Raw genomic sequence first — 57,671 nt, 5'->3', positions numbered from 1 at the left:
CCGGTAGTCCATTCCGCGGACTGGTCGGTGCAGGTTCCCTCGGTCATTCGATTGCGCACCTACGTGCGCGTTCCATATCGCGCCCGCATCCCCATGACTCGTGCCGCGCTGATGCATCGTGACCACTTCCGATGTGCGTACTGCGGAGCCAAAGCCGAAACCATCGACCACGTCGTTCCTCGCAGCAGAGGTGGCGGGCATTCGTGGGAGAACTGCGTCGCGTGCTGTGCCCCCTGCAATCACCGCAAGGCCGACAAGATGCTCAGCGAACTCGGATGGACCCTCCGTGCGGAATTGGTCCCGCCGTCCGGACCTCACTGGCGTCTGCTCGCGGCGACCAAGGAATTGCATCCGGCGTGGATGCCGTATCTCGGCGTGGGCGCAGCCTGAGCTATGTGTCGGCGTGGGCGCAGCCTGAGCAATGTGTCGGCGTGGGCGCAGCCTGAATTGAGTTCTAGCGTCACCGAAACGAAATTGCCCGAGAATTTGTGGCCCTGACGCTTTCCTTCCTGGCGTTCTGGGCTACGTTATCTGGTGTGAGCATTCTCGAGGTAGTACTGATATACGTTGGGATTCCGGCCTTGATCACCGCGTTCTTCGCGGCTGCGTCCTTCCTCGGGAAGAAGACGCCGGGACCGGTTCCGCCGGCGTTCCATCTCGGTGAGTCGTGGGATCACGCTCCCGTGCTGTGGAGTGCTGTCGACGAGGTCACCGTTCGCGGTGGCCATCACGGCAGTGCACACGCAATCGAAGCCGGTTCGGCTGATCTGATCGGAGGGTCCGCAAGTGGCAAGTGGTGATCATTCGACCGCGCTCGCAGTAGCGCCCGAGGACCTGCCCGTCGGCAGCGTCGTCACGTCCAGTGGACGCGTATCCGGTGTGCATCGCATCGGCGAGCCGTTCACCGACGATCTTCCGTTCGAGACCATGGATCTGGTCGCGCTCGACGTCGCGATGACCGAAGCGACGCGGGCCACCAAGGTGCGGTTCAACGCGTACGTCGGTGATCTCGGTTCTGATCCGGCAGCGGGTGCCGACGCATTGTTCCCGACCACGCCCGAAGCCGAGCGTTCCGTCCTGATCGCCGTTTCGCCCAACCAGCGCACCGTCGAGGTTCGCAGCGGTCGGGCAATCGCCGATCGGGTCACCGATCGTGTTACCCAGCTCGGAGCAACGGCGGCTGTTGCATCCTTCAGTGAAGGCAACCTGATCGACGGACTGATCAGTGCCATCCGCGTTATGGCAGCCGCAATTTCAGCGCCGTAACTGTTTGTCAGACACAGGCCGGTGCCCGCGTCGATTCGTGAGAATCGACGCGGGCACCGGCCTTTCGCATGTCAGCTCGCGTCGAACTTTCGTGCTGCGAGTGAACGAACCACGCCGGCCTGGCCTTCGACGACCAGGCGACGCAACGCGGGAGGGATGTCGCCTTCGAGGAACCGGTCTGCTGCCGCTACGGATTCGTCCGAGATCGACCACGACGGGTACAGCCCGATGACGACCGTCTGTGCCACTTCGCTCGAGCGTCGTTCCCACACCTCCGCGATATCGGCGAAGTAGCGGGAGACGAAGGGCTCGAGCAATTCGTCCTGGCCTTCGCGAGCGAACCCGCCGATGATCGATCGCGCGGTGATGTTGGGCACGGAGTCGTCGCCGACGACCTTCGCCCAGACCTCTTCCTTGACAGCGACCTGCGGACGTCCGGCCGCGGCCGCCGCGGCTTGACGAGCGCCCGCAGCGGTCGGGTCACGCTGAGCTTCGGCGTCGATGAATGGAGTTGCGGTTCCTTCGGCGTCGATCTCACCGGCGGCCGCGAGTGCCCCGACGATGCGCCAGCGCAGGTCCGTGTCGACGATCAGGCCGTCGAGCCCAACGGTGGAGGGATCGGCGTCGAGCAATTCGCGCAGTACCTCGGTGTGCCACGGGGAGAGTGCTGCGCCGGTGAGTGCGTTGACGAATGCCAGCTGGTGGTCGGACCCGGCCTCTGCCTCACGTGCGAGCTCGAGCAACCGATTGGCGAAGCTCGCCGCGCCTTCGGCCTCGGCCCAGGCCGGATCTGCGTAGGAGCCGATGGCGGTTTGGGCTTGGAGCAAGAGACGTTGCACCACACCGACTTCGGTCTCCGAACTGATGCCGCGCTCGACCAGCGCGACGAAGTCGCGTGCCTTCAGTTCGGCTTGACGGGTCATTTCCCACGCCGCCGACCAGACCAGGGTGCGGGGGAGTGAGTCGGTGATGTCGCCGACCCGCTCGATCGCCGTCGCCAACGATTCGGGATCGAGTCGCACGGAGCCGTAGGTGAGATCGTCGTCGTTGACCAACACGAGTGCACCGCGGGCGACGCCGACAAGTTCGGGGACATCCGTGCTTTCCACAGCATCGAGGTCGAGTTCGACGCGATGGCTTCGTACCAACTTGCCGTCGACGTCGTCGTAGATGCCGATGGCGATCCGGTGGATTCGCCGCTCGCCGGCGCCTGGTGCAGCACCGTCCTGCAGGACGGCGAAGCGGGTGAACTTTCCGTCTGCGTCGACATCGAAGTCGGGGCGCAGGATGTTCAAACCGGTGGTCTTGAGCCACTGCCGACCCCAGTCGGAAAGGTCACGGCCCGAGGACTTTTCGAGTGAGCCCAGCAGATCGTCGAAGGTTGCGTTTCCGAATGCGTGCTCACGGAAGTACTCACGCAGTCCGGCGAGGAACGGCTCGAGTCCGACGTATGCCACCAACTGCTTGAGGACGCTGGCGCCCTTCGCGTAGGTGATGCCGTCGAAGTTCACCTCGACGGCGGCCAGGTCCGGAATGTCCGCGGCAATCGGGTGCGTCGACGGCAACTGGTCCTGGCGGTACGCCCACGACTTCTCGACGTTGGCGAACGTCGTCCAGGCGTTCGTGTACTCCGTGGCCTCGGTCTGGCACAGGACCGAAGCGAAGGTCGCGAACGACTCGTTGAGCCATAGGTCGTCCCACCACGCCATCGTGACGAGGTCGCCGAACCACATGTGCGCCATTTCATGCAGGACCGTTTCGGCACGACGCTCGTACGAGTAGCGGGTCACCTTGGAGCGGAAGACGTAGTCCTCGAGGAATGTCACGGCGCCGGCATTCTCCATCGCGCCGGCATTGAATTCGGGGACGAAGAGCTGGTCGTACTTACCGAAGGCATAGGGAACACCGAAGTTGCGGTGGTAGAAGTCGAATCCCTGCTTGGTCTCGGTGAAGAGCCGCTCCTCGTCCATGAACTCGGCCAGTGAAGCGCGGCAGAAGATTCCGAGCGGGATGTCGCCGTGCTCGTCGGAGTAGTTGTCGGTCCACTGCGCGTAGGGACCGGCGATGAGCGCCACCAGGTACGTGCTCATCTTCGGGGTGGTCCGGAAAACGTGCTTGCCGGGATCGGCGGCGAGGGTCTCGACGACCGCGGAGTTGGAGATGACCTTCCACGACGTGGGAGCGGTGACGCGGACGTCGAACGTGGCCTTGAGATCAGGCTGATCGAAGCACGCGAACATGCGCTTGGCGTCAGCCGTCTCGAACTGTGAGTAAAGGTAGACGGCGTCATCGGTCGGGTCGACGAATCGGTGCAGCCCCTCGCCGGTGTGGGAGTAGATGCAATCGGCCTCGATGACCAACTCGTTGTCGGCAGCGAGGTCGGGCAGGCTGATGCCAGTCGACTCGTCGTAGCCGGAGACGTCGAGCGCGGTGCCGTTGAGGACCGCGGAATGGACTCTGGCCGCGACGATGTCGATGAAGCTGCTTGCTCCGGCCGTGGCGGTGAACGTGACGGTGGTCTTCGAGGAGAACGTCTCCTCGCCGGGTGCGTCTTTGCCGTCGGTGAGATCGAGTTCGATCAGGTAGTTCTCGACGGTCAGGATTGCTGACCGTTGCGCTGCGGTTTCGCGTGTCAGGTTCGGTGCGACCACAAAGATCTCCTCGTAGATGGTGCGGATCTATTACGTCCATCCCATCACGAAGAGAACGACTTCACTCAAGCGGACACTTCTGCCAGCGGAATCTCCGGATCGGCCAACCGCTCCGGATCGACGGGACGCGAAGACGCGACCAATTCCTTGATGGCGTCACCGGCATCCCAGATATTCACGTTCATGCCGGCGAGCACCTTGTTCGCGGAATCGAGCCAGAATGCCAGAAACTCGCGCTTGTCGACGTCGCCGCGAGTGACGACACTCGAGTAGCCGCCGTGCGGTGCGTGACCTACGTATTCCATTCCGAGGTCGTACTGATCGGTGAAGAAATACGGCATGCGGACGTACTCGGCGGGCCGTCCCAACATGGTCTCTGCGGCCGTCTCGGGTTGGTTGAGTGCGTTTGCCCAGTGCTCCACCCGAATTCGTGCATTCAGAATCGGATGCTGTGCGGCCGCGATGTCACCCACTGCGACCACGTCGGGGTCGCTGCTCTGCAGACCGGCGTCGACGAGAACCCCGTTCTCGACGTCGATACCCGCCTCCGATGCCAACTCGGTGTTCGGCAATGCGCCGACAGCGATCAACACGGCGTCGGCCGGAATCACGGTTCCATCGCTCAAAGTGACGCCCGAGGCGTGACCGCCGTCGACAGAGATTGCGGTGACGTCCGTGCCGGTGCGTAAGTCCACCCCGTTCTGGCGGTGCAGTGCGGCGAAGACCTCACCCATTTCCGGGCCGAGGGTCGATTCGAGCGGAAGTCCGGCATGCTCGAGCACGGTGACGTCGACGTCGAAACCGCGAGCCGACGCGGCAATTTCGAGGCCGATCCAGCCGGCACCGACCACGACGAGCTTCTTGTCGGCGGCCAGGGTGCGCAGCAGCGCGGCGGCCTGATCGACTGTTCGCACGTAGTGAACACCCTCGGCGTCGGACCCCGGGATGTCGAGGCGCCGCGACCGCGAACCGGTGGCCAAGGCGAGCTTGTCGTAGCTGATCGTTGAACCGTCCGGAAGTGACACGGTGTGCGCAGCGGGGTCGATGGCCGTTGCCGTCGTTCCCGGGCGAAGATCGACGCGATGGTCGCGAAACCACTCGCCGTCGTGGACGGTGAATTCGGGGAGTGTCTTCTTGCCTGCGAAGAACTCTTTCGACAGCGGCGGACGCTCGTACGGGAGGTGGTCTTCTTCACTCAATACGGTGATCTCACCGTCGAAATCTCTGTCACGCAGGGCTTCTGCGATCTTTGCGCCCGCGAGCCCGCCGCCGACGATCACGAATCTCCGGTTGGTGCTCATTACTGAACCACTCCTTCGTACTCGTTTCTTTTCGACACTACTGCGATCGGGAGGTGGTTCGGGGGAAAGCGCGGGAAGGATTGCGGGTTCATGATTGTTGGCAGAACGGGAGTATGTCCCCGAACTGATATGACCTGACCGACATGAACTGATAGGGAGTTTCTTCGTGAGCGCAACCTCGAGCAAGACCACGGACACTGCTGACTTCTGGTTCGATCCGCTCTGCCCGTGGTGCTGGATCACCTCACGCTGGATTCTCGAGGCCCAGCAGGTACGCGACATCGAGGCCAAGTTCCACGTGATGAGCCTTGCGGTTCTCAACGAGGGCCGTGACCTTCCCGACGAGTACCGGGAGATGATGACCAAGGCCTGGGGCCCGGTCCGTGTCGCCATCGCTGCAGCGCAGCTGAAGGGTGACGAGATCCTGCTGCCGCTGTACACGGCTATGGGGACGAAGATTCACAACGAGGGCAACAAGGACTTCGCCGACGTCATCAAGTCGTCCCTCGCCGAGGTCGGCCTGCCACCTGAACTGGCCGAGGCCGCCGACACCGACAAGTACGACGAGGCTCTGCGCGAGAGCCACCACAAGGGCATGGACGCCGTCGGACCCGACGTCGGAACCCCGACGATCCATGTCAACGGTGTGGCGTTCTTCGGCCCCGTGCTCTCACGCATCCCGCGCGGCGAGGACGCAGGCAAGGTGTGGGACGGCGCAGTCGCGCTGGCCGGCTACCCCCACTTCTTCGAGCTCAAGCGGACCCGCAACGAGGATCCTCAGTTCGACTGAGCGGCAGTGAGCGCCGGATTTCGGTAGAGCTGACCCGGCCGGAAGAACAGATGCCCTGAGTGCGTGCGGTTGCGAAGCGCAGCCGCACGCCAGGTCAGCACCGGATGCGACGACAAGATGTTGACGAACCACGGGAAGAACCCGGATTCGAGTGTCGCCCGATCGGCCAGTTCGTCGAACCCGACCAGACCCACCAGATACTTTCCCGCGCCGAGGACGCCCATCGCGCCCGGTGCACCCTGCGGACGCATGTGAAAGCCGAAGTTGTCCGCCGTGTACTCCATGGAACGCGACAGCGAAGACCCGATCACCGGAATGTAGTTCGACGCGAACTGTCCCCACTGGCGCCAGTACGACGCATGCCCGGCAGCGATGTGGCCGACCTCGTGGCCGATGATGAATGCGAGCGCATCGGGCTCGCGTGCCTGCCCACCGACTTCGAACAGGTCGCTGTAGACGACGACGAAACGGCGAAATCCGTGCCCCGACGCGAACGCGTTGATCCGTCCGTTCCCCAGCACGACGTAGGCATCCGGCGGAGTTTTCATGCCGAACCGTGCCGCAGCCTCGGCAACCAGCTGATACCCCTCCGGAAACTGTGAAGGCGTCATCTTGATTCCGTTGACCTGTTGCGATCCGTACAGCTGACCTCGCGCGAGGAACAGCAGGATCGGAGCCGCGAGCACCACGAGGATCCACGTCGACAGATCACCCGCAGCGATCAGAACGATCGCCACCACATAAGTGACGACCGTCGTCAGCACCGCGAGCACGAGTAGCGGGATTTCCCACGGGTGGCGAACGGCGTCACTGCCCGGTGACACACGAACGGCGGGTGCAGCGGCCTGGCCGTTGACGGGGTACATGGGCACCACGATAGGTGTGCTCGCGCGGCGATGCGTGTTCCTGAAAGTGTGACGTCGACCCGGGTGCGCCCGGCTGGTCGGGCCTGAGAGAATTGTCGCCATGCGCGTATACCTGGGTGCCGACCATGCCGGATTCGAACGTAAGAACGAGATCATCGAACACCTGAAAGCGAACGGCCACGAGGCCATCGACTGTGGTGCTCACGAGTACGACGCCGTGGACGACTACCCGGCTTTCTGCATCGAAGCCGCAAAGCGCGTCGTCGCCGACGAGGGCAGCCTGGGAATCGTCCTGGGTGGCAGTGGCAACGGCGAGCAGATCGCCGCGAACAAGGTTCCCGGCGCACGGTGCGCCCTCGCTTGGAGCGTCGAAACGGCGAAGCTGGCACGTGAGCACAACAACGCTCAGCTGATCGGCATCGGCGGACGTATGCATTCCCTCGAGGAATCGCTTGCCATCGTCGACGCTTTCCTCGCCACCGCATGGTCGGGTGAAGAGCGCCACCAGCGTCGTATCGACATCCTGTCCGAGTACGAGAAGACCGGCGTCGCACCGGCTCTGCCGCAAGCCTGATCCGAAAGTTGTTCCGTGCCTGAAGGTCATACCCTGCACCGGCTGGCACGGTTGCATGCCCGCAAGTTCGTCGGTTCACCGGTCCGCGTCCTCAGTCCGCAAGGCAGATTCGCCGAGGATGCGCGCCTGGTGGACGGACACGTACTCACGTCCTCGGATGCCTGGGGAAAGCACCTCTGGCACACGTACGACAACGGTCTGACAGTTCACGTACACCTCGGGTTGTACGGAAAGTTCACCGACGCCGCCCTGCCGATGGAAGAACCGGTAGGTCAGGTCCGGATGCGTATGGTCGGTGCCGATTTCGGCACCGACCTTCGTGGTCCCACCGCCTGCGAAGTCCTGCTACCTCCTCAGGTCGCCGCGATCGAGGCCAGACTCGGGCCGGACCCACTGCGCCGCGACGCGGATCCAGAGAAGGCCTGGTTGCGAATCTCCAAGTCCAAGACGGCAATCGGCGCCCTGCTGATGGACCAGGCGGTCCTGGCGGGTGTCGGCAACGTCTATCGCGCCGAACTTCTCTTTCGTCACGGAATCAACCCTGAACGACCGGGAAATCTCGTCTCTCACGGCGAGTGGACCGCCATGTGGGCAGACCTAGTCGAATTGATGAAAGTCGGCGTCAGACGGGGGAAGATGCACGTCGTTCGCGCCGAGCACGACAACGGAGATCCGGCGTACGCGAAGGATCGTCCGCGTACCTATGTCTACAGAAGAGCAGGATCGCCGTGCCGCGTGTGCGGCACACCGATCCTGCATTCCGTCATGAAGGCACGAAACCTGTTCTGGTGCCCGGTGTGTCAGTCGGCTTAGAAGTCGAAGCCGCCGAAGTCCCCGCCGCCCCCGAAATCCATTCCGCCTCCGTCGCCACCAGACCAGTCGCTTCCGCCGTCAGCGGTGTAGTCCGTGTTGTCGATACTTCCTTGGTCGGCGCCGGGATCACCGGCGTCCATACCCTGATCTCCCGAGTCACCGGAGCCTGTGTCGGCGCCGGGATCGCCACCCTGGGCGAAAGCCTCTGCGCCGTAAGGAACCCCGGCCATGCCGGAGAACATGGTCGAGAACAGCATCATCGAACCCAGACCCCAGGCGCCGGCGACGAGTGCAGGCTTCCACCAGGGTTCGGAGTACCAGCCGGCCGGGACCGGGCGTCCGGCGACTCGGCCGCCGGGGTAGTAGTTGGGTGTGTGCGACGACGGATTGGGTGATGCGGCGACCTTGCGGCCCTCGAATTCGACCTCACGGTCTTCGGTGACCGAACCGGCAGCCTTCTGTCCGTCGATGGAAGGAACTTCCGGTCCCGGATCCATGCCCATCGCCACCCGTGCCGCGCGGATGTAGTAAAGCCCTTCCAGTGCAGTCTGTTTCGCGAGACGTGCTTGGACCGGCGTTGCGGCCTGATCGATCTGCGAGCCTGCGGCGTTGTACCGTTCGGCCGCGTCGGCGAGGGCTTGGCGCGACGCGTCGTCACTGCCGGTCAGGTTGTAGACCTGACCGCCGAGGCGTTCGATCGACTGCCGGGCATCGGCTTTCGCATCGTCGAGTTGTGTTGCGCTGTGGCCGGAACCGCGTTGCTGGCTTTTCATGACCAGGAATACGACTACGGCCAGAACGACGAGTATGAGAAGAATCGTGGTCACGTGGCCTCCCGAGCAGAATCGATCCGGACAACTCCAGGATACGGACCGCAGGGGAGTGGTCTGAGTGGACAAAGTCGGAATACAAAAAATCCGCACCGGCTGGGCCGATGCGGATCTTTTGTGGAGTTTCCCTCCTGATGGAGGGGATGACGGGAATCGAACCCGCGTGATCAGTTTGGAAGACTGAGGCTCTACCATTGAGCTACATCCCCGTGCATACGACAACTCGGGATCGCCGTGTTCGTCGTCTGCGATACGAAACTGTACCCAATGCCCCACCGGATTTCATAATCGGGGGGTCGGAGAAGTTCGAGACCGTCGTTCACCTGGGGAATTGGCGAATTGCTCGGCGAGTCGGGGTGTCTCGGCCGCAGGCGCGACTTCTGATTCCGGCTCTGAATGGCAGTTGAGGCAAGGCTGTATGTGGCTGCCGTATGTGGCTGCCGTCGGATGACATACTGACGGGGTCGACAGCCGGGCCGTGTACAAATGGCGGTCGGGTTCGTGAGAGAGTAGTGAGCGCGATAGGGTTGTGCGCGGTCACCGATGGTGGCTGCCTTTGTGGCCCGCTGTCTTAGTGGCCTCGGATGGCCGTATCGTGTGTTTCATGTGATCGGAAACGGGATGTAGCGCAGCTTGGTAGCGCATCCGCTTTGGGAGCGGAGGGTCGCAGGTTCAAATCCTGTCATCCCGACAAGTACGTACATGGCACTTCACCTCCAGTAAGTCCGGGAGTGAAGTGCCGCGCCAGACAGCAGTACCGATTCAACACAAGTTGTGAGCAAGACCAGACGAAGGAGCGAAGTTTCGTGAAGAGCACCGTCGAGCAGCTCAGCCCGACGCGAGTCCGTATCAACGTTGAGGTGCCCTTCGCGGAACTCAAGTCTGATTTCGACAAGGCCTACAAGGCCCTCGCGCAGCAGATTCGTCTCCCCGGCTTCCGTCCCGGCAAGGCTCCGGCCCGCCTCCTCGAAGCGCGTGTCGGTCGCGGCGCTGTGCTCGAGCAGGTCGTCAACGACGCTCTGCCGTCGCGTTACTCCGAGGCTGTCACCAGCGCCGGCGTGAAGGCCATCGGCCAGCCCGAGATCGAGGTCACCAAGATCGAAGACGGCGAGCTCCTCGAGTTCACCGCCGAGGTCGACGTGCGCCCCGAGATCGAGCTCCCTGACTTCAGCTCCATCAACGTCGAGGTCGATCCGATCGAGATCACCGACGAAGCCATCGAAGAGCAGCTGCTTTCGCTGCGTCAGCGTTTCGGCACCCTCACCGGCGTCGACCGCGCAGTCGAGGACGGCGACTTCGTCTCCATCGATCTGTCGGCCACCGTCGACGGCGAGAACGTTGCCGAGGCAACCGCGAGCGGACTGTCGCACGAGGTCGGTTCGGGCCAGCTCATCGAGGGCCTCGACGAAGCCATCATCGGCCTCAAGGCGGGGGAGTCCAAGGACTTCACGTCGACGCTGGTCGCCGGCGAGTACGCAGGCAAGGAAGCTGTTGTCACCGTGACCGTGCAGACGGTCAAGGAGCGCGAGCTTCCGGCTGAGGACGACGAGTTCGCTCAGCTCGCCAGCGAGTTCGACACCCTGGAAGAACTGAAGGCTGACCTCCGTGAGCGCGTCGCACGCGTCCGCAAGGTCGAGCAGGCCGGTCAGATCCGCGACAAGGTTCTCGAGCAGCTGCTCGAGACCGTCGAGGTTCCGCTGCCGGAGGCCGTCGTCAAGGCTGAGGTCGACGCTGCTTTGCACGACGCCGTTCACGGTCTCGATCACGACGAAGAGGCACTGAACAAGCTCCTCGAAGAGCAGGGCAGCAGCCGCGAAGAGTTCGACAAGGATGCACAGGAAGCCGCTGAGCGCTCCGTCAAGACGCAGCTCTTGCTCGACTCGATTGCCGATGCGGGCAACGTCACCGTCGGTCAGGACGAGCTCACCGAGCGCATCCTGTTCCAGGCGCAGCGTTACGGCATGGCTCCTGAGCAGTTCATCCAGCAGATCCAGCAGGCCAACCAGCTCGGCGCCGTCTTCGCAGACGTCCGTCGTGGCAAGGCTCTCGCGTCCGTCGTCGAGTCGGCCGGTGTCAAGGACACCTCCGGCGCAGTTGTCGACACCGCAGAGCTGTTCGGCAGCAGTGAGGCCGAAACCGAAGCGGACGAGTCTGATTCCGCCGAGAGCGAAGACAAGTAAAAACGCAGGCGGACGGGTGTTTTCACCACGATCGACTGCACTGAGTTTTCCGCTTTGAGCGAAGTAGGGCGGCACCGGGACTCCGGTGCCGCCCTACTTCGTTACTGTCTGTGTCAGTAGAAGTGTTTCGCATAGACGATCCACCGCACAAGTAGATCCACATAGAAGGCAGGTACCGTGACTTCCAATCACCTGGAGACTTTGCAGAGTCCCGCCATGACTTCAGCGACCGCTGGGTTGAACCTCAGCGACTCGGTGTACGAGCGCTTGCTGCGAGAGCGCATCATTTTCCTCGGTACCCAGGTCGACGACGACATCGCCAACAAGCTGTGCGCACAGATCCTGCTGCTCTCGGCCGAGGACCCGACGCGAGACATCTCGCTCTACATCAACTCGCCCGGTGGATCCGTGACCGCAGGTATGGCGATCTTCGACACGATGCAGTTCGCCGAGTGCGACATCGCCACCTTCGGCATGGGCCTTGCGGCGTCGATGGGTCAGTTCCTGCTCTCGGCAGGCACCAAGGGCAAGCGCTACGCACTGCCTCACGCCCGCATCATGATGCACCAGCCGTCCGCCGGCATCGGTGGTTCCGCCAGTGACATCGCGATCATGGCCGAGCAGTTCAAGCACACCAAGCGCGAAATGGCCGAGCTGATTGCTCAGCACACCGGCCAGACGGTCGAGCAGATCACCGCGGACTCCGATCGTGACCGTTGGTTCACGGCGAAGGAAGCTCTCGAGTACGGCTTCGTCGACCACGTCGTCTCCCGTGCGAATCAGGCCGGCGGCACCGGCAACTGAGCCGGTTCGCCCGTCCTTTCGCTGCCCAATTCATACTTTGGAGAACTGATGACCAATCTTTTCGGAGCTAACTCGCTGGGCGGCCAGGCGCCGTCGGGCCCCCAATCGCGTTACATCCTGCCCCAGTTCACGGAGCAGACCAGCTACGGCGTCAAGACGTCCGACCCGTACAACAAGCTGTTCGAGGAGCGCATCATCTTCCTCGGCTCGCAGGTCGACGACGTGTCCGCCAACGACCTCATGGCGCAGTTGCTCGTTCTCGAATCGCAGGATCCGGACCGCGACATCACGATGTACATCAACTCGCCCGGTGGTTCTTTCACCGCGCTGATGGCGATCTACGACACGATGCAGTACGTCCGTGCCGACATTTCCACCGTCTGCCTCGGTCAGGCTGCTTCGGCAGCTGCCGTGCTTCTGGCCGGCGGTACGCCGGGCAAGCGCTTCGCGCTCCCCAACTCGCGCATTCTGATCCACCAGCCGGCTACGGGCGGCATCCAGGGTCAGGTTTCCGATCTGGAGATCCAGGCTGCGGAGATCGAGCGTATGCGTCGGCTCATGGAGAGCACGCTGTCGCTGCACACGGGTAAGGATCCGGAGACCATCCGCGTCGACACCGATCGCGACAAGATCCTCACGGCCGAGCAGGCCAAGGAGTACGGCATCATCGACGACGTGCTGGCTTACCGGAAGCTCAGCGCACAGAAGTAGTCGATTTCCGCCTCGTGTCGAGGATCTGTTACCCGATTCCCGACACGAGGCGGACACGTCGAGAAGTGCCTGGTGGAGCGCTTGCCAGGCTGAAATCTCGACTCTTTTCTTTTTTATCCGCAGACGAAACGCCGAGAACAGGTCGACCCCGTTCGGGATCTGCGGGTACCGTCACTTCACGGGCTGGTTCTCGACCGGCGTTCTGCGATTGTTCGACCAGATTTGTTCGATCAGTTTGTCTGATCTGACAACTACCGAAGTACTGCGGAGCGTCTCGACCGATCGAGTGGCGGCGAGTGCACGTACATGATGGAAAGTAGGGACCTCACGAGATGGCACGCATCGGCGACGGCGGGGATCTGCTCAAGTGCTCTTTCTGCGGTAAGAGTCAGAAGCAGGTCAAAAAGCTCATTGCAGGACCCGGGGTGTACATCTGCGACGAGTGCATCGACCTCTGCAACGAGATCATCGAAGAGGAATTGGCCGAATCGAGCGAGGTCAAGCTCGACGAGCTTCCCAAGCCTGCGGAGATCCGAGAATTCCTCGAGAACTACGTCATCGGTCAGGACTCCGCCAAGCGGACGTTGGCCGTGGCCGTCTACAACCACTACAAGCGCATTCAGGCCGGCGACAAGGGCCGTGACGCGCGGGGTGAGACGGTTGAGCTCGCGAAATCCAACATATTGATGCTCGGCCCCACCGGCTGTGGCAAGACGTATCTCGCTCAGACTCTCGCGAAGATGCTCAACGTCCCGTTCGCCATCGCTGACGCGACGGCGTTGACCGAGGCCGGTTACGTCGGTGAGGACGTCGAGAACATTCTGCTCAAACTGATTCAGGCTGCCGACTACGACGTCAAGCGCGCCGAGACCGGAATCATCTACATCGACGAGGTCGACAAGATCGCCCGTAAGAGCGAGAACCCGTCGATCACGCGTGACGTCTCCGGCGAAGGCGTTCAGCAGGCGTTGCTGAAGATCCTCGAAGGTACGCAGGCGAGCGTCCCGCCGCAGGGTGGCCGTAAGCATCCGCACCAGGAATTCATTCAGATCGACACCACGAACGTGCTGTTCATCGTCGCGGGCGCTTTCGCAGGTCTCGAGCGGATCGTCTCCGATCGTGTCGGCAAGCGCGGTATCGGATTCGGTGCCGAGGTTCGGTCGAAGGCCGAACTGGATACGGTCGATCGTTTCGCCGAGGTCATGCCGGAGGATTTGATCAAGTTCGGTCTGATTCCCGAGTTCATCGGCCGTTTGCCGATGATCGCGTCGGTGACCAACCTCGACAAGGAATCGCTCGTTCAGATCTTGTCGGAGCCCAAGAACGCTCTCGTCAAGCAGTACCGTCGCCTGTTCGACATGGACGGCGTCGAGCTCGAGTTCACCGAAGAAGCGCTCGACGCTATCGCCGATCAGGCGATCTTGCGTGGAACCGGCGCTCGTGGCCTGCGCGCCATCATGGAAGAGGTTCTTCTTCCCGTGATGTACGACATTCCCAGCCGTGACGACGTCGAAAAGGTGGTCGTCACCGCGGAGACCGTCAACGACAACGTACTTCCGACCATCGTTCCGCGTAAGCCGGAACGTGGCGAGCGTCGCGACAAGACGGCGTAGAACTTCAAAACGACTGTGGCCCGGTATCTCTCGCGAGATGCCGGGCCACAGTGGTTCGTGCAACACAGTGGTTCGTGCAACACAGTGGTTCGTGCAGGATGTCTGTCGGGTATTCGGCTAGATCGGGTTGCCGAGTTCCTTGAGGGGAGTGCGGAACGTCTCCTTGGCGGTGAACGCCGAGAGCGCGCAGATGACGCAGGCCACCGAAGTCAGAATGGCAACGGGCATCCAGTGTGTCTTGTCGCCGCCCATGAGGGCGTTGCCGATGGCGGGGGCAAAGCCTGCGAGGGCGAAGCCGACCTGGGTGCCGATCGCAATGCCCGAGTAGCGGACCTTGGTGTTGAACATCTCGGAGTAGAACGACGGCCAGATGGCATTCGGGGCAGCGTAGAAGACGGACATCAATCCGATTGCGGCGAGGAAGATCAGGGGAACGTTGCCGCTGGCGATTGCGCCGAAGTACACGTAGATGAACACCGCGCTACCGAGGGCGCCACCGATGAACAGCGGCCTGCGACCGATCCGGTCGGAGAGCATCGCCCAGGCGGGCTGACTGAGCAGGGCTACGGCGTTGGCTGCGATGGCAACCCAGAGCATGGTCGACTTCGGAATCCCCACTTCTTCGGTGGTGGCGAAAGCGAGACCGAAGACGGAGAAGATGGTCGAGACGACGGCGATGAAAGCGCAGCAGATCACGCGAATCAGATTTGCGCTGTGGGTGCGAAGAAGATCGGCAACAGGCAATTTGGCGACGGTCTTGGATTCCTGCTGCTCGGTGAACTCTTCGGGCTCTTCGAGCTTGAGACGCATGATGTATGCCGCGACCAGAACGATCAGGCTGCCCCAGAACGGGATTCGCCAGCCCCACGTGTAAAGGATGTCGTCGGGGAGCGCGGCGATGGGCAGGAATACGAGGCTGGCGAGGATGAAGCCGGCCTGGGTGCCGTTGAGGGTCCAACTGCAGAAGAACGCGCGTCGGCCTTCGGGGGCGTGTTCGAGCGTCAGTGAGCTGGCACCGCTCTGTTCACCGGCAGCGGAGATGCCCTGGGCGATTCTCATCAGGACGAGAAGGATCGGTGCAAGAACTCCGATCGAATCGGCGCTGGGAATACATCCGATGAGGAAGGTGGCTGCGCCCATCAGAATGAGCGTGAGCAGCATGATCTTCTTGCGGCCGACGCGGTCACCGAAATGGCCGAGGACTACAGCGCCGAGGGGACGCGCGACGTACGCGACACCGAAGGTGGCCAGCGAAAGTAGAGCCGCATGCCCGCTGTCCGGGAAGAACACCGTGGGGAAGATGAGCGCAGCGGCGGAGGCGTAGATGTAGAAGTCGTAGTACTCGAGCATGCTGCCGAGAAACGACGACGTTGCGGCGCGCTTGACCTTGGTCGTATCCGGCCTTGCCAAGGATCCCGCCTCGGGCCCGGACGGTGTAACCGTGCTAGCTGACATGCTCATCTCCTGGGTGGAAGCGTCGTGGAGGCTCTACATCCGCCGATTGTGTTCGTATAAAGAACGTCTGTGCGGAGAGCGATACAAGGAATGTAACCGACGCCACAGCAACTACACAAGATTATTAACCAAATAGTTCATAAAAATCTACTGGCGGTCACGCTGCTCGTCGAAACCGCAGTTCAGAGAGTTAGGAGGCCGGCTGTGCTGCGGCCGCCACCAACTGCTCCACCTGTTCCTCGGTGATCCCGAGGCCGAAGGTGGCGAGTTTTCCGAGCGGCATCGAGCCTGCGAGTGCCATCATCTCGGGGCTGACCGCCTGTGCACCGTCGCCCGCTGCGGCAGCCATGGCGGCGCCGAGAACTGCGCTGCCGACGGGATGGGCGAGCCATTCGCCGATGGTCGACATGGCGTCGAGCGTGCCGACGCCGACGTTCCCGGCCAGGGTGATCGTGTCGGTGGTTGCGATGTCCCGAGACGAGAAGCCGACGCGGATCTCGTAGTCGCCGGCCTCGATCGCCCAGTCCTTTTCCGTGACAGACCAATAGGCAAATGCCCTGCTGTCGAGCGTGATGGTCACAGTCGCGGATTCGTCGGGGTCGAGGTGGACCTTGGCGAAGCCCTTCAATTCCTGCGCGGGTCGATCGATGCTTGCCGAGGCGTCGTGGACGTAGACCTGAACGACGGTGCTGCCCGATCGGTCGCCGCTGTTGCGCACGGTGACGGTCACTTCGGCGGAGTTCTCACCGGCCTCGACGGAGGTATCGGTGATGTCGAAGGTGGTGTAGCTCAGCCCGAACCCGAACGGGTACGCCACTTCGCGCAGCGCGGAGTCGTAGTAGCGGTATCCCACGTACAGGCCTTCGCCGTAGCGGACGTGCTGCTGTGATCCCGGGAAATGCAGATACGACGGATTGTCTTGGAGGCGAAGCGGAATGGTCTCCGTCAGGCGGCCGGACGGATTCGTGATGCCGAACAGAAGATCGGCAATCGCCGAGCCGCCCGCCTGGCCGAGTAGCCAGCCCTCGAGGATTGCGGCGGCATGATCCTTCCAAGGCTCGATCGAAACCACGCCGCCGTTGGCGAGCACGACGACCGTGTTCGGGTTCGCGCCGTGGACCGCTTCCAGCAGGGCGATCTGGTCAGCCGGCAGTTCGATGTCGGTTCGGTCGAATCCTTCGGATTCCGTGGCGGACGGTAGTCCGAGGAACAGCACCGCGACGTCGGCGCGGCGTGCGGCGTCGACAGCCTCGGTGACCATGTCGTCGTCCGGAATGCCGTCGAAGGTGAAGCCCGGTGCGAAAGTGACGCGGTCGGCGCCTTCGCGGTCGAGGATCGCGTCCAAGGCATTGTCGAGCTTGGTCGGGACCACCTGTGAACTGCCGGCTCCCTGGTACCGCGGGCTGCACGCGAATTCGCCGATCACCGCGACGGTTTGCCCGCCGGGGGTCAGCGGCAGTAGTTCTCCGTCGTTGGCCAGCAAGACAGCGGACTCCGCTGCAGCGGTCCGTGCCAGTTCGTGGTGACGCTCGACGTCGTACGTGTGGCCTTCGGTGCGCGCGGCGGCGGTGCGTGCCACCAGCGTCGCCAGGCGCTCGGCGGCAGTGGTGAGCACTGATTCGTCCAGGTCGCCGCCGCGCACGGCGTCGACGATCTGGGTATCGGTTCCGGTCGGCGGCATTTCCAGGTCGAGGCCCGCGGCGAGTGCCGCCACGCGGTCGTTGACCGCTCCCCAGTCCGAAACGACGAGGCCGTCGAAGCCCCACTGTTCGCGGAGTACCTCGGTGAGCAGCCAATGGTTCTGGCTCGAGTACACACCGTTGATCTTGTTGTACGAGCACATGACCGTCGTCGGGGCCGCGGTCTTGACGGCGTATTCGAAGCCGGCCAGATAGATCTCGCGCAGCGTCCGTTCGTCGACGTCGGCACTGACTCTCATCCGGTCGTGTTCTTGGTTGTTGGCAGCGAAGTGCTTGAGCGAGGTTCCGACGCCGCGAGACTGGATGCCGGTGATCAGCGCTGCCGCGACGCGGCCGGAGAGGAATGGGTCCTCGGAGACGTATTCGAAATTCCTGCCACACAAGGGTGATCGTTTGATGTTGATGCCTGGGCCGAGGAGGACCGAGACCTGTTCGGCTTTGGCCTCGTCGCCCAGAGCCTCACCGACCTGGCGGATGAGGTCGAGGTTCCACGACGAGCCCAACCCGACCGCCGGTGGGAAACATGTCGCTGGAATGCTGTGGCCGAGTCCGAGTGCGTCGCCGCCCTCGGGTTGTTTCCGGACTCCGTGCGGACCGTCGGTCAGGAGTATCGATTCGATTCCGGGAACGGACTGGCTGTGCCAGAAATCCGAGCCCGACGTCAACGACGCCTTCTCCTCGAGTGAAAGCCCGTCTACGTAATTCTCGGTCACGTCATTCCTCCCGGTGGCAGCTGTGAGTTCCACTCACCACCGTAGGGGGATTTTTCGGACTTCGGGGTGGGTCAGGACGGCGCCTTCGAGGTCAGGAAGGCAACAACCATGTCGCCGAGCATGGTTCGAAGATGCTCACGATGCGTCGAGTCGGTCAGGTCGCGGTCGAAGAGCGCTTTGAAGGTGTAACGATTGGCGATACGAAAGACGCAGTAACTGCTGATCAACATGTGAATATCGAGAGCATCTACGTCGGAGCGGAATGCTCCCGACTGCTGTCCGTCGTGGAGGATCTGCGAGACCAGGTCGGCGGCGGGGGCGCCGAGACCGCTGAGTAGCTCGGATTTCTCGATGTGCTCACCGCGGAGCATGTTCTCGTTGGCTACCAGCCGAATGAAGTTCGGGTGTTGTTCGTGGTGGTCGAAGGTGAGTTCGGCCAAGGCGCGGACTGCTGCCGTGGGTTTCAATCCCTCGAGGTCGAGTTCACGTTCCTGCGCACGAATGACGCTGTACGCGTGTTCGAGGACGGACTTGTACAGCCCTTCCTTGTCGGTGAAGTAGTAGTAGATCATGCGCTTGGTGGTGTGAGTCTTGGTTGCGATCTCGTCCACTCGGGCGCCGGCAAAGCCTTTGTCGGCAAACTCCTCGGTGGCGACGGCGATGATGTTCACCCTGGTCAGATCGCTGTTTCGGCGTCGTTTCTCCGGCTTCGACACCACGGAGTTCACTGACTGCTCGGAAACCATGTGCTCACTCTATCTGTCAGCAGTTTGTCGACTTTGCTTGTCGAGTCCGCGTCGGGGGAGTAACGTCCAGTGAACTAACTCACTAGTTCGTACATTAGTTTCGAGCGTCAACCCCGAGGTGCCCCTGATGACTTCATCTCTACCGGTCCTGGTCCTCAACGGGCCCAACTTGAATTTGTTGGGCCAGCGCCAACCGGAGTTCTACGGGAGAGACACGCTGGACGACGTCGTTTCCCGCTGTGAAGCGGCGGCCGCGAAGTTCGGAGCGGTGGTCGAGGCAAGGCAGTCGAACCACGAGGGCCAACTGATCGATTGGATCCACGAGGCCAGGGGAAGAGTCGCGGGCATCGTCATCAATCCCGGTGGGTACTCGCATACCTCCGTTGCGTTGCGTGACGCTCTGGTCACACTCGATGCCCCCGTCGTGGAGGTGCACATCAGCAACATCCACAGTCGCGAAGAATTCCGTCACCACTCGTATGTCTCCGGCATCGCCGACGCCGTCATCTGTGGATTGGGAATCGACGGATACAGCGCCGCAGTCGAATTCGTCTGCATCCGAGAAGGGAAGAACTGATGAGCGATTCGATGCTCTGCGGTCTGATCGGCACCGGAATCGGAGCCTCTTTGACTCCGATCATGCACGAGGAAGAAGGGCGCAGACAGGGTCTTCCGTACGTCTACCGCATCCTCGATCTCGACGTGATGGGCATGGCGCCGTCGGACATCGGTGAACTTCTTACCTATGCACGACGTTTCGGGTTCCGCGGCCTCAACATCACTCACCCGTGCAAGCAGTTGGTGATCGAGCACCTCGACGAGCTCTCGCCCGATGCGAGCCGGCTCGGCGCGGTGAACACGGTCCTCTTCGACTCCGGCAAGGCGATCGGACACAACACCGATTGGTCGGGCTTCGGCCGAAATTTCGACGACGGACTTCCCGGAGCACAGCTCGATCGTGTCGTGCAGCTCGGTGCCGGCGGAGCCGGTGCGGCGGTTGCCTATGCCGCGCTCACCCGTGGCGTCGGGACACTGACGTTGGTCGATTCGAGCCTGCCTCGCGCGCAGGAACTTGCACAAACCTTCGCGCAGCAGTTTCCGGCGCAGGTTGTCGAGGCGCGGCATACGAGCGACCTCGCCGAAGTGCTCGGCAAGGCAAACGGATTGATCCACGCGACGCCGATGGGAATGGCGGCTCATCCCGGAATGGCGTTCTCGCCAGATCTGCTTCGCCCTGATCTGTGGGTGGCCGAAATCGTCTACCGTCCACTCGAAACCGAACTGTTGCGTCAGGCAAGGTTGATCGGAGCCCCGACGCTCAGCGGAGGCGGAATGACTGTCTTCCAGGCCGTCGACGCGTTCCGGATCTTCACGGGCATCGAGCCCGACAGTAAGCGCATGCTCGCGCACATGACGGAACTTGTACACGGCGAACAGACTGCGGCAGCGCTGTGAGTGCCCCGGTCCGGACGTCGATCGCGACGGTATCGCTCAGTGGCACTCTCGAGGAGAAGCTCGACGCCATCGCTGCTGCCGGCTTCGACGGCTTCGAGGTGTTCGAGCCGGATTTTGTTGCTTCGCCGTGGTCCCCGAAGGAATTACGAACGAGGGCTGCGGATCTGGGCTTGACCCTCGATCTGTATCAGCCGTTCCGTGACTTCGACACGGTGGACGAGGCCCAATTTGCTCGGAATCTTGTTCGAGTGCAACGCAAATTCGAGCTCATGGATCAACTGGGGTGCGAGACGCTCCTGGTGTGCTCCTCGCCCCTGCCGACCGCAAGTCACGATGACGGTCAGTTGACAGAGCAATTCGGAGCTCTCGCCGAACTGGCGTCCGAGCACGGCAAGAAGGTTGCCTATGAGGCGCTCGCGTGGGGTGCCCACGTCAACACGTACGGCCATGCGTGGAAGATCGTCGAGGGCGTCGACCATCCTTCGCTCGGTACCTGTCTGGACAGCTTTCACATCCTCTCGCGCGGTGACGATCCCGCCGGAATTCGCGAGATTCCCGGCGAGAAGATCTTCTTCCTCCAGTTGGCGGACGCTCCGTTCTTGGCGATGGACATCCTCCAGTGGAGCCGGCATCACCGAAACTTCCCGGGGCAGGGCAGCTTCGATCTCAATGCGTTCGCTCAGCATGTCTACGCCACCGGTTACGACGGACCGTGGTCGCTCGAGATCTTCAACGACGTATTCCGCCGCGCCGACACCCAGCGGACGGCAATCGACGCTCATCGGTCGCTCCTGCATCTGGAAGAACAGGTCGCCGCCGCGAACCCTGCCGCCGGTGGACCCACGCTGTTCACCGCCCCGGAGCGCACACCGCTCGAAGGAATCGTGTCTCTGCGAATCGCGGCGGGTCCGGCGAAACAGGACCAGGTGCACTCGATGCTCTCCCGCGTCGGTTTTCATCTTGTCGGACGGCACCACGATCACGATTTGCAGTTGTGGCGGCACGGACCGCTCACCGTTGCCGTGGATGCGACTGCGGGCACGGTGTGGACGGCGCCCGGGCTGCCTGCGGATCTACCGGTTCTCACTCAGATCGGCATCCGGGCAACCGAACCCGAGGTGTGGGGAGAGCGCGCTCTGGCTCTCGAAGTGCCGGCGACGCGCGTGCAGTTGCCGGGGTCGAGCGACGAGAACTCCGAGGTACCGGACGTCGTACGCCTGAAGGTCACCGATGCGACATCGATCGACCTTCGTGGCCCCGGCAGCGCTGCAGCGTGGGAATCGGCATTCGAGATCTACCCGCTGCCCGCCGAGCGCAATCGTGAACAGGGCGCAGTGTTCACCGGGATCGACCACGTGGCACTGGCGGTTCCGGCCGAGAGCTGGGACGGCATCATGCTGCTCCTGCGGTCCGTGTTCGAGATGCAACCACACGAGGGGCAGGACGTCACCGATTCTGTCGGCCTCATGCGAAGCCAGGCGCTCACGCTCGTTCAAGGCGGTGACGGACATACCCTGCGCATCTCGCTGAACATGGTGGAGGGAAGTCGAAGTGGGCTGCCGACGGTCCGTCGCGGCGGCGTCAGCCACGTCGCTTTCGCGTGTGAGAACATCTTCGGTGCCGCTGCGTCCATGCAGGACTGGGGATTTGCTCCGCTACCCATTTCCCCGAACTACTACGACGATCTGGACGCGCGTTTCGGACTGAATTCGGAACTGCTCGACCGGATGCGCAGCACCGGAATTCTTTACGACGCGGACGCTCACGGCGAGTTCTTCCACCTGTTCACCCCGACCGTCGGGGGAGACCTGTTCTTCGAGGTCGTGCAGCGGGTGGGTGGATACGAGGGCTACGGGGAGGTCAACTCCGCTGTGCGACTGTCGGCTCAGTTGCGTGCGAGTTCGACGTGACCTCGACTCGGTGCGGGTGCGAGTAGACGTTCATCGAATCGCCGCGGATGAAACCGGCGAGAGTCAGCCCGGACTCCTGCGCTAGTTCCACGGCCAGCGACGACGGCGCGGAGACAGCACCGAGGATCGGAATGCCGGCCATGACGGCCTTCTGGACGAGTTCGAACGACGCCCGCCCGCTGACGATCAAGATCGTGTCGTAGAGGGGCACTCGGCCGTCGGTGATGGCCCAACCGATCACCTTGTCGACGGCGTTGTGACGGCCGACATCCTCGCGCAGTGCAAGGAGTTCGCCGGTGGCGGTGAACAATCCGGCCGCGTGCAGGCCACCGGTGCGCTCGAAGATCCGTTGGCTCTCCCGCAGTGTGACCGGCATGGCCGACAGGATGGTCGAGGTGACGGAAGTCGTGTCACCGACCAGCGGATGTCGCGTCGTGGTTCGGACGGCGTCGAGCGAGGTCTTGCCGCACACTCCGCACGCGGAACTGACGACGGTGTTGCGGTCGGTGGTGTGGTCGGGCAACGGCACTCCGGGAGCGAGAGCGATGTCGAGGACGTTGTACGTGTTCGCACCGGATTCGTCGACGCCGTCGCAGTAGCGGACGACGCTCACGTCGTCGCGGGTGGCGATGACACCTTCGCTGAGAAGGAATCCGTGCACGAGATCGACGTCGTTGCCGGGGGTCCGCATCGTCACTGCCAGCACCTGACCGCCAACTCTCATTTCGAGTGGTTCCTCGACGGCCAGCGTGTCGGGGCGCGTGACGACCCGATCACCCGAGATTCGAACGACCGGTGTTCGTGCGGTGACTCGTCCCATCTCAGGCGCCCGATGCTTCGAGTCGAACGGTGACGGCCTTCGACACCGGCGTGTTCGACTTGGCTGCAACGTGTTCGAGGGGAACGAGCGGATTTGTCTCGGGGTAGTACGCCGCAGCATTGCCGCGCGGGGTGTCGTAGGAGACGATGCGGAATTCCGTGACCCGACGCTCTTCGAGTGTGCCGTCGGGTGTTGTCCACTCGGACACGATGTCGACGAGATCGCCGTCACGGAATCCGAGCGCGGTGATGTCTTCGGCGTTGACGAGGATGACTTTGCGTCCGCCCTTGATGCCGCGGTATCTGTCGTCGAGGCCGTAGATCGTGGTGTTGTACTGGTCGTGGCTGCGCATCGTCTGCAGAATCAGGCGCCCACTCGGAGTGGGTATCCAGTGCAGGTCGTTCACGCCGAAGTTGGCTTTGCCGGTGTGCGTGCGGAACTCACGCGAGTCACGCGGCGGGTGGGGGAGTTGGAATCCGTCTGGCTCTCGAACGCGGGAGTTGTAGTTTTCGCAGCCTGGCACTACCCGTGAGATGGAATCGCGGATCAGATCGTAGTTGCCCTCGAAGGCCGACCAGCGGACGGAGTGATCGTTGCCGAGTAGTTCGCGGGCGAGTTGGCAGATGATGGCGACTTCGCTACGCAGGTAGGGGCTGACCGGTGTGAGGCGTCCGCGCGACAGGTGCACCATGGACATCGAATCCTCCACGGAGACAAGCTGCTTTCCGCCGGCTTGGACGTCGAGGTCGGTGCGTCCGAGGGTGGGGAGGATGATCGCGGTCTGCCCGTGGACCACGTGACTGCGGTTCAGCTTGGTGGACACCTGCACGGTGAGTTCGCATTGACGCAACGCTGTTTCAGTCGCTGCGGTGTCCGGGCTTGCCTGGATGAAGTTGCCGCCCATCGCCATGAAGAAGCTTGCCTTGCCTGCGTTCATGGCGCGGATCGCGTCGACGGTGTCCCATCCGTGCTTGCGGGGACTCGAGATCGAGAACTCGGTATCGAGCGCGGCCAGGAACTCTTCCGGCATCTTTTCCCAGATGCCCATCGTGCGGTCACCCTGGACATTGGAGTGTCCTCGCACCGGACAAACGCCGGCACCGGGTTTGCCCATCATTCCACGCATGAGCAGCAGGTTGACTGCTTCTTCGATGGTGGCGACTCCGTGTGTGTGCTGAGTGATCCCCATGGCCCAGCAGGTGACGGTTCGCTCGGATCGGGCAAGTGCGGCAGCCGTTTCCTCGAGCTGTGCCATCGACAGACCCGTTGCCTCGAGTACCGTGTCGAGATCGACCGCGCGGATGTGCTTCTCGTATTCGTCCCAACCGGCGCAGTACCGGTCGACGAAAGCGCGGTCGACGACCGTCCCGGGAGCGCGATCTTCCTGCTCGAGCAGCAGCTTCCCCAGGCCTTGGAACAGCGCCATGTCGCCGCCCAGCCGGATCTGCAGGAACTCGTCCGCGATGTCGACTCCGTGCCCGATCACGCCGGACACCTTCTGTGGATCCTTGAACCTGCGCAATCCCGCCTCGGGCAGAGGATTGATGGCAATGATCTTGGCGCCGTTGCTCTTTGCCTTCTCCAGCGTCGAGAGCATTCGAGGGTGGTTGGTGCCGGGGTTCTGTCCGGCGATGAGGATGAGATCGGCGTTCTCGAGGTCGGGAACCGTCACCGAGCCTTTGCCGATGCCGATGGATTCGGTCAGTGCGCTTCCGGACGACTCGTGACACATGTTGGAACAGTCGGGCATGTTGTTGGTGCCGTAGCTGCGAATCATCAACTGGTAGAGAAACGCGGCTTCGTTGGACGTGCGACCGGAGGTGTAGAACACCGCTTCGTCCGGCGATGCGAGGCCGTTCAGATGTTCGGCGATCAGTGCGTACGCGCCGTCCCAGTCGATCGGCCGGTAATGGGTTGCTCCCGGCGTCAGGACCATCGGGTGCGTCAGTCGCCCCTGCTGTCCGAGCCAGTAGTCGGTCTTGCCTTCGAGATCGGCGATCGAGTGCTCCGCGAAGAATTCGGGTGTGACGGTGCGAAGCGTTGCTTCCTCGGCAACAGCCTTCGCTCCGTTCTCGCAGAATTCGGCGGGCTTGCGATGTCCGGGAGTCTCCGGCCACGCACACCCCGGGCAGTCGAAGCCGTGTCGCTGGTTGAGTCTGGTGAGCGTTCGGGCGGTCCGCAAGGCTCCCATCTGCTCGATTCCTCGTTGCAGCGACACCAGAACGGCCGGAACTCCGGCGGCGTAGTCCTTGGGGTGCGTGACTTCGAGATCCGATTCGTCGATGTCCTTCGAGGGGCCCTGGCGCGTCATGTCTCCATAGTGGCCCGAACGGCGCGGTACTGCCATCGAATGGGCCGGTCGAACTAGCCGGAATGAAGCTTTCATCGGCTAGCCTTACCTACCGAACCAGCAGACTTTAAGGGGTAGGAACATGGATCGAACGGACGCAGGTCGGCTGACCCGGCGCGGATTTCTGATCGGCACGTCGGGAGCGTTGCTGGCATTCGCCGCAGCCTGCTCCAGTTCGAACGACGAGGACACACCTCCCAGCGGTGACTCTGCGGAATCGATCACCCACAAGTTCGGGGCTACGGAGTTGCCCAAGGATCCGCAGCGGATCGTCAGTGTCGGATACAACGATCAAGATGCGATCCTGGCGCTCGGTGGGACCTTGGTCGGAACCTTCGACTGGTACGGCGATTACCCCTACGGAGTGTGGCCCTGGGCGCAGCCGCTGCTGAACGGGGCGACTCCCGAGATCATCGGAACTGCGGGCACCACCATTCAGATGGAGAAGGTCGCTGCCACGACACCCGACCTCATTGTCGGCACCTACTCCGGGCTCACTCAGGCGCAATACGACAAACTCAGTGCCATTGCGCCGACGGTGGCGCAGCCCAAGGAGTTCGCGGATTACGGAATCCCCTGGCAGAACCAGACGACCATCATCGGCGAAGCGTTGGGGCAGCAGGGTAAGGCCACCGAGCTGATCGCCGGCGTCGACCAGAAGTTCGCCGACGTGAAGACGGCCAATCCGGCGTTTGCCGGCAAGACCGTTCTGGTCGGCGCGTTGAAGGGGCCGGGGCAGTTCGGGGTCTACGGACCGGAAGACCCGAAGGTGCGGTTCTTCACCGAACTCGGATTCGTGAATCCGCCTGTCACCGATCAGATCACGGGTAACTTCGCCGAGATCAGCACCGAGCAACTCTCGCTCGCGGACGTCGACGTACTCGTCTGGTACGCCGGTGGCGGCTACGGCGACAAGCTTCGCGCGGAGCTGGACAAGACCCCGATCTACCAGGAACTCGACGTCGTGAAGGACGGCCGCGCGATCATTCTGGAAGACGCTGCTGCCGAAGCCATGACGTGGAGCACCGTACTGAGCTTGCCGTACGCGCTCGAACAGATTCCGCCGCGGATTGCGGGCTTGCTCGTCTGATCGGTTCAAGGACAGCGCTGTTCAAAGTCCAGTGATTCGGACAGTCGGCGGTACTCTCGCCTCATGGGTGTACACGTACGGCCGGCTGTCCGATCCGATATTCCGGCACTGTCGGCAGTGTTGGCCGAGGCGTTCGAAGATGATCCCTTGATGGCGTGGATGTTGCCGGACGAGGCCACCAGGGCTGATCGCCTGACGAAACTGTTTGCCGCAGAAGCTCGTTACCACCACCTCGCCGGGGGCGGCGTCGAGGTGGCCACCGACGACAACGGCCTGATCGGCGGGGCAACTCTGTGGGATCCGCCGGGGCGGTGGAAGCAGTCGTGGATTTCCGGGCTCGTGAGCCTGCCCGCAATGGTGCGTGTCTTCGGCAGGGGGCTTCGACACGCGGCCGAGGTCAGCTCCGTTCTCGAAGGAGCACACCCGAATTCGCCGCACTGGTATCTCGCGACCGTCGGGACCGGCAGCGCGGCGCGCGGTGGGGGATACGGCAAAGCGCTGCTGAACTCTCGGTTGGAGCGTTGTGACCGTCAACATGTCGACGCTTACCTCGAGAGCAGCAAGGAATCGAACATCCCGTACTACAACCGCTTCGGTTTCGAAGTGACCCGTGACATCGTCATGCCAGGCGGCGGGCCGACGATCTACGCAATGATGCGTCAACCGCGGGGCGCGTGATACGAACTAGTGGTGACCCAGATTCCCGAGCTCCACGCAGGCACACCGTTCGACGAACTCGACGACTACATCGCTCTGGCCAGGTTGTCCGGCCTGGTGTTGTCACCTGACGGCTCGCTGCTGATCTGCGCGCGCGCCGTTCTCGACGACAAGAGCGCCGAATACGTGTCCTCGTTGTGGGAGATCGACCCGGAAGGCCGGCGTCCTGCGCGTCGGTTGACCTGGGGTTCGACCAGCGAGTCCGGTGCTGCCTTCGCGTTCGACGGCGACGTGCTCTTCACTGCCACGCGAGCCGTGCCGGGCGAGAGTGATCCGCAACCAGCACTCTGGCGCCTACCAGCGGCGGGCGGAGAAGCTCAGCTGCTGATCTCGCGTCCCGGTGGTGTCTCGTCGGTATCAGCGGCGAAGGCGGCGCCGACGTTCGTGGCCCAGACGTCGGTCATGGCTTCGGCGATCAGCCTCGACCAGGACGATCAGGTGCGATCGGCGCGCAAGGACAAGAAAGTCACGGCGATGCTGCACACCGGTTATCCGGTGCGCCACTGGGACCACGACCTGGGCCCCGATCATCCGCATCTGGTTGTGGCCGAGACGGATTCGAAGGAATCCGTCGAGTTGCGGGACATCACACCGACGGCAGGCGCAGCGCTGCGGGAGACGTCGACCACGATTTCCGACGATGGTCTCTTCGTCGTGACCACGTGGACTGTCGGCGATGCGAGTGCCGCCCGCCGATCGACGTTGGTTCGGATCGACACGGTGACCGGTGACCGAGTCAGGCTTGTCGACGAGGCCGACGCGGACGTCTACAACCCGGTGCTCTCGCCGGACGGAACCAAGCTCGCGTTCATCCGGGAGACACTCACCACACCGGAGTCCGCACCACGAATGACTCTGCAGCTCTACGACTTCGGATCCGGTGCCGTGACCGGCGTCGCCGACGGCTGGGATCGCTGGCCTACCTCACTTGCCTGGCTACCCGACGGATCCGGGCTGGTCGTCACCGCTGACGACGGCGGCCGCGGTCCGATCTTCACCATCGACCTGTGGGGCCAACCAGTGCGCCTGACAGCCGACGACGCGGCGTACACCGACGTTCGAGTGGCGCCGGACGGTGAGTCGATCTACGCGTTGCGAGCCTCGTACGAAGCGCCCCCGCACGTGGTGCGGGTCGATCTGCGATCAGGTGAGATCACCGCACTTCGTGGGCCCGACACTTTGCCGGAGCTGCCGGGAACACTGACCGAGATCACCGCGCGTGCCGAGGACGGTTCGACGGTGCGTAGCTGGTTGGCGCTGCCGACGGGCGCCGCGCCGCATGCACCGGTGCCATTGCTTCTCTGGGTCCACGGCGGCCCACTCGGTTCGTGGAACACCTGGTCCTGGCGGTGGAATCCGTGGCTGCTCGTCGCCAAGGGCTATGCAGTACTGCTACCAGATCCCGCGCTCTCGACCGGATACGGCCAGGACTTCGTCCAGCGGGGGTGGGGTCAGTGGGGCAAGGCGCCCTTCACCGATCTGATGGCGATCACCGATGCTGCTGTCGCCCAGCCCGAGATCGACCCCAAGCGAACCGGCGCGATGGGTGGTTCGTTCGGTGGTTACATGGCCAACTGGATTGCCGGACATACCAACCGTTTCGACGCCATCGTCACCCACGCGAGTCTGTGGGCACTCGATCAATTCGGCCCGACGACGGACGCTGCCTGGTACTGGCAGCGCGAGATGTCGCCTGAGATGGCCGTCGAGAATTCGCCGCATCTGTACGTCGCGGACATCACGACTCCGATGCTGGTCATCCATGGCGACAAGGACTACCGGGTTCCGATCGGTGAGGGCTTGCGACTCTGGTACGAACTGCTTGCCGAGTCAGGTCTGCCCGCCGACGACGACGGGAAAACGGACCATCGCTTCCTCTACTTCCCCGACGAGAATCATTGGGTGCTCAAGCCGCAGCACACCAAGATCTGGTACGAGGTGGTCACCGCGTTCCTCTCCGAGCACGTTCTCGGCGAAGATGTCGCGCTACCGGAGATTCTGGGCTGAACCCGCGCGTGCCTCGTTCGGATGAAACACCGAACGAGGCACGAGCGTCTTCGCGTGGATCCGGACCGGAATCAGGCGCCGGGGCAACGAACGGTGTACGACCACTCGGTGTGGTCAGGGCCCGTGACGCGAACCAGAACGGACGACGCCCCACCGGCGGGCACGTTGACGACAGCTGAACCAGTTCCCTCGTTGATGTTGTCGCCGATGTATCCGGTGCTGTGGATCAACCGACCTTCGTAGTACACCTCGATCAGGTCCGGGACGTTTTCGGTCTCGTAGCCGAGCACGAACGAGGTCGGGCCACCGCGGCCGAGTTCGTGCTTGGTGCTGGTGATTCCTGCGCCGCCCGAGACGGTCGAGGCGTCGCAGCGCTGCGTGGGCGCAAACGATCCGCCGCCGCCGCTGCCGCTGGCCAGGCCACTGAGAATGTCCCTGACGTTGCCACTGGCCAGGCCGTTGACGATGTCCGTCGCGCTGGTCGAGCCGGCGTTCAGGCCGCCGAGGACGTCGTTGAGGTTCCCAGTGGCGATCCCGCCGACGATGTCACCCACGCTGCCGCTGGCGATGCCGTTTGCGATGTCGTTCCCGATATCGCCGACGCTTCCGTTGATCGTGGCGCTGCCACTGTCGATGCTTCCTTGCACACTTTCTTCGATGCCGGGGGCAGCAGACGCAGTCGCCGGAAGCACGAGGGCAACCGCGGCTCCGATCGTCGCGGCCGCCGCCAAGGTTCGAACGCCGGGACGGCGAGAACTCCAGTTGTTCAACATATTTGCTCCACAGGTCGTTGGTCGGTCGTCCTTCAGAGCGATCCTGTCAGCGGAGCGGATCGGTGAATATCGTTTGTTCGGCTGACCCCGGACTGCGGGGCAGTCGTTCGTGTGCGCTGCGGCGGCCGACGGGCGAATTCGTTCACGACGGGGGAGTCATTAGGATCAAGTGGTGACCAGTGCAGCTCCAGAGAACCCCCAGACCCCCGCCGACGCCCTACCCAAGAGCTGGGACCCCAGCGCGGTAGAGGCCGATCTGTATCAAGGCTGGGTAGACGCCGGGTACTTCCAGGCCGACGCGACCAGCGACAAGCCCGGCTACTCCATCGTGCTGCCGCCCCCGAACGTCACCGGCAGCCTGCACATGGGCCATGCCCTGGATCACACCCTCATGGACGTGCTCAGCCGTCGCAAGCGGATGCAGGGCTACGAGGTGCTGTGGCTGCCAGGCATGGACCACGCCGGTATCGCCACGCAGTCCGTCGTCGAGAAGCAACTCGCTGCCGACGGAAAGACCAAGGAAGATTTCGGCCGCGAGCTGTTCATCGACAAGGTCTGGGACTGGAAGCGCGAATCCGGTGGAACCATCGGTGGCCAGATGCGGCGCATCGGTGACGGCGTCGACTGGAGTCGTGATCGTTTCACGATGGACGAGGGCCTCTCCCGCGCCGTCCAGACCGTCTTCAAGCGCATGTTCGACGAGGGCCTGATCTACCGCGCCGAGCGTCTCGTGAACTGGTCGCCGGTGCTGCAGACCGCGATCTCCGACATCGAGGTGAAGTTCGAGGACGTCGAGGGTGAGCTGGTTTCCCTGCGCTACGGCTCGCTCGACGACAACGAGCCGCACGTCATCGTCGCGACCACTCGCGTCGAGACGATGCTCGGTGACACCGCAGTAGCGGTCCATCCCGAGGACGAGCGCTACAAGCACCTCATCGGCACCACTCTCGATCATCCGTTCACCGGGCGTCAGATCCCGATCATCGCCGACGACTACGTCGACCCCGAGTTCGGAACCGGCGCTGTGAAGATCACGCCGGCTCACGATCCCAACGACTTCGAGATGGGCCTGCGGCACAACCTGCCGATGCCCACAATCATGGACAAGACCGGCAAGATTGCCGACACCGGAACCGAATTCGACGGAATGGACCGCTTCGAGGCTCGCGTCAAGGTTCGCGAAGCTCTCGCCGAGCAGGGACGCGTCGTCGCCGAGAAGCGCCCGTACCTGCACAGCGTCGGGCACTCCGAGCGCAGTGGCGAGGCCATCGAGCCTCGTCTCTCGTTGCAGTGGTGGGTCAAGGTCGAGACGCTCGCCAAGGCTGCGGGTGACGCGGTTCGCAACGGGGACACCGTCATTCACCCGGCGAGCCAGGAGCCACGCTGGTTCGACTGGGTCGACAACATGCATGACTGGTGCATTTCCCGTCAACTCTGGTGGGGTCACCGCATTCCGGTCTGGTACGGCCCCGAGGGTGAAGTTGCGTGCTTCGGTCCCGACGAAACGGCGCCGGAAGGCTGGGTCCAGGATCCCGACGTCCTCGATACCTGGTTCTCCTCCGGACTGTGGCCCTTCTCGACGATGGGCTGGCCGGACAACACGCCCGAACTCGAAAAGTTCTATCCCACCAGTGTTCTCGTCACCGGCTACGACATCCTGTTCTTCTGGGTCGCCCGCATGATGATGTTCGGCACTTACGTGTCCGAGGACGAGTCGATCACCGCCGGTCCGGGTAAGTCCGGCGCGCAGATGCCGTTCAAGGACGTGTTCCTGCACGGACTGGTCCGCGATCAGTACGGCAAGAAGATGTCGAAGTCTCGCGGCAACGGTATCGACCCACTCGACTGGGTCGATCGTTTCGGCGCCGACGCCCTGCGATTCACACTTGCACGCGGCGCCAACCCGGGCAGCGACCTGTCCGTCGGTGAGGATTCGGCGCAGTCCTCGCGCAACTTCGCGACCAAGTTGTTCAACGCGACCAAGTTCGCTCTGATGAACGGCGCTGCTCCCGCGCCGCTGCCCGCTCGAAGCGAACTGACCGACGCCGATCGTTGGATCCTCGACCGTCTCGACACGGTCCAGGCCGAGGCGGACGCCGCATTCGATCGCTACGAGTTCAGCAAGGCGTGCGAAGGCCTGTTCCACTTCGCGTGGGACGAGGTCTGTGACTGGTACCTCGAACTCGCCAAGGTGCAGTTCGCCGCCGACGAGGCCGTCGCCGCGAACACCCGCGCCGTGCTCGGCAACGTTCTCGATGCACTGCTCCGCCTCCTGCACCCGGTCATTCCGTTCGTGACCGAAACCCTGTGGAAGGTGCTCACCGGCGGCGAGTCCGTGGTCGTCGCCGAATGGCCCGTGTTGTCCGGTGAGGCAGTCGACGCCCAGGCCGCAACCAGGATCGAAGACACGCAGAAGCTGATCACCGAGGTGCGACGATTCCGAAACGATCAGGGACTCAAGCCTTCCCAGAAGGTCCCGGCTCGTGCGTCCGGGCTCTCGGAGGCCGGCATGGACGGCCAGTTCGCCTACGTGGCGGCGCTGGCCAAGCTGACCGAACCCGAAGAGGGATTCACCGCGTCGATCTCCGTCGAGGTGCGCCTGAGCCAGGGCACCGTCACTGTCGACATCGACACCTCGGGCACCATCGACCTCGGCGCGGAGAAGAAGCGGCTCGAAAAGGACCTCGCGGCAGCGCAGAAGGAGCTCGTCACCGCTGACAACAAGCTGGCGAACGAGGCCTTCCTGGCGAAGGCGCCCGACGCCGTCGTCGACAAGATCAAGACACGTCGCCAGATCGCCGTCGAAGAGATCGAGCGCATCACGGGACGTCTGAAGGAGTTGGCCGACAAGTGAGTTCGTACGAACCGTCCCAATTCGACGCTCAGAGTTCGGTTCCGACTCCGGTCGACATCGCCGAACTGGCGCTGGTGGAAGCAGAACTCGACAAGCGTTGGCCCGAGACCAAGATCGAGCCGTCACTGACTCGTATCGAGGCGCTCATGGATGTCCTGGGCTCGCCTCAGCACAACTATCCGTCGGTGCACGTCACGGGAACCAACGGTAAGACGTCGGTAACGCGCATGATCGATTCGTTGATGACGGCTCTGCATCGTCGCACCGGGCGAACCACCAGCCCTCATCTGCAGATCGCGACCGAGCGGATCAGCATCGACGGTCATCCGATCTCGCCGCGGCTCTACGTGGACACGTTCCGCGAGATCGAGCCGTACGTGCAGATGATCGACGCACAGTCGGAGGAAGCCGGGGGACCGGCGATGAGCAAGTTCGAAGTGCTCACCGCCATGGCCTATGCGGCCTTCGCGGAGGCGCCGGTCGACGTCGCCGTGGTCGAGGTCGGCCTCGGCGGACGCTGGGACGCCACCAACGTGATCGACGGGCAGGTTGCGGTGATCACCCCGATCAGCCTCGATCACGCCGAGTACCTGGGCACCGACCTGGCCGGGATCGCGGAGGAGAAGGCCGGGATCATCAAGAAGGGCCGCGAGGACCTGGTTCCGGTGGACACCGTCGCGATCATCGCCGAGCAGACTCCCGAAGTCATGGAGGTATTGCTGCGGCGTGCTGTCGAGGTGGAGGCCGCGGTCGCTCGTGAAGGCTCGGAGTTCAAGGTGCTTGCTCGCCAGATCGCGGTGGGCGGACAGCAGCTCGAACTTCAAGGCTTGAGCGGTGTGTACACCGACATCTTCCTCCCCCTTCACGGTGAGCATCAGGCGCGCAACGCCGCGCTCGCGCTCGCTGCCGTAGAAGCGTTCTTCGGTGCCGGTCCGGATCGACAACTGGATCAGGATGCAATCCGCAACGGGTTCGCCTCGGTCGTCAATCCCGGTCGCCTCGAACGTGTTCGGAGTGCGCCGACGGTCTTTCTCGACGCCGCCCACAATCCAGACGGTGCTCGCGCTCTCGCGGCCGCACTGTCCGCCGAGTTCGACTTCCGCAAGCTCGTGGGAGTGGTCAGCGTCATGGCGGACAAGGACGTCGACGCCATCTTGACTGCATTCGAATCCGTCTTCGACGAGATCGTCGTCACCCACAACGGGTCACCCCGGGCGATGGACGTCGAAGAACTGGCGAACATCGCCGTCGCGAAGTTCGGCGACGAGCGCGTCGTCGTTGCGCCGGTGCTTGCCGACGCCTTGGAAGTCGCGATCGAAATCGCCGAGCAGGTCGCCGAACCCGGTGAGGCCGTATCAGGGGCGGGTGTGGTGGTGACGGGATCCGTCGTGACCGCAGGCGCCGCCCGCACGCTGTTCGGAAAGGACCCCGCGTGAGTACCCCGTCAGATGCCAATCCCGAGTCCGGAGACCACGAGCCCGGAGACACTGCCGGCGAGTTCGGGCCGCCGACCAAGGACCCGTGGAAAAGCTTCCGCGGAGTGATGGCCGGAACCCTGATCCTCGAGGCGATCGTCGTGCTGCTGGCTTTGCCGGTTGTCGCGGTCGTCGGCGGAGGCCTCACCGCGGCCTCCGCGGGATTCATCATCGGGTTGGCGGTACTGATGATTCTGGGTGCGGGCATCCAGGGCAAGCCGTGGGCGATGGGGTTCAACGTCGCGCTGCAGGTGATTCTTCTGTTCGGTTTCTTCGTCCACCCGTCGATCGCCGGTGTGGCGATCACCTTCGGGATCGTCTGGGGATACCTCGTCTACCTGCAGAGAGACATCAAGCGCCGGATGGACAAGGGCCTGCTTCCCGGTCAGCGGGACTGACCATTTAGGCTGTCCGCTGTGACTGAGCGCACCCTCGTACTTATCAAGCCCGACGCCGTTGCCCGTGGATACGTAGGAGAAATCCTCAGCCGTATCGAGCGCAAAGGCCTGACAATTGCAGCACTCGACCTCCGCGTAGCTTCCGAAGAGGTGGCTGGTAGCCACTACGCAGAACACGCCGAGCGTCCGTTCTACCCGAGCTTGTTGGAGTTCATCACCTCCGGTCCGCTGGTGGCCGCAGTGCTCGAAGGCCCCCGAGCCATCGCTGCTTTCCGTCAGTTGGCCGGCGGAACCGACCCGGTCGACAAGGCTCTTCCGGGTACGATCCGCGGCGACTTCGGACTCGAAGCGCAGCAGAACCTCGTTCACGGCAGCGACTCCGTGGAGTCGGCAGAGCGTGAAATCGCTCTGTGGTTCCCCGCGCTGTCGTCCATCTGAATCTCCGATCGGGCCTCTGGCCCACATGAACGGGCCTTCGGCCCACATCTCCACAGCGAATTCTCGGCACGTATCCCACATCGGTGCGCCCTTTGCAGTTGCAGGCGCGTTGGTGTGGGATACTGCTTTCAGTTGAACCGCAATTTGTTTTATGCACGTTCAACCGGATGACACCTAGGTTCGATGCCCTTTCATCGCTGCTCCAGGTCAACAGGAAATCCCTGGACCTCTGCACGCTGGATGATCAGGCGCTCGCGCACAGGACAACGGCCATCCAGCCAGGCACTTCATGTGCTCGCAGTGAATAACGGGCATTGCGGACCATGCGGAGCGAGACCTTACAATCTCGTACTCACTTCTGAGTGCGAGTACACACAGCACGCTCCCGCGTGGCCGCGTGACAACTCGACTTCTGGGTTGGACGCGCCCGGGGGCTGAGGAGACTTACGTGGCCGATCAATCCCCAACCGAATCAGATTCCAGCACCACCCCGGAATTTCCCGACAAGATGCGCGTACACGCGCTGGCGAAGTTGCTCGGCGTCACCAGCAAGCAGGTCCTTGCCGAAGCCGCAGCGCTCGGTACCGAATTGCGCAGCGCGCAGTCGAGTCTCCACCGTGACGTCGCTCAGCGGATTCATGCCTCGTTGACTTCCGCGGCCGAGGCCATCGAGCCCGTCGTCGCCGAGCTCGACACCCTCATCGACCCGGTTGTCGAGGCGCCTGTTGTCGAGGAGCCTGCTGCAGAAGCTCCCGTGGAGGCTCCTGTTGCAGAGGCTCCGGCCGAGAAGCCTGTCAGGGCTCGTCGCACCCGCAAAAAGGTCGTCGTCGAAGAACCTGCAGCAGAAGAAGCAGTGGATCCGGCTGTCGCCGAGATCAGCGCTGGACTCGACGCCGCTGCTGCGCTGCAGAGCAAGGAAGCCGAGCAGTCCGATCTGTTCACTTCCTTCGAGGCGCCGCAGACCCATCAGCCCGAGGTGGCTCCCGCCGCGCCGCAGGTCCCGCTGTTCCTGCAGCCGGATCTCGAAGCCGCCGAGGTAGCTCCGCGTCGCCGTCGCGCACGCCGCGAGCCTGCTGCACCGGCGGTCGTCGAAGAGAAGCAGACAACCGCGGAAGCCGAAACCGTCGTTCTCGAGGCAGCGCCGGTTGCAGTTCCTGCCGTCGAAGAGCCGGCTGTGACCGCACCGCAAACCGAGGGCGAGAGCGCCGAGTCCGAGGACGAGGACGACGATCAGCCGCGTCGCCGTCGTCGTGGACGCCGTGGACGTGGACGTGGTCGCGGTGAACAGGGTGGCGAGCAGGGTTCGGACGAAGAGTCGGATACCGCTACCGAATCGGAGCAGGAATCTGCCCCTGCGGCAGTCGAGAAGCAAACCGACGACGCTGCCGGCGAAGAATCCGGTGATAAGTCCGAGTCCACCGCTGATGCGGATTCCGAGAATGCCGACGATTCCGATCTCGATGCCGACGGATCGAGCCGCCGTCGCCGCCGTCGTCGTCGTCGCAAGACCGGCACCGACGGTGCCACCGACGCGACTGCGACGTCCGAGGACGATCCGCCGAACACCGTCGTTCACGAGCGCGAACCTCGCAACAAGACCCGCGTCAAGGACGAGGTCCAGGGCATCAGTGGTTCGACACGTCTGGAAGCGAAGCGTCAGCGTCGCCGCGACGGTCGTGACGCCGGCCGACGTCGCCCACCGATCCTGACCGAGTCGGAGTTCCTCGCGCGTCGTGAGGCCGTCGATCGCGTCATGGTTGTGCGCGATCGGGCAGACAGCGGTCAGCCGCATGCGACTACACAGGTAGCAGTCCTCGAAGACGGAGTGCTGGTCGAGCACTTCGTCACCAACTCGGCGTCCGCGTCGATGGTCGGCAACGTGTACCTCGGACGTGTCCAGAACGTGCTCCCCAGCATGGAAGCTGCGTTCATCGACATCGGACGTGGCCGCAACGGTGTTCTCTACGCCGGTGAGGTCAACTGGGAGGCTGCCGGTCTCGGTGGCAACTCGCGCAAGATCGAGCAGGCTCTCAAGCCTGGCGATCAGGTGCTCGTTCAGGTCAGCAAGGATCCGGTCGGCCACAAGGGTGCTCGACTGACGACACAGATTTCGCTTGCCGGTCGTTTCCTCGTCTACGTGCCCGGTGGTACGTCCACGGGTATCAGCCGCAAGCTTCCGGACACCGAGCGCAAGCGTCTCAAGGAAATCTTGCGCGACATCGTGCCCGCCGACGCGGGCGTGATCATTCGCACGGCGTCCGAGGGCGTCAGCGAAGAAGAGTTGGCGCGCGACGTGACTCGTCTGCAGGCTCAGTGGGCCGGCATCGAGGAGCAGGCTGCGGCTGCGGACACCGGTAAGTCCGGCAACCCGCAGGCGCTGTACGAAGAGCCTGACATGCTGGTCAAGGTCATTCGTGATCTGTTCAACGAGGACTTCTCCAAGCTGGTCATCGAGGGCGAGAAGGCGCACACGACGGTCGAGAACTACATCAACTCCGTTGCGCCCGACCTGCTTCCGCGGCTCGAGAAGTACACGCCGAACAACGGTATCGACGTCTTCGCGGCTCGCCGTATCGACGAGCAGTTGGCCAAGGCACTCGATCGCAAGGTGTGGCTGCCGTCCGGCGGCACCCTGGTGATCGACCGCACCGAGGCCATGACCGTCGTCGACGTCAACACCGGCAAGTTCACCGGAGCCGGCGGAAACCTCGAAGAGACCGTCACCCGTAACAACCTCGAAGCGGCCGAGGAGATCGTTCGCCAGATGCGCCTGCGGGACATCGGCGGAATGATCGTCGTCGACTTCATCGACATGGTTCTCGAATCGAACCGGGACCTGGTCCTGCGTCGGCTCACCGAATGCCTGGGTCGCGATCGCACGCGCCATCAGGTGTCGGAGGTCACGTCACTCGGGCTCGTGCAGATGACGCGCAAGAAGTTGGGCACCGGATTGGTCGAGGCCTTCTCGACCACCTGTGAGCACTGCCACGGCCGCGGCATCATCGTCCATTCCGAGCCCGTCGAGGTGAAGTCCTCGGACGACGGAGGATCGCGTTCGGGCTCGCAGCGCAGTGATTCCGGTACCTCGCGCAAGAACAAGCGTGGCCGCGGAGACAAGTCGGCTTCGACCGAGTCCAACGGACAGGAAGCTCCGGCGCCGGAGGTTCCGGCCGTCGACGCGACGGTCAAGCGGGCTCATCCGGTGGCATTGGCGATGGCCTCGCATCACCACGACGACGACGAGACCGTCGCGGCCGACTCGACCGAGTCTGATTCCGCCGGTGTGTCTTCGGGGGACGATGCATCCAAAAGTGCCGATCGGCAACAAGATCGGCCGATACATACTCCTGCTGCTGCTGAGCACCATGACGTTCCTGTTGTGGACTCTGCTGCGGAAGAAGTATCCGCAGTGGACAACGAGTCGGCCGCAGCTTCGACCGAAGCAGCTCCGCGCGGTCGTCGGCGTAGTCGCCGGGCGTCGCGGGCAGCGTCGGCACCGGTTGCCGAGGCAGCTCCCGAGGTGGGCACGGTCTTCGTGATTCCGACTCCGGAACCCGTGGTGGACGCGGTCGCGGAAAACGTTCCGGCTCCGGCCACCGAAGTTCCGGCTGAGGAAGAAGTTGTCGTCGTCAAGAGACCCCGTCGCAGGCGTGCAGCAGCACGTCCCGCAGGTCCTCCGGTAGACGGAGAGTAAGAACTACTGGCTTTCGGTCGGTTGGATGACTTCGCGATGAGCGAGGACATCCAACCGCTATCCGAAGTTTCAGCTGGTAGAAGCAGTACAGAGTAGTAAGCACCACCCCTCGGCGGGGCGGTTTGACCCTGACGGTTGCTTTCCCGTAACCTTGGAGGGTCGCCACCCGGCGGTAGAGATTCCGTGTGCCTAGAGTGCGCGTGAATGTCCCGGTACGTCAGTGCCGAGCCGAGGTGACATAAACCAGACCAGTCGCGATGCATTTGAAGCCTCAGGCAGCAGCGCGAGCAAGTTCGAAGAAGCAAGGGGTAGCCCTCCGATGGCAACGTACGCGATCGTCAAGACCGGCGGAAAGCAGTACAAGGTCGCTGTTGGTGACCTCGTCAAGGTCGAGAAGATCGAGGGTGAGCCCGGCACTGCTGTCTCGCTTGCTCCCGTTCTCGTGGTCGACGGATCCGACCTGACCACCGACGCGGCCAAGCTGGCCAAGGTCGCAGTCACCAGTGAGATCGTCGAGCACACCAAGGGCCCGAAGATCCGCATCCACAAGTTCAAGAACAAGACCGGTTACCACAAGCGTCAGGGCCACAGGCAGCCGATCACGGTGCTCAAGGTCACGGGCATCAAGTAACCAGTTCTTTCTAGCTAATTTCACCCGAGGAGGGTCAATAGCATGGCACATAAGAAGGGTGCATCCAGCTCCCGTAACGGTCGCGATTCAAACGCCCAGCGCCTCGGCGTGAAGCGCTTCGGCGGCCAGTCGGTCAGCGCAGGCGAAATCCTGGTTCGCCAGCGCGGCACGCACTTCCACCCCGGCGTCAACGTCGGCCGTGGCGGCGACGACACCCTGTTCGCTCTCGCTGCCGGTGCAGTCGAGTTCGGCCAGAAGCGTGGACGCAAGACCGTGAACATCGTTCCGGCCGTCGTTGCGGCTGAGGTCTAGTCTTTCTCGCTAGTTGTGCGTCATCGGTTCTACTTCGGTAAGCCGGTTCTGCTTTCGGTAAGAGAGTGACGCGTTCCAAGCTCCCGATAGGGGCGGACCAGGGTTGAAATAACCCGGTCCGCCCCTATCGTTTGTTTAGCAGTACCCGTTTTGCCCCGAGCAACCCTGCTCACCAGAAGTTCAGCTCATCGCGTGAGACCCGCAATTGACTGAGGAAGGATCCGGCAGTCATGTCCCGATTCATTGACCGTGTTGTGCTGCACGTCAGCGCTGGAAAAGGCGGCAATGGTTGCGCCTCCGTACACCGCGAGAAGTTCAAACCGCTCGGCGGTCCGGACGGTGCCAACGGAGGTCGCGGTGGCGACGTCATCCTCGTGGTCGACGAGAACATCCACACCCTCCTCGACTTTCACTTCCATCCCAACGCGAAGGCAACCAACGGCAAGCAGGGCGCCGGCAGTAACCGCGAGGGTGCAAACGGTGAAGACCTCATCCTCAAGGTTCCGGATGGAACTGTGGTTCTCGATACCGACGGCAACGTGCTTGCCGACCTCGTGGGAGTCGGTTCACGCTTCGACGCCGCTCAGGGCGGCCGCGGCGGACTCGGCAACGCAGCACTCGCCTCGAAAGCCCGCAAAGCTCCCGGTTTCGCACTCCTCGGTGAGGACGGTGTCGAGCGTGACCTGGTTCTCGAACTCAAGTCGGTAGCCGACGTCGGTCTGCTCGGATTCCCCTCCGCCGGTAAGTCCTCGCTTGTGTCCGTTCTCTCTGCGGCCAAGCCGAAGATCGCCGACTACCCCTTCACAACTCTGGTCCCCAACCTCGGCGTCGTCTCGAGCGGTGACACCACCTTCACCGTCGCCGACGTGCCCGGGCTGATCCCCGGTGCAAGCGAAGGCCGCGGTTTGGGCCTGGACTTCCTGCGCCACATCGAACGCTGCGCCGTATTGGCGCACGTGATCGACTGCGCCACCCTCGATCCGGGACGTGACCCGATCTCCGACATCGACGCCCTGGAAGCAGAGCTGGCTGCGTACACGCCCGCGCTCTCCGGCGACTCGGGACTCGGCGACCTCGACAAGCGCCCGCGCGTCGTCATCCTCAACAAGACCGACGTTCCCGAGGCCGCCGAATTGGCCGAAATGGTCACGCCTGAGATCGAAGCTCGCGGATGGCCGGTCTTCACCATCTCGGCGGTGAGCCGAGAAGGATTGCGACCGTTGACATTCGCGCTGGCGAAGATGGTCCGCGACTACCGCGAAGCTCATCCGAAGCCCGAGCCGAAGCGCCAGGTCATTCGCCCGGTCAAGGTCAAGGATTCCAGCTTCACCATCGAGAAGGATCCCGATATTCCCGGTGGGTTCGTCGTCCGAGGCACCCGCCCGGAGCGGTGGATTCGTCAGACCGCCTTCGACAACGACGAGGCCGTTGGTTACCTCGCCGACCGTCTTGCTCGATTGGGCGTCGAGGACGCATTGGTCAAGAAGGGCGCTCAGCCAGGAGCTTCCGTCACCATCGGTGACGTCAGCTTCGAGTGGGAGCCGATGACGCCGGCCGGTATCGATCTGACCCGCACGGGCCGTGGAACCGACCCGCGTCTCGATCAGGTGGAGCGCATCGGCGCCGACGAGCGCAAGCACGCGCGTCGTGTCCGCCGCGGCTTGCTCGACGAAGACGCCTGACCCACGCGATTTCAGGACGAAAACCGAAGAGAGGGAACGGGACTGTGCTCGGGTCCACCAGGGAGTCGATAGCGTCGGCTCACAGTATCGTCGTGAAGATCGGTTCGTCTGCGCTCACCAGTCTGGTGGCGGGACTCGATACTCACCGACTCGATCTGTTGGCCGATGCCATCGAGGCTCGCATGCGTGCGGGTTCCGATGTCGTCGTTGTCTCGTCCGGTGCCGTCGGCGCCGGACTGGCGCCGCTGGGACTGACCAAGCGACCGCGGGATCTCGCGACCAAGCAGGCTGCGGCCAGCGTCGGTCAGTTGGCTCTGGCTCACGCCTGGGGTACGTCGTTCGCCCGTTACGGCCGTACCGTCGGGCAGGTTCTACTCACGGCTGACGACATCGCTCGACGGACGCAGCACCGCAACGCCCAACGGACACTCGATCGTCTACGGGCATTGCACGCGGTGGCGATCGTGAACGAGAACGACACCGTTGCCACCACCGAACTTCGATTCGGTGACAACGATCGGCTGGCTGCACTGGTTGCTCATCTGGTCGGCGCCGACGCGTTGATCCTGTTGTCGGATGTGGACGGACTGTACGACGGGGATCCCCGAAAGGGCGATGCCACACTGATTCCCGAGGTCAACAGTCCCGAGGATCTCGACGGTGTGGTTGCCGGTTCGGGTGGCGCCCTCGGTACCGGAGGCATGGCGTCGAAGCTCTCAGCAGCACGCCTGGCCGCTGATTCCGGCGTGCCGGTTCTGCTCGCGGCAGCATCGGACGCTGCGCAGGCACTCAGTGGTGCCGATGTCGGAACGGCATTTGCGCCGCGGCCGACGCGATTGTCGGCACGCCGATTCTGGGTTCGTCACGCCGCTGACACATCGGGTGACCTCCACCTCGACGAAGGCGCCGTCCGCGCGGTCGTGTCCAAGCGTCGAAGCCTTCTGTCCGCTGGCATCGTCGGTGTATCCGGTGACTTCCACGCCGGCGACGTCGTGTCCCTGATGGGGCCGGGGGAGAAGCCCGTCGCCCGGGGTGTCGTTGCGTTCGACGCTGCGGAGATCGAGGAGATCCTGGGGCGCTCCACCACCGATCTGCCGGCCGACATGCAGCGTCCTGTGGTTCACGCGGACGACTTGGTGGCGCTGTAGCTTTCGTGCTCGACGAGGGCGGAAAGTGCTTCAGCGCAACCGACTTCGAGCTTGAGGTCGGCGAATTCGTCGCCGCGAGTCGTGCCTCGATTGACGATGGCGATCGGCTTCCCGGTCTTGGCGGCATGCCGGACGAAACGTAGGCCGGACATCACGGTCAACGACGACCCGGCTACCAACAGTGCGTCGGATTGGTCGACAAGGCTGTATGCACGGGCGACGCGTTCCTTGGGGACGGATTCGCCGAAGTAGACGATGTCCGGTTTGAGTAAGCCACCGCACACGGCGCAATCCACGACGCGAAAGTGTGCGGTGGATTCGATCACGGCATCTGCGTCGGGTGCGATTTCGACTCCTGTTGCAGCAGCGACTGTTTCGGCGAATCCGGGATTGGCTTCTTCCAGCCTCTCCGCGAGAGTGGTGCGGGAGATCAGCCGCTGGCAGCTCAGGCATCGAACCTGCGCGTAGGTGCCGTGGAGGTCGATGACGTTTCGCGCGCCGGCCTTGGTGTGCAGGAGGTCGACGTTCTGGGTGATCACGCCGACGGCTCGCCCTGTTCGTTCCAGTGCCGCGACGGCCCGGTGGCCCTGGTTGGGGCGGGAGCTGTCCATGTATCGCCAGCCGATGTGGTTGCGCGCCCAGTAGTGCCGCCGAAACGCCGGATCGCCGATGAACTGTTGGAACGTCATCGGATTGCGCGGGGGTGAATCAGGTCCGCGGTAGTCCGGGATTCCGGAGTCGGTGGAGATGCCGGCGCCCGTCAGAACTGCCAGGCGACGGCCGGCCAGGAGCTCGGGGAGGGCGTCGAGGCGGCTGTTGTCGGTAGGCACCGTTCCAGGATAGGCGCGTGTGCGAGACGGAGGCGCGGAGGAAGTCCGAAATGTTCAATAGAACACGTGTGCGATCGCCAATACTCGTACACATGAACACAGTGAACCCGATCCCTGCTGGTTACCGCACGATCACTCCCTACCTTGCGGTGCCGGACGGCCATGCCGCACTCGACTACTACAAACGAGCACTTGGAGCTGAGATAGTCGATGCGATGAACGCACCTGACGGCTCCCTCATGCATGCGGAGATCCGGATCGGCGATTCGATGCTGCAGCTTTCGCAGGAGATGCCGGACTTCGGTCTCAAATCACCGCAGGACGGCTGGGTGCATTCGTCGATCGTCGTCTACACCGAGGACACGGACGAGTTTGTCGCTCGGGCAGTCGCCGAGGGAGGCACGCTGGTCACGGCTGTGGCCGATACATTTTCGGGCGACCGGCATGGAGTGTTTCTCGATCCGTTCGGCCACAGGTGGGCAGTATGCACGAAGGTCGAGGATGTACCTGCCGAAGAGGTCGCTCGCCGGGCGCGGGCGCTTTTCTTTCCGGAGACGCAGTCGTCACAGTAATTTGTGGCAACCGTCGTCCGAGCATTCGAGCTTCGGCGGCGTGCTCAGTATCCGGCTACGGGGTCCACGAGGGCAGCCAGCGCCTCACCCTTCGCGAAGCGGGTCACGTTCTTGGAGACGTGATCCGCGAAGGCGGCGGGGCGAACGCCTGGCGGATTGGAATCGTGGGGTGTGATGATCGCATTCGTCAGATCCCACAGTGGGTGACCGTCCGGGAGGGGTTCGGGATCGGCGACGTCGAGACCGGCGCCGCCGATCTGTTCCGACTCGATGGCCTCGACCAGTGCGTCGGTGTCGACCAGTGATCCGCGCGCGACATTGATCACCCAGGAATGGGGTTGCATCGCCGCCAACTGCGCACGGCCCACGAGGTGACGGGTGGCCGGGGTGGCGGGCGCAGCAATCACGAAGTGATCTGCGCGAGAATAGATTTCATCCATTCTGGATGCGGGGTACGTGGAGATCGCCCCGGGGACCGGGCTACCGGAACGATTGACTGCGATGCTGTCCGCCCCCTGCGCGGCCAGCATCGGAATCAGCGCGCGGCCGATACCGCCTGCGCCGATGATCGCAACCGTCGAGCCACGAAGGGTGCCGATCTTGGGAAAGAACTCGAACTGACGCCACGTTCGAGCCTCGATGTGTGCAGGCAAGTGGCGAACTCCGGCCAAGAGAAGCATGAGTGCATGCTCGGCCACCGACGCCGAAAACGCACCGGCCGCCGAGGTCCACGTGATTTCTGTGTCCCTCGGAATCACACCGGAGTCGAACCAATCCTCGATTCCCGCCGACGGAAGCTGCACCCACCTGACCGACGCCGGTAACTCCGACGGAAAGGTCTCGGGTGAGCCCGCCCAGATCAGGGCGTCCGCAGTGTCGATCGGACTGATCAGACCACCGCCCCGAAGCACCGCGCTGTCGAGCAGTGCATCGGGGACGGGGCCGATCGCTACGCGTGGAGAGGTGTCAGTCGCCATGACTAGACGCTACGCGGGGACTTCCACCAGTGGGTAGACACCGTTCTCGTCGTGCACCTCACGCCCGGTGACCGGCGGATTGAACACGCACAGCATGCGCATCTGCGTGTCCGGCTCGACGCGGTGACGCTCGTGGCCGTTGAGCAGGTACATCGACCCCGGTGCGAGATCGTATTCCTTGTTGTTGTCGAGGTCGATCAGCTTGCCGGTGCCCTCGACGAGCCAGACAGCCTCGACGTGGTTGGCGTAATGGAACTCGTTGACCGAACCCGCCTTGATGGTGGTCTCGTGGAACGAGAACCCGACGCGGTCGCCGCCGAGGACGATGCGCTTGCTGCGCCAGTTTCCGTCCTCACTCGTGATGTCGCGGTCGGTGTCGGTGATCTCGGTGGTGGTGCGAACGATCATGGGAGAGTCCTTCCTCTAGCTGCAGACCTTGAGTGTCGCCTCGGCCAGAATGGAGAGGCCGTGCTCGAGCTCGTCGTCGGTAATCGTCAGTGCGGGAAGCAGTTTCACAACCTGGTCGGAGGGTCCGGAGGTCTCGGCGAGCAATCCCTCGTCGAATGCCAACTGGCAGACCTTGCCGGCGCGCTCGGGCTGTTCGAACACGAGGCCCTGAACCAAGCCACGCCCGCGGTGCGAGACCTCGCCGGGGAACTGATCGGAGAGGTTGGCGAAGCATTCGCTGATGCGTGCGCCCTTCTTCAACGTCGTCTTGGTGAGTGCGTCGTCGGACCAGTAGTGGTCGAGTGCCACCTTGGAGGTGACGAACGCCGGGTTGTTGCCGCGGAAGGTGCCGTTGTGCTCGCCCGGTCCCCAGACGTCGAGTTCACGCTTGAACAGCGTGAGCGCCATCGGCATTCCGTAGCCGCTGATCGACTTGGACAACGTGACGATGTCGGGAACGATTCCGGCCTCTTCGAAGGAGAAGAACGGGCCGGTACGGCCGCAACCCATCTGGACGTCGTCGACGATCAACAGGATTCCGCGATCCGAGCACAGTGTTGCCAGCGCCCGAAGCCATTCGGGGCGAGCGACATTGACGCCACCTTCACCCTGCACGGTTTCGACGATCACTGCCGCGGGGCGGTTGATTCCACTGCCGGAATCATCGAGAACGCGGGAGAACCACTGGAAGTCCTCGGTGACGCCGTCGAAGTAGTTGTCGAAGGGCATCGGTGTCGTGTGCACGAGGGGGACACCGGCGCCCGCGCGCTTCATCGAGTTGCCGGTCACGGAGAGTGCACCAAGTGTCATCCCGTGAAATGCGTTGGTGAAGTTGATGACTGCCGAACGTCCGGTGACCTTGCGGGCCAGCTTCAGTGCAGCCTCGACGGTGTTCGATCCGGTCGGGCCGGGGAACTGGACCTTGTAGTCCAGGCCGCGCGGCTCGAGGATGTTGCGCTGAAAGGTCTCGAGGAACTCACGCTTGGCGACTGTCGACATGTCGAGACCGTGCGTGATGCCGTCGCTCATGATGTAGTCGACCAGTGCGGACTTGAGCACCGGGTTGTTGTGGCCGTAGTTGAGGGCGCCGGCACCGGCGAAGAAATCGAGGTAGTCGCGCCCGTTCTCGTCACGAATCCAGGATCCGGATGCGCTGGTGAACACTGCGGGCCAGTCACGGCAGTAGCTGCGTACCTCGGACTCGAGGGTTTCAAAAATGCTTGCTTCGTTGATATTCATATCTTCTTTGTTCCTCCGGGGCATGCTGTATGCCGAGCGCGAAGTGCGCTAGGCGCCGATCGTGTAAAGATCTTCGGCTTCGTGTCCATCGGGAAAATCGTTGGGCGAGAACAAGGTCTGCCTGGTTATCGGTACTTCGCGCCGACGTGCGAGCGCGGTGAAGAGTGCGATCGAAGCCTCGTTGTCGGGGCTGATCGTGGTCTCCAGATGTGTAACACCCAGTGGGGCAGTGCGATCCATCAAGTCGGACAGCATGCGGGCAGCAATTGCCTTGCCGCGCTGGTCTTCGTCGACCGCAACTTGCCACACGAACAGGGTTTCCTGCGCGCTGGGACGGGTATAACCGGAAACGAATCCGACTACGCGGCCGTCTACCTCCGCGACGATGGACGTCGCGCTGAAATCCCTGCACCACAACAGGTATGCATAACTCGAATTGAGGTCGAGCACCTTCGAATCACGTGCGATCTCCCAGAGCCGGACTCCGTCATCGATCTGTGGGCTTCTGAACAACACCGCGTCCGGCGCGGTGGTCGGGATAGCTCTCGTATCAACAGGCTTCATCGGTCATCTGAACGTAACAATCATTGCTGTCGAAGTCATGCAGATGTCCGTTTCGGGCCGTGTGGAACCCGTTGCGCCCCAGGTGAGGACATGAATGTGATGGTGCTCACATTATGTAACTTTTGCCGTTGTCGGAGCGACTATTTCGGGCAAAAACTCGCTATTTCGGGCTTGCGAGCGCCAACGGAAGTACAGAGTGAGCACCAGCCTGTCGAAGTGCGCGCGCGGCCATCGTGAAAGTCCAACCGGTATCGGCGATTGCGTCGACAAGAAGTATTGGTCCCTGATGGATACTCATGTCCGGGACTTCCCAAACATCGACCAGTCCGGACACGCGGTAGGCGGAGTTCGCTGCCGACACCGGAGGGTGGTCGGGTCGCAAGCGAAGGGTGCCCAGGTCGGTCAATCGCCCGACCTCGGCCAACTTGGCAGCCAGGCTCGACACCAACAAAGGATGCGTCGTGGATTCGAGGGCCATGACACCGGTGGGTCGCTCGGCCCAATTCCAGGCGGCCAGAACGCTGATACACGCGCTGACCACCGCATCGGGTACCTCGGCGTCGGGACCGTCGAAAAGCGCGCGGAGACGTTGACCCCAGCCCAGGTCCGACATCCGTCCGAGAATGCGCCCGGTTTCGGGCCCCTCGGTGATCTTCCCGGACAGCTTGACGCCCAGCTTGCTCAGGCCGGTCGGCCACATCTTGCGCGGCTCCAGGTCGAATCCGGGGCGCTGCAAGCGCGCCCGAGTCTCGTCGAGGGCGGCGGTGTCGACAGTGGTGTCGTAGCGATTGCCTGTGCAGTTGTCACAGCGACCGCACTGTGAGTTCTCCGAGGTCAGACCAGGATCGTCGAGTTGTTCACGCAGGAAGGTCATTCGACACGTCGTGATGCTCTGGTACTCGACCATTGCGGCCTGCTCGGCCTGGCGGGCGTCGTCGAGTCGGCCGTAGCGCTCGGCGTCGTACACCCAGGGTTCGCCGGTGCTGATCCACCCGCCCTTGACGCGTTTGACCGCGCCGTCGACGTCGAGGACTTTGAGGACCATCTCGAGACGCGTGCGATTGAGCTCCACCAGAGGTTCGAGTGCCGGTGTCGACGTGGCCTTTTCGGTGTCGAGGTGTTCGATGACGCTGCGGACCAGGTGCTCGCGGGGGAAGGCGACCGAGGCGAAGTAACTCCAGATCTGCTTGTCCTCGGCGCCAGGCAGGAGGATCACGTCTGCCCTGTCGGTGGAACGACCGGCGCGGCCCACCTGCTGGTAGTACGAGATCGGCGACGACGGTGCGCCGAGGTGGACGACGAACCCGAGATCAGGCTTGTCGAAGCCCATCCCGAGTGCCGAGGTGGCCACCAGAGCCTTGACGCGATTACCCAACAAGTCCTGCTCGAGAGATTCACGTTCAGTGGGATCGGTCTGGCCCGTGTAGGCGGCGACGGTATGGCCGCGCTCGGAGAGCAGGCTTGCGAGGTCGCGCGCGGCCGAAACCGTCAGCGTGTAGATGATGCCCGAACCCGGCAGCGTCTCGAGCATGTCGGCAAGCCAGGCAGCGCGCGCCGTCGCCTCCGGAATGTGGACTACAGAGAGGTGAAGCGACTCGCGTTCGAGCCCGCCGCGAAGGACGAGGGTTTCCTCACCGCCGACGCCGAGTTGGGCGGACACGTCCTCGACGACGCGGTTGTTGGCCGTCGCCGTGGTTGCGAGGACGGGAATGCCCTCGCCGAGTTCGGCGATCAAGGTCCTGATGCGGCGGTAGTCGGGACGGAAGTCGTGGCCCCAGTCGGAAACGCAGTGAGCCTCGTCGACTACGACCAGGCCGGCATCAGCTGCCAGGGCCGGGAGCACCTGATCGCGGAAGTCAGGGTTGTTCAGGCGCTCGGGGCTGACCAGAAGGACGTCGAGATCATTGGCTGCGACGCGGGCATGGATGTCGTCCCATTCGGTGACGTTGCCCGAATTGATGGTTGCGGCGCGCACTCCGGCACGTTCGGCAGAACTGACCTGGTTTCGCATCAGGGCCAACAACGGAGAGACGATGACGGTGGGGCCGTGGCCCGTTGCCCGGAGCAGCTTCGCCGAGATGAAGTAGACCGCAGATTTGCCCCAGCCGGTCCGCTGTACGACGAGCGCGCGTTTGCGCTGCACCACCAGCGCCTCGATGGCCGTCCACTGGTCCTCGCGTAGGCGGGCATCCGGCCCCGCGAGTTCGCGGAGCAGCCGCTCGGCTTCGTCGCGCATGGCTGGGGCAGTGGCGGTGGTCATGGACCCCATGGTGCACGACCCTGCCGACACGTGCGGGCTTCAGGCCTTGGCAACAGGTTCCTGCAGTTCGGTGACCCAGCCGTCGACATCCTCCGGGCACGCCAGCGTCACCTCACGGCTGGGGCCGGCATTGCGGTATCCCGCTGCGTCGATCCATTGGGCCAACGCCTGATAAGCGGGCAGGCAGTTGTCCATCGAACCCTTGTGCAGCAGCGAGGCCACGTGCTCTTCGGCCCGCAGGTCCACCACAGCGAACTCGTAGTCGCCATCGGGATTCGCGTCTACCGGTAGCGCCGCATGGACGACGACGTTCTCGTCGTCACCGGCATCCTCGTAGTAAGCGACAGCGGGTCCGATCGCGGCGATACCGGCACGATCCAAACCGGTACAAAGGCGCTCGTACAACCCGCGAACCACCGGGCCGATCGACGACGGATCCATCGTCTTGGCGCTACCGGTCAACTCCGCGACCCGCAGCGCCGGAACTGACTTGATCACAACCTCGTATGCGGACATCTGTCCCTCACTTTCGATGATCCGTAGGCGCGCCTGTACATGCGCCAGTCGCGCGGTGTCTTCCTGGATTCGGGTTTCGAGTTCTGCTCGGCGAAGCGTGAGCATCCCGCGGATCTCGTCGACGGTGACCGCTGACTCCACCACTTGCTGGACCTGGGCCAGAGTCAGGCCCAACTCCTTGAGAGCGACGATGCGGTTGAGCAGCGCCAACTGGCCCGCGGTGTACGAGCGATACCCGGTGGATGCGTCGACCCTCGCGGGTCTGAGCAGACCGATGGCGTCGTAGTGGCGGAGCATGCGCACCGACACACGACCTGCTCTCGCGAAGTCTCCGATGCTCAACATCCTTGCTCGCCCCGTTTCTCTCTCACAAACCCGATACCTACAGGTTTACGACCTCACACGGTGTCAGAGTCAAGCTGTCGGTTCAGGACTTTTTCGATCGCAGCGCGAGTGGGTGACGACACCGACGCGCCGCGGACCGTCGTCGCCAGACTTCCCGCCGTGGCAGCGAACTGCAGGGCGCGGTCCTGGCCCTGCACCCACTCCACGGCGAAGGCGCCGGTGAAAGCATCGCCTGCGCCAGTTGTATCCACGGGTGTCACGGCCGGGGAGTCGGCGTGGATTGTCTCCTCGCCCGACCGGAGATCCGCGCCGCCGGCCCCGAGCGTCGTGACGAGGTATCGGACGCGACCGGTGACCGCGGCCAACTGCTCCGACTCGGTCTGGTTGACGATCAGGATGTCGACAGACTCGATCAGGGCGCCCGGAAGGTCTTGTACCGGCGAAGGATTGAGGATGACAGTTGTTCCGTTGGCACGCGCGTGCCGGGCCGCTGCGGTGACCGTGTCGAGGGGTATTTCGAGTTGGCACAGGAGAACGTCGGCGTGTGCGATCGCGTCGAGGTCTGCTTCTGACAACGAGGTGACCGAGGAATTGGCGCCCGGGACGACGATGATGTTGTTCTCCGCGTCCTCGCTCACGGTGATGGCGGCAACGCCGCTCGGGCCGTCGACACTACGAAGCAACGCGGTGTCGACCCCGGCGTCTTGCAGGGTCTCGCGCAATTGGGTGCCGAAACCGTCGTCGCCGACCGCGCCGACGAACGACACGTCCCCACCGGCCTTCGCGGCGGCGATGGCCTGGTTGCTGCCTTTGCCTCCCGCCGCGGTGGCAAAGGCAGTGCCGAGCAGCGTTTCTCCCGGAGCGGGGAATCTGGATACTGACGTGGTCAGATCCATGTTGATACTGCCGACGACGACGATTCGAGGCGTGCTCATACCTCGAGGTTATCGGCCTTCATTCTCTTTCGACGAACCTTGCGGATGATCCGACGTGCTTCCTCGTCGGTGGCGACGGAGGGCGGAGAGCCGTCGAGTGGCTTGCGTGCGGTCTCGGGGATCATCAGGACTGCGATACCGCCGATCACGGCGGCGATCATCATGTACATCGGTGCGACCAAGTTGCTGCCCGTTGCACTTTCGAGGGCGGTGAGCACCAGGGGAGTGGTCCCGCCGAAGATGGAGACCGCGAGGTTGTATCCGATTGCCAAGCCGCCGTACCTGATTCCGGTCGGAAAGAGTGCGGGAAGCACGGACGGGAACACTCCGACGAACAGCAGGAGCAAGCCACCGAGAATTGCGAGTCCCAGGAAGACCGTCACGTAGTTGCCGACGCCGATCAGAAGGTAGGCAGGCAGGGACAGGACGAAGAATCCGATGAAACCGCTGAGCAGCAAGGGTTTACGCCCGACGCGGTCCGAGAACTTTCCGACGTAGCTGATTCCCATCATCATCACGATCATGACGATGATCATCAGAACGAGTCCGTGGGATTCGTCGTAACCCAACGTGTTGGTCAGATACGTCGGCATGTAGCTGAGCAGTCCGTAGTGAGCGATGTTGTACGTGGCCACCAGGACGATGCACAGAACAAGCGGACGCCAGTTGTCGACGAGAGTTTCGCGTAGTTTCTTGCCTGTGGATTCATCTGCGAGGGAGCGCTCTTCGGCCTGCTCCATCATCTGGAATGCGGGAGTTTCCTCCAAACGCAGACGGAGGTACAGGCCGATGAGACCCAGAGGTCCGGCAATGAGGAAGGGGATGCGCCAGCCCCACTGGAGTAGGTCCTCGGCACTGACGACGGTCTGGATGATCGTCACGATGCCCGCTGCCGCCACATATCCTGCCAGAGTACCGAATTCGAGGAAGCTGGCGAAGAAACCGCGGCGCTTGTCCGGTGCGTATTCGGCGACGAACGTACTGGCTCCGCCGTATTCGCCGCCGGTGGAAAAGCCCTGCAGTAGGCGTAGGAGTACCAGCAGGATCGGGGCGGCGATACCGATGGATTCGTAGCTCGGGATGAGGCCGATGGCGAAGGTGCTGCCCGCCATCAGAATGATGGTGGTGGCCAGGACTTTCTTGCGTCCGATGCGGTCACCGAGTGGACCGAAGAACAATCCGCCGAGTGGGCGGACGATGAAGGCTGCCGCAAAAATTGCAAAGGTAGAGAGGAGTTGAGCGCTGCCGCTCGCGTCCGGGAAGAACACTTTTCCTATAGTGGTAGCTAGATATGCGTAAACGCCGAAATCGAACCACTCCATGGCATTTCCGAGCATCGTTGCCTTGACAGCGCGCTTGACGGACGCATTGTCGGTGACGCAGACATCGGGTGATTCGGCCACTTCGAGAGCGCTGATCGAGTTCTCTGGTGTAGTCATGACATGCGCTCCCCAGCGCAATCATCGAACCGAGCGGGGCACGTACCTGATGCACGCATCTTTTCGTTGCCCACTCGCCGATGAGCCGGTCGGGAAATCGAGCGTCCGCGTGCCCTGTGGCTCGTTGCGACCCCCGTCGCACGGCTCTGGCCCGCGGCAGTGTCCGGAACCCTCAGGGCTCCGGACTACCGGCAAGTAAGACGCTTACGCTATCAAAGTTGTGCGCGGGAGCCGATTTTCGGGCTAGAAGGCGCGGGCGTACTGCGACGGGATATGCGGTCCTACCTCGGCGTTCAGTTCACGGGCCGCCCGGCGCGCCCAGTAGGGATCTCGCAACAGTTCGCGGCCGAGGAGCACCGCCACTGCGCTTCCGTCTTCGACGATCTTCTCGGCTTGTTCGGGTTCGGTGATGAGGCCGACGGCGGCGGCCGGTAGCAGGCTCTCGTTCTGCAGGCGACGGGCGAACGGAACCTGGTATCCCGGCTCCACCGGAATCTTGGCTGCCGGTGAATTACCGCCGGTGGACACGTCGACGAGATCGACGCCGTAGTCGGAGAGGATGTTGGCGAGGGCTACGGTCTGATCCGCGGTCCAGCTCTCGACGTCGAGCCCACGTTCTTCCGTGAGCCAATCGGTCGCCGAGACCCGGACGAAGAGCGGTAGCTCGGCCGGCCACACCTCGCGGACTGCGCTCAGGATTTCGAGGAGCAACCGGATGCGGTTCTCGAAGCTGCCGCCGTAGCGGTCGGTCCGCTTGTTGCTCTCGGGGGAGAGGAACTGATGGATCAGGTATCCGTGGGCCGCGTGAATTTCCACGACCTTGAATTCGGCCTTCAGTGCGCGGGTAGCCGCCGCTGCAAAGTCTGCGACGACCTTCTCGATGCCTTCCGTGGTGAGCTCGACCGGATCGGCAAGGTGACCGAACGGAACCGCGCTCGGGGCCACCGTCTGCCACGAGAGTCGGTCGTCGGCGGGCAGGCCCTTGCCGCCGCGCCACGGAACCTGCGTCGACGCTTTGCGTCCGGCGTGGGCCAGCTGGATTCCGGGCACTGCGCCGAAGTACGCGAGTTGCGCGTTGATCTCGGCGAAGGCTTGCGCCTGCGTGTCGTTCCAGATCCCCAGATCAGCTGCCGATATGCGGCCTTCGGGATTGACGGCCGTCGCCTCGGTGAGAATCAGGCCGGTGCCGCCGATTGCACGGCTCACCAGATGCGTGCGATGCCACTCGTTGGGCACTCCGACCTGGTCGCCGATGACGTCAGCGGAGTACTGGCACATCGGTGCCATCCAGACGCGGTTCGGGATGGTGACGCCGCGCAGGGTCAAAGGCTCGAACAACACACTCACGGATGGCTCCTGACTCGAAGAAGAAGGTCGGTGGGTGCAACAGCGCCCCGCATCGGAATTGTTCCCCGGCGGTCCGCCGGAATGGTCCCGGGTGGTCACAGCCTCGTTCCGCCGAGCAGGCCGTCACGGTGGGTGGTTAATGTGTATTCATGACCGCTGTGACTTCCAACGCAGAAACCGTCGACTCGGACGCGTCCGACACCAAGTCCGTCGTGCACGACGCCGCACGCCGAGCCCGTAAGGCTTCGCGTGTCCTGGCTCTGCTGACCACGGCGCAGAAGGATGCTGCGCTCCACGCCGCAGCCGACGCGGTACTCGCGGCAAGTGATCGGATTCTCGCGGCCAACGCTCTCGATATCGACACCGCGAAGGCGGGCGGCACCGAGGAATCGCTGCTCGACCGTCTTCGTCTGACCGCTGACCGGATCGAGGGCATCGCGTCGGGTTTGCGTCAGGTTGCCGGACTACCCGATCCGATCGGTGAAGTGCTTCGTGGATCCACTCTGCCGAACGGTTTGGAACTACGTCAGCAGCGCGTTCCGCTCGGTGTCGTCGGTATGGTGTACGAGGCTCGTCCTAACGTGACCGTCGATGCCTTCGGGCTGACTCTCAAGTCGGGAAATGCTGCGCTGCTTCGTGGTTCGTCCTCGGCGGTCAAGTCCAACGAAGCGTTGGTGGCGGCTCTGCGCGCGTCGTTGGTTGCTCAGGGGCTCCCCGAGGACTCCGTTCAACTTCTGCCGAGTGCGGATCGGTCGACGGTCACGCACCTCATCCAGGCCCGCGGCCTCGTCGACGTCGTCATCCCGCGCGGCGGTGCCGGCTTGATCAGCGCCGTCGTGCGTGATGCCACCGTGCCCACCATCGAGACCGGTGTCGGTAACTGCCACGTCTATGTTCACTCGGCCGCCGATCTACTGATGGCCGAGAAGATTCTTCTCAACTCGAAAACCCGTCGGCCCAGTGTCTGCAATACAGCCGAAACCGTCCTGGTCGACGCTGCGATCGCCGAGACGGCCGTGCCGAAGCTGCTCCAAGCGCTTCAGATGCACGACGTCGTCGTGCACGGTGATCTGCCGGGACTGGTTCCCGCGACCGAGGACGACTGGTCGAAGGAATACCTCACCCTCGACGTCGCCCTCAAGGTCGTCAAGGACTTGGACGCTGCTGTCGAGCACATCGACCAGTACGGAACCGGTCATACCGAAGCCATCGTGACGTCCGATCTTTCGGCTGCCCGCGAGTTCACCGCTCGCGTCGACGCCGCGGCAGTGATGGTCAACGCGTCGACTGCCTTCACCGACGGTGAGCAGTTCGGATTCGGCGCCGAGATCGGCATCTCCACCCAGAAACTGCATGCGCGTGGCCCCATGGGGTTGCCGGAACTGACGTCCACCAAGTGGATCGTCTGGGGCGACGGGCACACCCGACCCGCCTGAAAAGTTCACCAGACTTGCCCACCTCTCAAGGAGTTAACCGTGGACCGAGCACTTCCCGACACGACGCCGTTCTTCTCGACCGTCGACGACGTGATCGAACGGCTGGCCGAAACCGGCTATCTGTCCGACAAGGCCACCGCGACGGCAGTCTTCCTGGCCGATCGTCTGGGCAAGCCGCTGCTCATCGAGGGCCCGGCCGGTGTCGGAAAGACGGAACTCGCCCGCGCAGTCGCCCAGACCACGGGCGCAGAACTGGTGCGTCTGCAGTGCTACGAGGGCGTCGACGAGGCTCGTGCGCTGTACGAGTGGAACCACGCGAAGCAGATTCTTCGGATTCAGTCGGGCGGGGCGAGCGGAGCGAGGGGTGATGTCGCGGTCGACCACAGCTGGGACTCGACGAAGGCGGATGTCTTCTCGGAGGAGTTCCTGCTCGCACGTCCACTGCTCAAGGCCATTCGCCGCGAGGACCCGACGGTGCTGTTGATCGACGAGACGGACAAGGCAGACGTCGAGATCGAAGGTCTGCTCCTCGAAGTGCTCAGCGACTTCGCGGTCACGATCCCCGAGCTCGGAACGATCACCGCCACCCGCAAGCCGTTCACGGTGTTGACCTCGAATGCCACTCGTGAACTCTCGGAGGCTCTGAAGCGTCGTTGCCTCTTCCTGCATCTCGATTTCCCGGACGCCGACCTCGAGCGTCGCATCCTCGCAAGCCGTGTGCCGGAGCTTCCTGAAGCGATTGCCGAGCAGCTGGTCAACACCATTCGTGTTCTTCGCGGAATGCAGCTCAAGAAGGTCCCTTCGGTATCCGAGACCATCGACTGGGGACGCACCCTTCTTGCTCTGGGCATGGACACTCTCGACGACGATGCCGTTCGCGCCACGCTCGGCGTGATCCTCAAGCACCAGTCGGACCAGGTGCGTGCCGCCGCTGAACTTCGGCTGAACTGAGGTCTGACATGGCTCCCGCAGGATCGACGTCGCCGCTCTCACCTGGCGGCCTGGCAGCGCCGCACGGGATTCCCGGTCACCTCGTCGATTTTGTCGAGGCTCTGCGACGCCGCGGAATCATGGTCGGCCCGTCCGAGACAGTCGACGCCGGTCAGGTCATGTCTGTTCTCGACCTGCTCGATCGTGAAGCGCTTCGTGAAGGGCTGGCATGCTCGCTCCTGCGCAGGCCGACCCACCGGGCGACGTTCGACGCCGTCTTCGACCTGTGGTTCCCCAAGGCGATCGGTGACCGTGCGGTCGGCGACGTCGACGTCACACTGCCGCGCAAGCCAGACGGCTCGATCGACCTGCAGGCATTGCGTGAGCTGATCGCCGAACTGCTGACAGACGGCAGTGACGAGGCGATGGAGATGACCGAACTCCTGACCGCCGCGATGGTCGAGGAACTCGGGCAGTACCAGTCGAGCAACGGCCCGTCGTTCTCCGCCTACCAGGCGCTGCGCGACGTCGCCCCGGAGACGTTGCTCAACAAGATCCTGCAGGGCCTGCTCGGCAACCAGGAGGGTTCCGGGTCAGAGGGCAAGGACAACTCCGACTATCAATCCGAGGTCGCCAAGCGCACGGCAGCGCAGCGCATCGCGGACTTCCGCAAGATGGTCGAGAAGGAAACGCGTCGACGCACAGCCGAGAATTTGGGCAAGGAGCGGGTCGCCACGTACGGCGTTCCGAAACTCGCCGAGGAAGTCGACTTCTTGCGAGCATCCGATGCCGAACTCACCACGCTGAAGAAGAACGTCGCACCCCTGGCTCGCTTGTTGGCCAGTCGTCTCGCCGTGCGTCGTAGCCGCTCTCGCGCGGGTTCGATCGACCTACGTCGTACGTTGCGCAAGTCCATGTCGACGGGCGGAGTGCCGATCGATCTGGTGCAGCGCAAGCCGAAGCGGGCGCGGCCCGAACTTGTGGTGATGTGCGACGTGTCCGGCTCGGTGGCGGGGTTCAGCCATTTCACTCTGCTGCTCGTGAACGCTTTGCGTGAGCAGTTCTCG

Annotated in this window: 49 protein-coding genes and 2 tRNA genes (2 of these 51 only partly in view); 30 read left to right on the top strand and 21 right to left on the bottom strand. The window is 63.2% G+C overall.

The window, feature by feature from the left end; translation table 11 throughout:
• From M0639_RS18455 to M0639_RS18445, 3 genes are all read left to right on the top strand, one after another.
• A protein-coding gene (locus tag M0639_RS18455) for an HNH endonuclease (RefSeq protein ID WP_172403517.1) crosses the window boundary here: on the top strand, positions 1-390 show its 3' portion. It extends 309 nt beyond the left edge of the window; the window shows 390 of its 699 coding nt (coding positions 310-699); its start codon lies off the left edge, out of view; its stop codon occupies positions 388-390.
• A 146-nt stretch (positions 391-536) separates the two neighbouring features.
• Positions 537-800 (top strand): aa3-type cytochrome oxidase subunit CtaJ, encoded by a 264-nt coding sequence (gene ctaJ / locus M0639_RS18450; RefSeq protein WP_007730943.1) that lies wholly within the window; start codon positions 537-539, stop codon positions 798-800.
• The gene (locus M0639_RS18445; protein ID WP_003944512.1) at positions 787-1,266 is read left to right on the top strand and encodes a DUF5130 domain-containing protein; all 480 of its coding nucleotides are present in this window, start codon (positions 787-789) and stop codon (positions 1,264-1,266) included. The genes ctaJ and M0639_RS18445 overlap by 14 nt, the downstream gene beginning before the upstream one ends.
• A 71-nt stretch (positions 1,267-1,337) precedes the next feature.
• On the opposite strand, the gene pepN is transcribed toward M0639_RS18445, so the two are convergent.
• Together pepN and M0639_RS18435 are read right to left on the bottom strand one after the other, a co-directional pair.
• Positions 1,338-3,917 (bottom strand): aminopeptidase N, encoded by a 2,580-nt coding sequence (gene pepN / locus M0639_RS18440; RefSeq protein ID WP_064074813.1) that lies wholly within the window; start codon positions 3,915-3,917, stop codon positions 1,338-1,340.
• Between the two features lie 65 nt (positions 3,918-3,982).
• Positions 3,983-5,218, bottom strand: a complete 1,236-nt coding sequence (locus M0639_RS18435) for an NAD(P)/FAD-dependent oxidoreductase (protein WP_064074812.1) — start codon at positions 5,216-5,218, stop codon at positions 3,983-3,985.
• Between the two features lie 166 nt (positions 5,219-5,384).
• Here M0639_RS18435 and M0639_RS18430 point away from each other — a divergent pair, with 166 nt between their 5' ends.
• Entirely contained in the window at positions 5,385-6,008 is a 624-nt protein-coding gene (locus M0639_RS18430; RefSeq protein WP_003944541.1) for a DsbA family oxidoreductase, read from the top strand.
• On the opposite strand, the gene M0639_RS18425 is transcribed toward M0639_RS18430, so the two are convergent.
• Entirely contained in the window at positions 5,996-6,874 is an 879-nt protein-coding gene (locus tag M0639_RS18425; RefSeq protein ID WP_042923839.1) for a M48 family metallopeptidase, read from the bottom strand. The two genes, M0639_RS18430 and M0639_RS18425, sit on opposite strands and share 13 nt — an antisense overlap.
• Positions 6,875-6,974: 100 nt before the next feature.
• Between M0639_RS18425 and M0639_RS18420 the strand changes: the two genes are divergently transcribed.
• Positions 6,975-7,448 (top strand): ribose-5-phosphate isomerase, encoded by a 474-nt coding sequence (locus M0639_RS18420; RefSeq protein WP_003944571.1) that lies wholly within the window; start codon positions 6,975-6,977, stop codon positions 7,446-7,448.
• A gap of 15 nt (positions 7,449-7,463) precedes the next feature.
• A complete protein-coding gene (locus M0639_RS18415) occupies positions 7,464-8,261 on the top strand; it encodes an Fpg/Nei family DNA glycosylase (protein WP_003944531.1) in 798 nt (265 codons plus the stop codon).
• Here the strand turns inward: M0639_RS18415 and M0639_RS18410 are convergent.
• Both M0639_RS18410 and M0639_RS18405 read right to left on the bottom strand, forming a co-directional pair.
• Complete coding sequence (locus M0639_RS18410) at positions 8,258-9,034, bottom strand: hypothetical protein (RefSeq protein WP_047270838.1); 777 nt, start codon at positions 9,032-9,034, stop codon at positions 8,258-8,260. The two genes, M0639_RS18415 and M0639_RS18410, sit on opposite strands and share 4 nt — an antisense overlap.
• A 192-nt stretch (positions 9,035-9,226) precedes the next feature.
• Positions 9,227-9,300: transfer RNA gene (locus tag M0639_RS18405), tRNA-Gly, on the bottom strand.
• 408 nt (positions 9,301-9,708) lie between these two features.
• On the opposite strand from M0639_RS18405, the gene M0639_RS18400 reads away from it, so the two are divergent.
• The 5 genes from M0639_RS18400 (at position 9,709) to clpX (ending at position 14,399) form a co-directional block, all read left to right on the top strand.
• A tRNA-Pro gene (locus tag M0639_RS18400) sits at positions 9,709-9,782 on the top strand.
• A gap of 115 nt (positions 9,783-9,897) precedes the next feature.
• Entirely contained in the window at positions 9,898-11,271 is a 1,374-nt protein-coding gene (gene tig / locus M0639_RS18395; RefSeq protein WP_007730958.1) for a trigger factor, read from the top strand.
• Positions 11,272-11,487: 216 nt separating this feature from the next.
• Positions 11,488-12,075: an ATP-dependent Clp protease proteolytic subunit gene (locus tag M0639_RS18390; RefSeq protein WP_007730960.1), complete on the top strand. Its 588-nt coding sequence runs from the start codon at positions 11,488-11,490 to the stop codon at positions 12,073-12,075.
• Positions 12,076-12,123: 48 nt separating this feature from the next.
• Complete coding sequence (locus tag M0639_RS18385) at positions 12,124-12,786, top strand: ATP-dependent Clp protease proteolytic subunit (protein ID WP_003944539.1); 663 nt, start codon at positions 12,124-12,126, stop codon at positions 12,784-12,786.
• 332 nt (positions 12,787-13,118) lie between these two features.
• On the top strand, positions 13,119-14,399 hold the full coding sequence (gene clpX, locus M0639_RS18380; protein WP_003944582.1) for an ATP-dependent Clp protease ATP-binding subunit ClpX: 1,281 nt from the start codon (positions 13,119-13,121) through the stop codon (positions 14,397-14,399).
• Between the two features lie 117 nt (positions 14,400-14,516).
• Here clpX and M0639_RS18375 read toward each other — a convergent pair whose 3' ends face one another.
• From M0639_RS18375 to M0639_RS18365, 3 genes are all read right to left on the bottom strand, one after another.
• Positions 14,517-15,854 carry an MFS transporter gene (locus M0639_RS18375; RefSeq protein ID WP_042450291.1) on the bottom strand — a complete coding sequence of 446 codons (1,338 nt, stop codon included), beginning with the start codon at positions 15,852-15,854 and terminating at the stop codon, positions 14,517-14,519.
• A gap of 190 nt (positions 15,855-16,044) precedes the next feature.
• Positions 16,045-18,267: a glycoside hydrolase family 3 C-terminal domain-containing protein gene (locus M0639_RS18370; RefSeq protein ID WP_064074828.1), complete on the bottom strand. Its 2,223-nt coding sequence runs from the start codon at positions 18,265-18,267 to the stop codon at positions 16,045-16,047.
• 71 nt (positions 18,268-18,338) lie between these two features.
• Positions 18,339-19,013 carry a TetR/AcrR family transcriptional regulator gene (locus M0639_RS18365; protein WP_007730968.1) on the bottom strand — a complete coding sequence of 225 codons (675 nt, stop codon included), beginning with the start codon at positions 19,011-19,013 and terminating at the stop codon, positions 18,339-18,341.
• Between the two features lie 127 nt (positions 19,014-19,140).
• On the opposite strand from M0639_RS18365, the gene aroQ reads away from it, so the two are divergent.
• The 3 genes from aroQ to M0639_RS18350 are packed head-to-tail and all read left to right on the top strand — an operon-like array spanning position 19,141 to position 22,378.
• A complete protein-coding gene (gene aroQ / locus M0639_RS18360; protein WP_058227172.1) occupies positions 19,141-19,590 on the top strand; it encodes a type II 3-dehydroquinate dehydratase in 450 nt (149 codons plus the stop codon).
• Positions 19,590-20,468, top strand: coding sequence for a shikimate dehydrogenase (locus tag M0639_RS18355; protein ID WP_054187687.1), 879 nt, complete (start codon positions 19,590-19,592; stop codon positions 20,466-20,468). The genes aroQ and M0639_RS18355 overlap by 1 nt, the downstream gene beginning before the upstream one ends.
• A complete protein-coding gene (locus tag M0639_RS18350; protein WP_058227173.1) occupies positions 20,465-22,378 on the top strand; it encodes a sugar phosphate isomerase/epimerase and 4-hydroxyphenylpyruvate domain-containing protein in 1,914 nt (637 codons plus the stop codon). The genes M0639_RS18355 and M0639_RS18350 overlap by 4 nt, the downstream gene beginning before the upstream one ends.
• On the opposite strand, the gene fdhD is transcribed toward M0639_RS18350, so the two are convergent.
• On the bottom strand, positions 22,329-23,198 hold the full coding sequence (fdhD, locus tag M0639_RS18345; RefSeq protein ID WP_003944453.1) for a formate dehydrogenase accessory sulfurtransferase FdhD: 870 nt from the start codon (positions 23,196-23,198) through the stop codon (positions 22,329-22,331). The genes M0639_RS18350 and fdhD overlap by 50 nt on opposite strands.
• Position 23,199: 1 nt before the next feature.
• The gene (locus tag M0639_RS18340) at positions 23,200-25,509 is read right to left on the bottom strand and encodes an FdhF/YdeP family oxidoreductase (protein ID WP_030536640.1); all 2,310 of its coding nucleotides are present in this window, start codon (positions 25,507-25,509) and stop codon (positions 23,200-23,202) included.
• Between the two features lie 121 nt (positions 25,510-25,630).
• Here M0639_RS18340 and M0639_RS18335 point away from each other — a divergent pair, with 121 nt between their 5' ends.
• The 3 genes from M0639_RS18335 (at position 25,631) to M0639_RS18325 (ending at position 29,362) form a co-directional block, all read left to right on the top strand.
• On the top strand, positions 25,631-26,638 hold the full coding sequence (locus M0639_RS18335) for an iron-siderophore ABC transporter substrate-binding protein (protein ID WP_030536639.1): 1,008 nt from the start codon (positions 25,631-25,633) through the stop codon (positions 26,636-26,638).
• 63 nt (positions 26,639-26,701) lie between these two features.
• The gene (locus M0639_RS18330; protein WP_042450225.1) at positions 26,702-27,316 is read left to right on the top strand and encodes a GNAT family N-acetyltransferase; all 615 of its coding nucleotides are present in this window, start codon (positions 26,702-26,704) and stop codon (positions 27,314-27,316) included.
• Positions 27,317-27,328: 12 nt separating this feature from the next.
• Entirely contained in the window at positions 27,329-29,362 is a 2,034-nt protein-coding gene (locus tag M0639_RS18325) for a S9 family peptidase (protein ID WP_058227174.1), read from the top strand.
• Positions 29,363-29,433: 71 nt separating this feature from the next.
• On the opposite strand, the gene M0639_RS18320 is transcribed toward M0639_RS18325, so the two are convergent.
• Positions 29,434-30,135, bottom strand: coding sequence for a hypothetical protein (locus M0639_RS18320; protein WP_019749074.1), 702 nt, complete (start codon positions 30,133-30,135; stop codon positions 29,434-29,436).
• Between the two features lie 172 nt (positions 30,136-30,307).
• Here M0639_RS18320 and M0639_RS18315 point away from each other — a divergent pair, with 172 nt between their 5' ends.
• The 9 genes from M0639_RS18315 to proB all read left to right on the top strand — a co-directional run bounded on the left by M0639_RS18315 (position 30,308) and on the right by proB (position 42,767).
• Positions 30,308-32,989 (top strand): valine--tRNA ligase, encoded by a 2,682-nt coding sequence (locus tag M0639_RS18315; protein ID WP_064074827.1) that lies wholly within the window; start codon positions 30,308-30,310, stop codon positions 32,987-32,989.
• Positions 32,986-34,425 carry a bifunctional tetrahydrofolate synthase/dihydrofolate synthase gene (gene folC, locus M0639_RS18310; RefSeq protein ID WP_030536635.1) on the top strand — a complete coding sequence of 480 codons (1,440 nt, stop codon included), beginning with the start codon at positions 32,986-32,988 and terminating at the stop codon, positions 34,423-34,425. The genes M0639_RS18315 and folC overlap by 4 nt, the downstream gene beginning before the upstream one ends.
• Entirely contained in the window at positions 34,422-34,862 is a 441-nt protein-coding gene (locus M0639_RS18305; protein WP_003944448.1) for a DUF4233 domain-containing protein, read from the top strand. Before folC ends, M0639_RS18305 begins: the two co-directional genes overlap by 4 nt.
• A gap of 18 nt (positions 34,863-34,880) precedes the next feature.
• Positions 34,881-35,300, top strand: coding sequence for a nucleoside-diphosphate kinase (gene ndk / locus M0639_RS18300; protein WP_003944527.1), 420 nt, complete (start codon positions 34,881-34,883; stop codon positions 35,298-35,300).
• Positions 35,301-35,748: 448 nt separating this feature from the next.
• Complete coding sequence (locus M0639_RS18295) at positions 35,749-38,994, top strand: translation initiation factor IF-2 N-terminal domain-containing protein (RefSeq protein ID WP_064074811.1); 3,246 nt, start codon at positions 35,749-35,751, stop codon at positions 38,992-38,994.
• Between the two features lie 319 nt (positions 38,995-39,313).
• Positions 39,314-39,625 carry a 50S ribosomal protein L21 gene (rplU, locus tag M0639_RS18290; RefSeq protein WP_003944533.1) on the top strand — a complete coding sequence of 104 codons (312 nt, stop codon included), beginning with the start codon at positions 39,314-39,316 and terminating at the stop codon, positions 39,623-39,625.
• A gap of 42 nt (positions 39,626-39,667) precedes the next feature.
• Positions 39,668-39,937, top strand: a complete 270-nt coding sequence (rpmA, locus tag M0639_RS18285) for a 50S ribosomal protein L27 (protein WP_003944532.1) — start codon at positions 39,668-39,670, stop codon at positions 39,935-39,937.
• A gap of 230 nt (positions 39,938-40,167) precedes the next feature.
• Positions 40,168-41,619 carry a GTPase ObgE gene (gene obgE / locus M0639_RS18280; protein ID WP_003944579.1) on the top strand — a complete coding sequence of 484 codons (1,452 nt, stop codon included), beginning with the start codon at positions 40,168-40,170 and terminating at the stop codon, positions 41,617-41,619.
• A gap of 44 nt (positions 41,620-41,663) precedes the next feature.
• On the top strand, positions 41,664-42,767 hold the full coding sequence (gene proB, locus M0639_RS18275; protein ID WP_003944552.1) for a glutamate 5-kinase: 1,104 nt from the start codon (positions 41,664-41,666) through the stop codon (positions 42,765-42,767).
• Here proB and M0639_RS18270 read toward each other — a convergent pair.
• Complete coding sequence (locus tag M0639_RS18270) at positions 42,740-43,597, bottom strand: NAD-dependent protein deacetylase (protein WP_042450219.1); 858 nt, start codon at positions 43,595-43,597, stop codon at positions 42,740-42,742. The genes proB and M0639_RS18270 overlap by 28 nt on opposite strands.
• Before the next feature lie 50 nt (positions 43,598-43,647).
• Here M0639_RS18270 and M0639_RS18265 point away from each other — a divergent pair, with 50 nt between their 5' ends.
• A complete protein-coding gene (locus M0639_RS18265) occupies positions 43,648-44,169 on the top strand; it encodes a VOC family protein (RefSeq protein ID WP_081305478.1) in 522 nt (173 codons plus the stop codon).
• 44 nt (positions 44,170-44,213) lie between these two features.
• Here M0639_RS18265 and M0639_RS18260 read toward each other — a convergent pair whose 3' ends face one another.
• The 9 genes from M0639_RS18260 to M0639_RS18220 form a co-directional block, all read right to left on the bottom strand.
• Complete coding sequence (locus M0639_RS18260) at positions 44,214-45,146, bottom strand: D-isomer specific 2-hydroxyacid dehydrogenase family protein (RefSeq protein ID WP_064074810.1); 933 nt, start codon at positions 45,144-45,146, stop codon at positions 44,214-44,216.
• A gap of 9 nt (positions 45,147-45,155) precedes the next feature.
• The gene (locus tag M0639_RS18255) at positions 45,156-45,554 is read right to left on the bottom strand and encodes an ectoine synthase (protein WP_003944463.1); all 399 of its coding nucleotides are present in this window, start codon (positions 45,552-45,554) and stop codon (positions 45,156-45,158) included.
• Positions 45,555-45,569: 15 nt separating this feature from the next.
• A complete protein-coding gene (gene ectB / locus M0639_RS18250) occupies positions 45,570-46,832 on the bottom strand; it encodes a diaminobutyrate--2-oxoglutarate transaminase (RefSeq protein ID WP_007731008.1) in 1,263 nt (420 codons plus the stop codon).
• 48 nt (positions 46,833-46,880) lie between these two features.
• Positions 46,881-47,396, bottom strand: coding sequence for a diaminobutyrate acetyltransferase (gene ectA, locus M0639_RS18245; protein ID WP_003944572.1), 516 nt, complete (start codon positions 47,394-47,396; stop codon positions 46,881-46,883).
• 160 nt (positions 47,397-47,556) lie between these two features.
• Entirely contained in the window at positions 47,557-49,656 is a 2,100-nt protein-coding gene (locus M0639_RS18240; RefSeq protein ID WP_030536630.1) for a RecQ family ATP-dependent DNA helicase, read from the bottom strand.
• Positions 49,657-49,695: 39 nt separating this feature from the next.
• Complete coding sequence (locus M0639_RS18235) at positions 49,696-50,517, bottom strand: MerR family transcriptional regulator (protein WP_054187684.1); 822 nt, start codon at positions 50,515-50,517, stop codon at positions 49,696-49,698.
• A 53-nt stretch (positions 50,518-50,570) separates the two neighbouring features.
• Entirely contained in the window at positions 50,571-51,452 is an 882-nt protein-coding gene (locus tag M0639_RS18230; protein ID WP_042450215.1) for a ribokinase, read from the bottom strand.
• Positions 51,449-52,891 carry an MFS transporter gene (locus M0639_RS18225; protein ID WP_003944479.1) on the bottom strand — a complete coding sequence of 481 codons (1,443 nt, stop codon included), beginning with the start codon at positions 52,889-52,891 and terminating at the stop codon, positions 51,449-51,451. Before M0639_RS18225 ends, M0639_RS18230 begins: the two co-directional genes overlap by 4 nt.
• Before the next feature lie 243 nt (positions 52,892-53,134).
• Positions 53,135-54,238: an NADH:flavin oxidoreductase/NADH oxidase gene (locus tag M0639_RS18220; protein WP_064074809.1), complete on the bottom strand. Its 1,104-nt coding sequence runs from the start codon at positions 54,236-54,238 to the stop codon at positions 53,135-53,137.
• Positions 54,239-54,387: 149 nt separating this feature from the next.
• Here M0639_RS18220 and M0639_RS18215 point away from each other — a divergent pair, with 149 nt between their 5' ends.
• The 3 genes in view from M0639_RS18215 to M0639_RS18205 are tightly spaced (at most 39 nt apart) and all read left to right on the top strand, a layout consistent with a single transcriptional unit that may run on beyond the window.
• A complete protein-coding gene (locus M0639_RS18215; protein WP_064074808.1) occupies positions 54,388-55,674 on the top strand; it encodes a glutamate-5-semialdehyde dehydrogenase in 1,287 nt (428 codons plus the stop codon).
• Positions 55,675-55,713: 39 nt separating this feature from the next.
• Positions 55,714-56,625 carry an AAA family ATPase gene (locus M0639_RS18210; protein ID WP_003944506.1) on the top strand — a complete coding sequence of 304 codons (912 nt, stop codon included), beginning with the start codon at positions 55,714-55,716 and terminating at the stop codon, positions 56,623-56,625.
• 8 nt (positions 56,626-56,633) lie between these two features.
• On the top strand, positions 56,634-57,671 hold the 5' portion of the coding sequence (locus M0639_RS18205) for a vWA domain-containing protein (RefSeq protein WP_003944477.1). The gene runs 426 nt beyond the window's last position; only the first 1,038 of its 1,464 coding nucleotides appear in the window; the start codon lies at positions 56,634-56,636; the stop codon falls past the right edge of the window.

Source organism: Rhodococcus qingshengii JCM 15477, assembly GCF_023221595.1.
GTDB lineage: Bacteria > Actinomycetota > Actinomycetes > Mycobacteriales > Mycobacteriaceae > Rhodococcus_F > Rhodococcus_F qingshengii.
Note: the sequence above shows the minus strand (reverse complement) of the source record. Positions and strands in the feature narration are given on the sequence as shown.

Coding starts and splice junctions, on each gene's coding strand:
- M0639_RS18375 (WP_042450291.1), bottom strand. CDS start 15,854: ATGTCAGCTAGCACGGTTACACCGTCCGGGCCCGAGGCGGGATCCTTG.
- M0639_RS18335 (WP_030536639.1), top strand. CDS start 25,631: ATGGATCGAACGGACGCAGGTCGGCTGACCCGGCGCGGATTTCTGATC.
- ectA (WP_003944572.1), bottom strand. CDS start 47,396: ATGAAGCCTGTTGATACGAGAGCTATCCCGACCACCGCGCCGGACGCG.
- fdhD (WP_003944453.1), bottom strand. CDS start 23,198: ATGGGACGAGTCACCGCACGAACACCGGTCGTTCGAATCTCGGGTGAT.
- obgE (WP_003944579.1), top strand. CDS start 40,168: ATGTCCCGATTCATTGACCGTGTTGTGCTGCACGTCAGCGCTGGAAAA.
- rpmA (WP_003944532.1), top strand. CDS start 39,668: ATGGCACATAAGAAGGGTGCATCCAGCTCCCGTAACGGTCGCGATTCA.
- M0639_RS18420 (WP_003944571.1), top strand. CDS start 6,975: ATGCGCGTATACCTGGGTGCCGACCATGCCGGATTCGAACGTAAGAAC.
- M0639_RS18240 (WP_030536630.1), bottom strand. CDS start 49,656: ATGACCACCGCCACTGCCCCAGCCATGCGCGACGAAGCCGAGCGGCTG.
- rplU (WP_003944533.1), top strand. CDS start 39,314: ATGGCAACGTACGCGATCGTCAAGACCGGCGGAAAGCAGTACAAGGTC.
- M0639_RS18255 (WP_003944463.1), bottom strand. CDS start 45,554: ATGATCGTTCGCACCACCACCGAGATCACCGACACCGACCGCGACATC.
- ectB (WP_007731008.1), bottom strand. CDS start 46,832: ATGAATATCAACGAAGCAAGCATTTTTGAAACCCTCGAGTCCGAGGTA.
- M0639_RS18365 (WP_007730968.1), bottom strand. CDS start 19,013: ATGGTTTCCGAGCAGTCAGTGAACTCCGTGGTGTCGAAGCCGGAGAAA.
- M0639_RS18235 (WP_054187684.1), bottom strand. CDS start 50,517: ATGTTGAGCATCGGAGACTTCGCGAGAGCAGGTCGTGTGTCGGTGCGC.
- M0639_RS18435 (WP_064074812.1), bottom strand. CDS start 5,218: ATGAGCACCAACCGGAGATTCGTGATCGTCGGCGGCGGGCTCGCGGGC.
- M0639_RS18225 (WP_003944479.1), bottom strand. CDS start 52,891: ATGACTACACCAGAGAACTCGATCAGCGCTCTCGAAGTGGCCGAATCA.
- M0639_RS18410 (WP_047270838.1), bottom strand. CDS start 9,034: ATGAAAAGCCAGCAACGCGGTTCCGGCCACAGCGCAACACAACTCGAC.
- M0639_RS18265 (WP_081305478.1), top strand. CDS start 43,648: ATGTTCAATAGAACACGTGTGCGATCGCCAATACTCGTACACATGAAC.
- M0639_RS18260 (WP_064074810.1), bottom strand. CDS start 45,146: ATGGCGACTGACACCTCTCCACGCGTAGCGATCGGCCCCGTCCCCGAT.
- aroQ (WP_058227172.1), top strand. CDS start 19,141: ATGACTTCATCTCTACCGGTCCTGGTCCTCAACGGGCCCAACTTGAAT.
- M0639_RS18340 (WP_030536640.1), bottom strand. CDS start 25,509: ATGACGCGCCAGGGCCCCTCGAAGGACATCGACGAATCGGATCTCGAA.
- M0639_RS18320 (WP_019749074.1), bottom strand. CDS start 30,135: ATGTTGAACAACTGGAGTTCTCGCCGTCCCGGCGTTCGAACCTTGGCG.
- M0639_RS18390 (WP_007730960.1), top strand. CDS start 11,488: ATGACTTCAGCGACCGCTGGGTTGAACCTCAGCGACTCGGTGTACGAG.
- clpX (WP_003944582.1), top strand. CDS start 13,119: ATGGCACGCATCGGCGACGGCGGGGATCTGCTCAAGTGCTCTTTCTGC.
- M0639_RS18385 (WP_003944539.1), top strand. CDS start 12,124: ATGACCAATCTTTTCGGAGCTAACTCGCTGGGCGGCCAGGCGCCGTCG.
- M0639_RS18330 (WP_042450225.1), top strand. CDS start 26,702: ATGGGTGTACACGTACGGCCGGCTGTCCGATCCGATATTCCGGCACTG.
- M0639_RS18355 (WP_054187687.1), top strand. CDS start 19,590: ATGAGCGATTCGATGCTCTGCGGTCTGATCGGCACCGGAATCGGAGCC.
- M0639_RS18230 (WP_042450215.1), bottom strand. CDS start 51,452: ATGAGCACGCCTCGAATCGTCGTCGTCGGCAGTATCAACATGGATCTG.
- M0639_RS18425 (WP_042923839.1), bottom strand. CDS start 6,874: ATGTACCCCGTCAACGGCCAGGCCGCTGCACCCGCCGTTCGTGTGTCA.
- M0639_RS18215 (WP_064074808.1), top strand. CDS start 54,388: ATGACCGCTGTGACTTCCAACGCAGAAACCGTCGACTCGGACGCGTCC.